This is a genomic window from Pseudomonas sp. G5001 (assembly GCF_013385475.1).
Taxonomy (GTDB): Bacteria; Pseudomonadota; Gammaproteobacteria; order Pseudomonadales; family Pseudomonadaceae; genus Aquipseudomonas.
The window spans coordinates 1-57,671 of sequence record NZ_JACAPZ010000013.1 but is presented as its reverse complement, the minus strand read 5'-3'; the positions used below and the strand labels follow the sequence as shown (position 1 = coordinate 57,671).

Here is a 57,671-nt window from a genome sequence, read left to right as displayed (position 1 = left end):
CCGGCCCCATGGCGGCGATCAAGGCCAAGGAGGCCAACCGCGATCTGCGCGTATTGCTGATCGACAAGGCCAACGTCAAGCGCAGCGGCGCCATCAGCATGGGCATGGACGGCCTCAACAACGCGATCATTCCCGGCCACTCCACGCCGGAGCAGTACACCAAGGAAATCACGATTGCCAACGACGGCATCGTCAATCAGGCGGCGGTGTACGCCTACGCGACCCACAGTTTTGAAACCATCGAGCAGTTGGACCGCTGGGGCGTGAAGTTCGAGAAGGACGAAACCGGCGATTACGCGGTGAAAAAAGTCCATCACATGGGCGCCTACGTGTTGCCGATGCCTGAAGGGCACGACATCAAGAAGGTGCTGTATCGCCAGCTCAAGCGCGCCCGGGTCAGCATCACCAACCGCCTGGTGTGCACCCGCTTGCTGACCGACAGTGAAGGCGCGGTGAATGGCGTGATGGGTTTTGACTGCCGCACTGCGGACTTCCAGGTGATCAAGGCCAAGGCGGTGATCCTCTGCTGCGGCGCGGCCGGCCGCCTGGGCTTGCCGTCCTCGGGTTACCTGATGGGCACCTATGAAAACCCGACCAATGCCGGCGACGGCTACGCCATGGCCTACCACGCCGGAGCCGAACTGGCGAACCTGGAGTGCTTCCAGATCAACCCGCTGATCAAGGATTACAACGGCCCGGCATGCGCCTATGTCACCGGCCCCTTGGGCGGCTACACCGCCAACAACAAGGGCGAACGCTTCATCGAGTGCGACTACTGGAGCGGGCAGATGATGTGGGAGTTCCACCAGGAACTGGAAAGCGGCAACGGCCCGGTGTTCCTCAAGCTCGATCACCTGGCGGAGGAAACCATCCAGAACATCGAGCAGATCCTGCACAGCAACGAGCGCCCCAGCCGTGGCCAGTTCCACGCCAACCGGGGCACCGACTACCGCAGCCAGATGGTCGAGATGCATATCTCCGAGATCGGCTTTTGCAGCGGGCATTCGGCGTCGGGCGTGTGGGTCAACGAGCGCGCGGAAACCTCGGTCAAGGGCTTGTATTCAGCGGGCGACATGGCGGCGGTGCCACATAACTACATGCTCGGCGCGTTCACCTATGGCTGGTTTGCCGGCACCAACGCGGCAAGCTTTGTGGCCGGGCGCGAATTCAGCGCGGTGGATGCCCGGCAAGTGGCCGCCGAGCAGGCTCGGGTCTATGCGCCACTGGACCGCGAAACCGGTCTGCCGCCGGCCCAGGTCGAGTACAAGCTGCGGCGCTTCGTCAACGATTACCTGCAGCCGCCCAAGGTCACCCGCAAGATGGAAATCGGCTTGCAACGCTTCGCCGATATCGAGCGCGACCTGGACCAGATGAAGGCGCACAACCCCCATGAATTGATGCGCGCCATGGAAACCAGCGTGATCCGCGACTGCGCCGAAATGGCTGCCCGCGCCTCGCTGTACCGCGCCGAAAGCCGCTGGGGCCTGTACCACTACCGGGTCGATCACCCGCAACGCAACGACGCCGACTGGTTCTGCCATTGCCACCTGAAAAAGGGCGAGGACGGGCAGATGGTCAGCTTCAAGAAACCCGTCGAGCCCTATGTGATCCCGCTGGATGCCGAAGAGATGCAGGCTTACGACCGCCTGCGCGTAGGGGCTGACGCCGCCTGAATGTGCCCCCCAAGCTCGCTCACCACAGGACACCGTGAAATGGCCTATCAGCCCCAGGAAATATTCTTTCGCTCCAACGCCCCGGTAACGGTGGACGAGGACAAGTGCATCGCCGAAAAAGGCTGCACGGTCTGCGTCGACGTGTGCCCGATGGACCTGTTGGCGATCAACCCGGCAACGCAGAAGGCGTACATGGCGTTCGATGAATGCTGGTATTGCATGCCCTGTGAAAAAGATTGCCCCACCGGCGCAGTCAAGGTCGAGATTCCGTACCTGTTGCGCTGAGACCTGCCGCAAACGCCATCCGCCAACCCCGGACGCAGCCCTAGCCACACCCCCTCGTTTCCCACCGCGCCAGACCGTGGCGGAGACGATTCCTTCAACCATGATTCGAGGGGAACTACCCAATGTTATTGCGCGCAACCCTGGCCGGCCTGGTGCTGGCTTGCTTGAGCCTGTCGGCCCAGGCACAAACGATCCGGGTGGCCATCGGCACCCAGGACACCACCATCAACTGTGCCGCGGGCGGCTTGCTGATCCGCGAACTGGGGCTGCTGGACAAATACCTGCCGCACGACGGCAAGTACAAGGACGCGACCTACGACGTGCAGTGGAAAAACTTCACCAGTGGCGCGCCGCTGACCAATGAAATGGTCGCCGGCAAACTGGACTTTGGCGCAATGGCCGACTTCCCCGGTGCCTTCAACGGCGTAGCGTTCGAGGCGGCGGGCAAGCACAGCCTGTTCATCAGCGTGTTGTCGGGCAACATCAAGGGCAGCGGCAACGGCATTGTGGTGCCGGTCGCTTCCAGCGCCCAGTCCCTGGCGGACCTCAAAGGCAAGACGATTTCCGTGCCGTTCGCCTCCACGGCCCATGGCATGTTGCTGCGTGCTGTCGCGGCCCAGGGCTGGGACCCGCTCAAGGACGTCAACATTATTGCCCAGGCGCCCGAAGTGGCAGGCTCGGCGTTGCAGGCCAACAAGATCGACGCCCATGCCGACTTTGTGCCGTTCGGCGAACTGTTCCCCAACCGTGGTTTCGCCCGCAAGATCTACGACGGCTCGCAATCCAACACCCCGACGTTCCACGGCGCGCTGGTGGACGAAAGTTATGCCAAACAGTACCCGGAAGTGGTCGTCGCCTACCTGCGCGCGAGTATCGAGGCCAATCAGTTGCTGGCCGCAGAGCCGGAGAAGTACAGCGAGCTGATCGAAAAAGTCACCGGCGTCGAAGCCGAGGTCAACTACCTGTTCCATGGCCCGCTGGGCGTGCAGACCCGTGACTTGAGCTGGAAACCCGAATACCGCCAGGCCGTGGGCACCGCGATCGACACCCTCAAGCTGCTGAAAAAGGCCGACCGTGGCCTGGACCTCAATACCTTTATCGATGACCAGTACATCCGTGCCGCGTTCAAGGCTTCGGGCCTGGACTATGCGGCGCAATTGGGCAACTACGCCCAGGCCCCGCTGAAGGCCAACGACGCCCTGAGCGGCGCGCCGATCACTGACTGGAAGCACGTCGCGCAAATCTGGGTCAAGGGTGAGCCCAAGGTGCGTGATTACGCGTCGGCCGAGGCGGCGTTCACCGCGCTGGACAGCCTGAACAAACAGGGCAAGGCGGTGCGCGCCGTGTATGCCCAGGCCGAAGACAGCGGCATCAAGCTGCTGGCGAGCCAGGCCTGGTTTGCGACCAACCAGCACGGCCAACTCAGTGCATTCCTGCTCAAGGGCCAGGCGCAGCAATTTGCCCAGGCCCGGGGCGGCAAGGTGTTCAATTTCACCGACGCCGGCGCGCAGGCCGTTGCCGGTCGCTGAGGGAGCGTGTTCATGACAAGCACCCCATGGCGCTGGCTGCCCAAGGCCGCTTCCTTGCTGTTGTGCCTGCTGTTCTGGCAGTTGGCGGCCAGCCAGCACTGGAACCTGTGGCTGGTGACATTTGCCAATGTGCCCACGCCGGGCTCCGTGGTGCAGGCTGCCCTGGGGCTGGCGGACTCGGGCAAGCTTGTGCGGCACTTGAGCGCAAGCCTGACCCGGGTGTTCGAGGGCTACCTGGCGGCCGCGCTGGTGGGGATCGGCCTGGGCATCGCGATTGGCCGCTGGAAGTGGGCGGAAGACCTGCTGTTGCCGCCGCTGGAGGTGATCCGGCCGATCCCGGCGGTGGCCTGGATCCCGCTGGCGATCCTGATGTTCCCGTCGTCGGAGCTGTCGATGATCTTCATCACCTTCACCGGCGCGCTGTTTCCGGTACTGCTCAATACGGTGCATGGCGTGGAAGGCGTCGATCCTCGGCTGATCGCCTCGGCGCGCAGCCTGGGGGCAGGGCGCCGGGCGATCCTGCTGGAGGTGATTTTGCCGGGCGCCGCGCCGAGCATCATCACCGGCCTGGCGATTGGCATGGGCACTTCGTGGTTCTGCCTGGTGACGGCGGAAATGATCTCCGGCCAGTACGGTATCGGCTATTACACCTGGGAGTCCTACACCATCCAGAACTATGCCGACATTGTCGTTGGCATGCTGTTGATCGGCGTGCTGGGCATGGGCAGCAGCCTGTTGGTCAAGCGTCTCGGCGCACTGTTCACTCCCTGGCATCGACCACGAGGTAAAGCCTGATGAGTCATCTTGAAGGCCGTGTCGACATACGCGGCTTGTCCATTGTATTGGGCGAACAGCAGCAGGCATTCGAGGCGGTGAAAGCCCTGGATTGCAGGATCGAGCCGGGGCAGTTCGTGTGCATCCTCGGCCCGTCCGGGTGTGGCAAGTCGACCTTGCTCGGCGCGCTGGCCGGGCATCTCACACCAAGCCAGGGCACGCTGGAAATGGATGGCCGGCCGGTTGCCGGCCCGTCCCACCAACGGGGCATGGTGTTTCAGCAACACACACTGTTCCCTTGGCGTTCGGTACGCGAAAACGTCGCCTTCGGCCTGAAGATGCGCGGCGTAGGCAAGGCCGAGCGCCTGGCCGCCGCCGATGAGATCCTTCACCTGGTGGGCCTGGAAGGTTTTGCCGAGCGCTGGCCCAACCAGCTGTCGGGTGGCATGCAGCAGCGGGTGGAAATTGCCCGGGTATTGATCAATCGTCCCGGCCTGCTGTTGATGGATGAGCCGTTCGGCGCGCTGGATGCCCTGACCCGCATGAAGATGCAGGCCTTGCTGCTGGACATCTGGACGCGCATCCGCACCACCGTGGTGTTTGTCACCCATGACATCGACGAAGCGCTGTTCCTGGCCGACCGCATCCTGGTGATGAGCCCGCGCCCCGGGCGCATCATCGAGGATTTCCAGCTGACTTTTCCAAGGCCGCGCAGCACCGAACTGATGACCTCGCCGGAATTTACCCACCTCAAGCGCCATTGCCTGGAGCTGCTGCACCACGAAGATGGTCGCCAGTTACCACGGCTGAACCCGCTCGGGCTACCCAACGATCACCCAAGACCGCGATTTGCCATATGACCTATGAAACCGAAAACCCCGACATCCAAGCCCTGCGCTCGCGGCTGCAAGCGCCGGATGCCGGCATGCGCCGGATCGCCCTGATTGACCTGGCTGACCTGGAAGACCCCGACGGCCTGGTGTGGTTGGTGGACAGCCTGCGCCACGACCCGGCCACCGACGTGCGCGCCCAGGCTGCCAGCCTGCTGGAGGCGTGGGAAGAAGACGCAGTGGTCGAGGCGCTGTGCCAGGCGCTGACCGACACTGAAGCGTCGGTACGTGATGCCGCCGCCCAGAGCTTGAGCGTACTCAAGACGACGCAGGCGGGCCGGCTGTTATTGCCTTGGGCCACCCACGCCGACGTCAGCGTGCGCACGGCAATCTTCCGTGCCCTGCGCGAGTTGCGCCTTGAAGCGGCGGCGCCGTCGGCAATGCTGGCGCTGAGCGATACCGATGCGGGGGTGCGCCGCGAAGCGGTCGGTGTGCTCGGCTGGCTCAAGCACCTGCCGGCATTGGACGCCCTGGCGAGGTTGGCCAGCAGCGATCCGGACACCGAAGTCCGGCGTGCCGCCACCGGCGCCCTCGGCCTGGCCAGTGATGAGCGGGTACTGCCGGCGCTGTATGAAGCGTTGCAGGACGCCACCTGGCAAGTACGGGAAGAGGCCGCGACCACCTTGGGCAAAGTCGGTAGCACCCGCGCGGGCGACGCCTTGATCACGGCGCTGGCCGATGACTACTGGCAAGTCCGCCTGCGCGCTACCCGCAGCCTTGGGCGCCTGCGGTATGCACCGGCGTTGTCGGCGCTGCTCCTGACGTTGGGCCACAGCATCAGCAACCTGCGCAAGGAAGCCGCCCTGGCGCTGGGCGAGTTGGGCGACCGACAGGCCCTTGGCCCGCTGCGTGATGCGGCCGACGATGGCGACCCGGAAGTACGCAAGGCGGTGCGCATTGCCCTGGCACAACTGCAATGAACAGTGCACCGAACGGCATTGGCCGCGATGATGATGGGCGCTTGAGGCTGGAATGGCGCGACGGCGTGCAATGGATCGACCACGCTCGCCTGCGCCGTGAATGCCCGTGCTCGCAGTGCCGGGCCTTTCGGTTGAGAGGCACGGCGCCGCTGGTGTCGGACCGTGTCCGGGTGCTGGAGGTCCATCCCCAGGGGTATGGCGTGCAGTTGATCTTCAGCGATGGGCACCAGCGGGGGATTTACCCGTGGGCTTATTTGGCGGCAATGGGGCTCCAGACCGGGGCGCCAATCTCCGCTGGTCAGGTGCGCGACTGAGGTTGCAGGTGTGCCGGCAGGCGGCGCAGCGTCCACCACACCGTCAGCATCGCTGCCACGGCGCTGAGGGCGATGCCGATCAACATCGGCGCCGGTGTGTGGTCTGCGAACAGGCCGGCCAGGGACATGGCTACGGCGGCGGTGATCATCTGGATCGCGCCCAACAGCGCCGAGGCCGAACCGGCCACGGCACCGTGATCTTCCAGGGACAACACGCCGGCCGCCGGCAACAGCAAGCCGAGAAAGCCAAAGCCAATAAACAGCAGTGCCATCATTAACGGCAGGCTGTTGCCCCACAGTGTGGTAAGTGCCAGCAAGGTCATGACGGTCGCCACGCCCGCCACCGACCAGCGAATCAACGGCGCGAGGCCGAAGCGTGCACTCAAGCGCGCGGTCAACTGGCTCAGGGCAAAAAACGACGCCGCGTTGAGGGCAAAGCACAGGCTGAATTGCGTTGGCGTGAGCCCGTAGTATTCGATGTAGACGAATGGCGCGCTGCCGATGAACACGAAGAATGTCGCAAGGCCAAAACCGCCCACTACCGACAACCCGGTAAACACCGGATCACGCAGCAACGCGCCGTAGCTGCCGAACGCATTGCCCAGGGTCTTGCCCAGGCGGCGTTCGGCGGGGTGGGTTTCCGGCAATTGCACGGCGGTCATGATCAGGCACAGCACTGCGGCCACACCCAGTACCCAAAACACTTCGCGCCAGCTCCACACTGCAATGATCACGCTGCCGGCCAGCGGTGCGAGAATCGGTGAAATGCTCACCACCAGCATCAGCAACGCCATCAGGCGCGCGGCTTCATGGCCGGTGTACAAGTCACGCACAATCGCCCGTGGAATCACCATCCCGGCGCAGGCGCCAAAGGCCTGCAACGCCCGGAAGCCGATCAGCACCTCGATGGAGGGGGCGAGGGCGCAACCAATGCTGGCCACGATGAAAATCGCCAGGCCGGCATAGATCGGCGGCTTGCGCCCGAACACATCGCTGATCGGGCCGTAGAACAGCTGGCACACACCGATGATCATGAAGAACACCGTCAGGCTCATCTGCACCGCGGCAGGCGAGGCATGCAGGCTGGCGCCGAGTGTCGGCAACGCCGGCAGGTAGCTGTCGATGGCAAACGGGCCGACGGCGGTGATCAACCCCAGCAGCAGGGCGAGGTGGGCGATACTTCGAGACATGGTGGTTCCGGGCGGCGGTAAAAAAGAGGGGCCAGCTTAGTGATCGCCCTCGGCGCATACAAGCCGGTGTTTACAGACTCGCTACAGAGTCACCAGCGGCAGGGTGTCGTGAATAGGCAATTGATACGGGAGATAGACGTAAAGTATTGATTTAACTCAACTAAATATCCATTTAGTCGAGTTGGATATTTCGCGAATTTAAGGCTGGGCGAGGGCGGTCGCTCGGCGCTCACTGATGCGTTCAACCGCCAGCATATGGTCGGTGCCCCATTGGCAAAGCGGCCCCAATGCCTGGGCCAGCGAGCGTCCGAAGGGAGTCAGGGAGTATTCGACCTTTGGCGGTATCTCCTTGTAGTCGATGCGCGCGATGATTTCATCGCGTTCCAGCTCCTTCAATTGCTGGATCAGCACCTTGTCCGTCACGCCGCCAACGGCGCGCCGCAGTTCGCCATAACGGTGAACTTCATGGGCCAGGTGATACAGGACCAACGGTTTCCATTTCCCGCCAATCACCGCCAGGGCGGCGTCGAGCCCGCAGTTAAAGGTGCTGTTTGACATGTTTTTGCCCTCAGGCTGGGTACTTACCAAAAGGTGCATACTATTCAAAACAATAGCGCAGATCTACGCTTGGGCCTCAACATTTGAGGGAAACACTCATGAACAGGCTCAACGGGAAAATCGCCGTCGTCACCGGTGGCAACAGCGGGATCGGCTTGGCCAGCGCCATACGCTTTGCGGCCGAAGGTGCACAGGTCGTTATCGTGGGACGCCGCCAGGATGAACTGGACAAAGCCTTGGTCCTGATCGGGCATGACGCGATCGCGATCCAGGGCGACATTTCAAACCTGCGTGATCTTGAGCGGGTATTCGCGCAGATCAAGGCTGACAAAGGTCGTGTAGATGTGTTGTTCGCCAATGCGGGCCTTGGGGATCTGGAGCCCATTGGTGCGATCACGGAGGAATCGTTTGATCGCACCTTTGGCGTGAACGTGAAAGGCACGTTGTTCACCGTACAGAACGCGTTGCCATTGATGAGCGCCGGTGGCTCGATTGTGCTGACAGGTTCGACGACGGCCTCGATGGGCACCGCAGCGTTCAGCGTCTACAGCGCGTCGAAAGGCGCACTGCGAAACTTCGCAAGAAGCTGGGCGCTGGATCTGCAAGGCACAGGTATTCGCGTGAACGTGCTTTCACCTGGGCCGACAACGACACCAGGTTTGGACAGAGCGCTATCAGGTACCGGCCAGAAGGATGCGATTGTCGATTCGATGGTTACGCGTGTACCGCTGGGTCGTATGGGGCAGCCAGATGAAGTGGCGAATGCGGCATTGTTCCTGGCATCGGATGAGAGCAGCTTCATGACGGGCAGCGAGATGTTCGTGGATGGCGGTTTCGCTCAGGTGTGATCCAGGCTCATCGACCAAATCGAGACAGGCTGGGTTTGGTCGATGAGGAGCGTGGTGCACTGGTTGAAATCTGGCTGGCACTGGCCCTGATAACGGATCATATGATTACGCATAATGTATATTATGTTAAATGACGTATAGCGCCCGGGATTTGCTTGAGCAGGAAATGCGCTCGAGTGGCTAACGCACCTTGCCCTTTCAGATCAAACCGACCGGCCATGTACTTGGGGACAGTCAGTGCCAGCGCGACGACAGCCAACACCAGCGGTAAAAGCGAAACCCACAGCACTGTATTCCAGCCATAAGCCGACAGCAGCCCACCCGACGAAAAAGACCCGACCGCCATTACGCCGAACACTCGGATCTGGCCTACTACGTCATTTATCGGCCTGAGTGCGCCAGCCTGCCCAAACTGACGACGTTCCGGGACTGGTTGTTGGCAGAAGCACAGCAGACGGTAAAGCGTGAAATCAGCGCCCACTAGGCTGTACTACTCGCGATTCCTCAACGACGACGCTACCAGCAAATCCCGCGTATAGGCATGCTCCGGTGCGTCGAACAATTGCTCGGTACTCCCCGCCTCCACGACCACGCCATCCTTCACCACGATCAAGTCGTGAGCCAACGCCCTTACCACCGCCAGGTCGTGGCTGATAAACAAGTAGGTCAGCCCATGCTCCTCCTGCAACCTGCGCAGCAAGCTCACCACCTGCTTTTGCACGGTGCGGTCGAGGGCTGAGGTGGGTTCGTCGAGCAATATCAAATCCGGCTTAATCACCAGTGCGCGGGCGATCGCGATGCGTTGGCGCTGGCCGCCGGAGAATTCGTGGGGGAAGCGATGGCGCGTATCGGGGTCGAGTCCGACGTCGCGCAACACGGCAATCACTTGAGCTTCGCGCGCGCAAGCATTGAGGTCCGTGTGTACGCGCAGTCCTTCTTCGATGATTTGCTGCACGCTCATGCGCGGACTGAGGCTGCCGAACGGGTCTTGAAACACCACCTGTAGTTTGCGCCGCCACGGACGCAGGGCCTTGCCTTTGAGTGCGTCGAGGGCCTGGCCCTCGAAGCGAATGCTGCCTTGGGCGTCGATCAACCGCAGGATCGCCTGGCCAAGGGTGGATTTGCCCGAGCCGGATTCGCCAACAATGCCCAAGGTTTTGCCACGTTGCAGGCGCAGGTCGATGCCGTCCACCGCCTTGATTGGCGGTTTGCGCCGCAGCAGGCCGCCTTGCGGGAACCAGACCTTGAGGTTGTCCACTTCCAGCAGGTTGTCCGCCGTCTCACGCACCACCGCCCTGCCCTCGGGCTCGGCCTCGAGCAACTGCCGGCTGTAGGCGTGCTGCGGCGCGGCAAACAGTGCCTGGCAGTCGGCCTGTTCGACGATCTGGCCGGCGCGCATCACCGCCACGCGCTGGGCGATGCTGCGCACCACGTTGAGGTCGTGGCTGATCAACAGCAGCGCCATGCCCAGGCGTTGCTGCAGGTCTTTTAGCAGCGCAAGAATGCGTCGCTGCACGGTCACGTCCAGGGCCGTGGTGGGCTCGTCGGCGATCAACAGCAGCGGTTCGCAAGCCAGGGCCATGGCGATCATCACCCGCTGGCGCTGCCCCCCGGAGAGCTGATGCGGGTACGCCGCAAGGCGCTGGCGCGGCTGTTGGATGCCCACCAGTTCGAGCAACTCCAACACGCGCTCACGCGCCGCCGCACCGCCCAGGCCTTTGTGCAGCAGCAGGGTTTCGGACAGCTGCCGTTCCACGCTGTACAGCGGGTTGAGCGAGGTCATCGGCTCCTGAAAGATCATCGCGATGCGATCGCCGCGAATCTGCCTTAAACGCTCCGGCCGCGCGCCGAGCAGCTCTTCGCCCTGGTAGCGAATACTGCCCTGGGTACGCGTGGTGTGGGGCGGCAGCAATTGCAGGATCGAGTGGGCGGTCACCGATTTGCCGGAGCCCGACTCGCCCACCAGCGCCAGGCACTCGCCCGGGTGAATATCCAGGTCGATGCCACGCACCGCTTTGTGCCCGTCGAACGCCACTTTCAGGTTACGAATTTCAATCAACGCGTCAGTCACGGCACAGCTCGCTTATCAGGATCGGGGGTCGAAGGCGTCGCGGCAGGCTTCGCCGATAAACACCAACAGGGACAGGATCAACGCCAACGCAAAAAACGCGGTCAGCGCCAGCCACGGGGCTTGCAGGTTGTTTTTTCCCTGGCCGATCAACTCACCCAGGGACGCACTGCCCGTGGGCATGCCGAAGCCAAGAAAATCCAGGGCGGTGAGGGTCGAAATGGCCCCGGTCAAAATGAACGGCAAGTAGGTCAAGGTGGCAGTCAGCGCGTTGGGCAGAATGTGCCGCAACATCACCTGAACATCGCCCACACCCAGGGCTCGCGCGGCCTTCACGTACTCCAGGTTGCGCCCGCGCAGGAACTCGGCGCGCACCACATCCACCAGGGTCAGCCAGGAAAACAGCGCCATGATCCCCAGCAGCCACCAGAAACCCGGTTCGACAAATCCGGACAAGATGATCAGCAAGTACAGGACCGGTAGCCCCGACCAGATCTCGATCAGGCGCTGCCCCAACAGGTCGACCCAACCGGCGTAATAGCCTTGCAGCGCGCCGGCGGCGACCCCGATCAAAGTGCTCACCACGGTCAGTGCCAAGGCAAATAACAACGATACCCGGGTGCCGAAAATCACCCGCGCCAATACATCCCGGGCTTGATCATCGGTGCCCAGCCAGTTGCTCGCGCTGGGTGGCGCCGGCGAAGGGGTCGTGAGGTCGTAGTTGACCGTGTCGTAGCTGAACGGAATAGGCGCAAACAGCATCCAGCCGCCCTGCCCTTCAATCAGTTCATGCACGTAAGGGTCACGGTAATCCGGCTGAAACGGCAACGTGCCGCCGAAATCCTGCTCGGTGTAGCGCTCGAAGGCCGGGAAATACAGTGAGCCCTGATACGCCATCACCAGTGGCTTGTCGTTGGCCAGCAGTTCGGCACCCAGACATACGGCGAACAGCGCCAGGAACATCCACAGCGACCACCAGCCGCGGCGATTGCGCTTGAAGTGCAGCCAGCGGCGACGAGTAATCGGAGTAAAAACCGGCATCAATGCGACCTCGCGGAAAAATCCAGCCGGGGGTCCAGCAGGCGGTAGCACAGGTCGCCCAGCAACTTGATGACCAACCCGACCAGGGTAAAGATAAACAGCGTGCCGAAGACCACGGGATAGTCCCGTGCCACTGCCGCTTCGTAGCTCAGGCGACCGAGGCCGTCGAGGGAGAAAATCACTTCAATCAGCAACGAGCCGCCGAACAACATCGCGGTGAGCGCCTGGGGCAGGCCAACCACGATCAGTAGCATGGCGTTGCGAAAAACGTGTTTGTACAGCACCTGTTTTTCGCTGAAACCCTTGGCCCGCGCGGTCACTACGTACTGGCGGCTGATCTCGTCGAGGAAGCTGTTTTTGGTGAGGATGGTCAGTGTGGCAAAGCCGCCAATCACCAGCGCCGATACCGGCAAGACAAGGTGCCAGAAGTAGTCCACGACCTTGCCCGCCCATGACAGGCTGGCAAAGTTCTCCGAGACCAGGCCGCGCACCGGAAACCAGTTCAACAGGCTACCGCCGCCGAATACCACGATCAGCAGCAAGGCGAACAGGAACGCCGGCATGGCGTGGCCGATAATGACCGCCGCACTGCTCCACACATCGAAGCGGCTGCCATGGCGCACGGCCTTGCGGATGCCCAGCGGGATCGACACCAGGTAACTGATCAGCGTGGCCCAGAAGCCCAGGGACAAAGTCACCGGCAGTTTTTGCAGGATCAGGTCGGTGACCTTGGCACCGCGAAAGAAGCTATCGCCAAAATCCAGCCGCGCGTAGCTGCTGAGCATCAACCACAGCCGCGCGCCAAGGGGCTTGTCGAAGCCGTATTGGCGCTCGATATCGGCCACCAGCGCGGGGTCCAGGCCACGAGTTGTGCGCGATTCATTGCTGCCGGTTTCCACCCGTGTGCCGGCCACCGACGCTTGGCTGCCGATGCCTTGCAAGCGCGCGATGGCTTGCTCAACCGGGCCACCCGGGGCGGCTTGCACGATAAAAAAGTTGACCAGCAGGATGCACACCAGCGTTGGTACGATCAGCAATAAACGGCGCGCGCTATAGGCCAGCATGTTGGGAAGCCTCAGTCAGTTGACGCATCTGTGCGGTGGTCAGCGGTGTCGGGCTCACTTCCCACCAGGTGTCGATGCCCACGTCATTGAGCGGCGCTGTGCGGGGCCGACCAAAACGGTTCCACCACAGCGAGGACGAGCCCGGCGGGTAATAGTTGGGAATCCAGTAGAAGCCCCGCTGCAACACGCGGTCGAGGGCATGGGCGTAGCGCACCATGGTCGGGCGGTCGTTGGCGCGGACAAGGCCATCGATCAAGGCGTCCACCGCCGGGTTGCGCAGTGCCATGTAATTGTTGGAGCCAGGGTCATCGGCACTCTCGGAACCGAAGTAGTTGGTCAGCTCGCGGCCCGGCGATGGGCTGACCGGGTAGCCGTTGACGATCATGTCGTAGTCCCGTGCGCGCACGCGGTTGGCGTATTGGGCCGAGTCGATCATGCGGATCGTGAAGCCGATGCCGATCTGCGCCAGGTTGCGTTTGTAGGGCAGCAGCAAACGCTCGAAGCCTTTCTGGGCATTCAGGAAGGTGAACTGCAACGGCGTGCCCTCGGCGTTAACCAACTGGTCGCCGCGCGGGGTCCAGCCCGCCTCGGCCAGTAACTTCAGCGCTTGCGCCTGCTGCGGCCGAATGCGCCCGCTGCCATCGGTGCGCGGCGGCTGGTAGACCTGGGTGAACACCTCCTCCGGCACTTGCCCGCGCCAGGGTTCCAGAATGGCCAGCTCCTGGGCATCCGGCAGCTGGGTGGCCGCCAATGCGCTGCGGGAAAAGAAGCTGCGCTGGCGCAGGTACAGGCTGTGCATCATCTGCCGGTTGCTCCAGTCGAAATCCCACAACAGGCTCAGCGCCTCGCGCACGCGGCGGTCCTGGAACTGCGGTTTTTGCAGGTTGAACACAAAACCCTGGGTGCCCTGCACGGCATTCGGTGCCAGTTGTTCACGTTGCAGACGACCGTCGCGCAAAGCCTCGCCGTCGTAGCCCACCGAATAACTGGTGGCGGAAAATTCGCGATTGAAGTCGTAACCCTGGGCTTGCAGGATCTGGCGCGACACGTCGCCGTCGGCAAAAAACTCAAGCCGCAGGGTGTCGAAGTTGTACTGCCCCTGCGTCACCGGCAGGTCTCGCCCCCACCAGTCCTTGACCCGTTCGAAGGTGACACTGCGGCCGTTGTCCACGCTGCTGATACGGTACGGGCCGCTGCCCACCGGCGGTTCAAAGCCGCCGCCGTTGGCGAAATTGCGCCCCTGCCACCAATGTTCCGGCAGCACCGGCAGTGAAGCGAGGTCCAGGGGCAAGGTGCGATTGTCGGCGCTTTTGAAGGTGAACCGCACTTGGGTCGGCGATTCCACCAGCACCTGGTCCACATCGGCAAAGCTTTGGCGATACGCCAGGCTGCCTTCGGTGGTGAACAGCTTGAAGGTGTAGGCCACGTCCTGCGCGGTGATGGGCGTGCCATCGGCAAACCGCGCCTTGGGATTGAGGTAGAAACGCAGCCATGAATGGTCATCTGCCAGCTCCATGCCTTGCGCGACCAACCCGTACACGGTGTACGGCTCATCCTGCGAACGGTACGCCAACGGGCTGTAGAGCCAACCCTGGATCTGGGTGATGCCGGTGCCTTTGTCGACATACGGGATCAGGTGATCAAACGCCCCGCCTTCCATGGACGAGCGACGAAAACTGCCGCCCTTGGGCGCGTTCGGGTTGACGTAATCCAGGTGTTTGAAGTTGGCCGGGTACTTGGGCGCTTCGCCGTATACCGTCAAAGCGTGCGTCGGTTGAGCGAGCAGTGACGGCGCCCAAAGGCCCGTCAGCAGTGCCCACACCATGAAGCGAAACAGGCTCACAAACTCAACTCCTTTTCCAAAAACACTGAAGGCTCACTTATGCAGGGTTGTGCGTCGACGCCAGGGTTTTTATAGAGCACCGGTTAGACCGTTAGCGCATGTGCTTATGCGCTACTTACCGAAGTGGTAACTCACGTCCAGCCAGACCTGGCGGCCATAGGGGTCGTAGTTGCCGCTGGGGTAATACGGCCAGCCGGCGGAGTCATCGTGCTTGACCTGATTGAGCAGGTTGTTGACGGTCAGGCCGACACTCGCCTGCTCGTTCACCTGGTAACGGGCGCTGGCGTTGAAGGTGGTCCACGGCGACAGGCGCCCATCGCCGGCGCCATTGGTCACGCTGCCGTAGCGAATGCCGGTCAGCGTGGTGGTGAGGTGCTGGTAGTCCCAGGTCAGGCTCGCGTTGACCTTGCTGCGCCAGTCGTGGTTGTCGGTGCTGGAGCGCAGGTTCTGGGTTTGCGCATCGTCCGATTCCTTGAGGTAGTGGGACAGCACCAGGCTGTAGCCAATCGCCGAACTGAACGCGCCGTACTGGCCTGCGCCCCAGCGAAGATTACTCTTGAGGTCCAGGCCGCTGACCCGCTCGCTGGCGGCGTTGATCGCATTGACCTGCACCCGTTGCAGCACGTTCGGGTCCACTGCCGCCGTGCTGGCATTGCGCTGGATGCGTGCCAGGACGTCGGCGCAAGTGGTCGCATCAAGCTGGCCGTTGCGGCACTGGTTTTCCTGTTGCAGCAAGCGGTTGATGTCGACGGTGGTCAACAGGTCCTTGATTTCGACGCGCCAGAAGTCGGCGGAGAAATCAAACTGATGCGAGGGCGACCAGACAAAGCCGTACGTCCAGGACTTGCCACGCTCGGAGGCGAGGTCCGAATTACCGGTCTGGGTGTAATCCACGCGGCCTCGGTCACACGCCCCTTCTACGCCCTTGCTGCAACCGTAATAGTCGATCTGGTCAGGCGTGTAGCCATTGGTCGCGGCCTGGTAGAGGTAGTTGAGGTCGGGTGCGCGAAAGCTGGTGCCGTAGCTGCCACGAAACAGCAGGCTGGTCACCGGGCGCCATTCCAGGCCCAGGTTGTAGGTTTTTTGTTGCTCGGTGCGGCCACTGAATTTGTATTGGTCCCAGCGCCCGGCCGCCGAGGCGAGCAAGGTGTCGGTGACGGGAATGCTCAGCTCGCCACCCGCGGCGTAGCGGTCACGCGAACCGCCTGAATTGGAGGCCGGCGTGGTGTTGTAAAACGTGCCGTCATTGAGTTGGTCGTCGACATCGACGCTGTAGGATTGCCGCCCCACTTCGGTCACACCGGCAAAGCCCACCGGCCCGGCGGGCAGCTCGAACAGGTCGCCGTTGATGTTGGCGCTGAAGGTTTGGGAAACCGATTTACTCTTCTGCACCAGGTTGCCGCGAAACTGATCCCACTGCTCCGGAGTCAGCGGCTGGTCCAGCCGCGAAGGGTCTGGCGCGAAGACCGGGTGCCCGTCCTGCGTGCCCAGTTGCGGCCCGAGGTAGTAATCGCGGATGCCGCTCAAAGGCGTGTAGCGGGTGGTGCGGTCGCTGGTGTACTCGGAGCGGTTCGCCGCAATCTGATAACCCCAATCACTGTTGGTGAACTTGTCTTCCAGGCCCAGGGTGCCGGTCCAGGACACTTCGCGCCATTTGCTGTTGTTGCTGGTCTTGCCACCGATTTCCTCGCTGGAAAAGTTGCGTGACCAGCGCTCCAGGTTACCGGTGTTGCGGTTGATAAAGTCCGGCGAGGTGAAGCTTGGGCCGCGCGTGTTGTTCTGCGTGTGATCAAAGCCAAACATCAAGTCGGCGAACACTTTGCCGGTGTCGCTGAAGTGCCAGGTGCCGCGCGTGTAGCCGTCATAGTTTTCCTTTTGCGCCTGCAAGGTCCAGTAGTCGTTGTAGTACTGGTTGGTGGTGCAGCGGGTGCTGCTGCCACCGAGCTTGCCGTTGTAGATACCGCCGTAGGCACCGCAGCCGGGGCCGAGGTAGGCGCCGCTGTCGAGGTTACGGCGGTAGCCCACATCCTTGGCCGGGCCGTCGCTCATAAAGCCGCGCTGGTTGGCCCAGATCGGTTGGCGCTGGGTCAGCTCCAGGCCGAATACCCCGTCAAAATCGCCCCAGGTGTCGCCGCCGCTGATCTGCAGGCGCTGGTTGTCGCCGCCGCCACGCTCGGCGGCGCCACCACGCAGATTGACGTCCACGCCGCTGATTTTGTCTTTGAGGATGATGTTCACCACCCCGGCAATCGCGTCGGAGCCATACACCGCCGAGGCGCCGCTGCTGAGGATCTCAATACGCTCGATCATCACCGCCGGGATGTTCGCAAGGTTGGTGAAGTTGACCGCGCCGTCGTACGCCGTGGGGTAGTCGGCCACGCGCCTGCCGTTGATCAGCACCAGTGTGTGGTTCGGCCCCAGCCCTCGCAGGTTGAGGGCACTGGCGGCCGGTTGGAAGGTGTTGCCGTAGTCTTCGCCCTGGGTCATGCCGGTGTTCTGGGTTTGCGAAGCAATGGCGTCGTAGACGTTTTTGTAGCCCCTGCGGGTGACTTCGTCAGCGGTGATGACCGTGACCGGCGACGGCCCTTCAACCTGGGCACGGGCAATGCGTGACCCCGTGACCACGACCTTTTCCAACGCCACATCACCCGGGACTTTCGCCGCCGTGGGCGCCGCCTTGACCGCCGCTGCAGGTGGCTTGGCCGCCCGGCGCAGGGTCCAACCGCCGTCGCCACTGGGCACGGCGTCAAGGGCTGCACCGCGCAGTGCCTGTCGCAGCGCTTGCTCGGTGGTGAAGGTGCCCCGCACCGGCGCGCTGGTCAGGCCTTGCACAAGGTCTTGCTGGAAGGAAATGATCTGCCCGCTGCTGCGTGACAGGGTCAACAGCGCTTGGTCGAGGGGGCCGCTGGCGATATCAAAATCAAAAGTCTGGGCGGTCGATATCGCAGACAGCGGCTGTGCCAGCACCGCCGTGCCATGTCCCGCCAAGGTCAGGCCAATCGTCAGAGACAGTGCCGCCAGAGATGCGCGACTGAGAGGTTTGCGTTGCATGGTTGAGGTTCCCATCATTGATATGCCGTTGATGGGTTGAACAACAGATCGGGGTTTTTTATAGGCGGCCGTTAGGCTAAAAAAGCATGGGTTTATAACGGCCCGAAACAACACTCCCAGGCAGATACACCCTGGCCTGTATTGGGTTGTGCAACAGTGGCGGGGGTTTTATAGGGCTGGGAAAATTATTTTTATCGGCGCTCGATACTGACCCAATAAGGGCTGTGATAATCGATCTGCACCGGCAAGGATTTGGCCAGCAATTGCAGGGCGCCCTGGCTGTCGTCCAGCGGGAAAATCCCGCTCAGCCTCAGGCTCGCCGCCTCGGGGCTGACGCGGATGATGCCGCGCCGGTAGTCACGCAGGGCTTGCACCACTTCACCCAATGAGCGGTCACGCACTTCCAGCAAGCCTTGGGTCCACGAGGCCTCGCCGCCGCTGGCGGTTTCCAGGTCGAGGATGCCATGGGCATTGAACGTGGCTTTCTGGCCGGCACTGATCACCTGCACAGCGCCGTCGCGCGTGGTGATTTCCACTTGGGAATGCAGCATCGTGATTTGGGTTCGATCCTCGCCCTGCTGTACCAGAAACCGCGTACCCAACGCGCGCATGCGGCCGTGTTCGGTCTCGACGATAAACGGTCTGAGACTGTCCTTGAAAACGTCGACCAGCAGCTTGCCGTCGAGCAACTGCAACAGCCGTTGCCGAGCATCGAAATGCGTCAGCACCTTGCTGCGCGCATCCAGGGTCAATGCACTGCCATCCTCCAGCGTGAGGTTCAGGCGCTCGCCCGTACCGGTGCGCAAAGCGCCCAACGGCAACCAGCTGTCGGACAGCCGCGTGATCAGACTTCCAAACGACACAACGCCAACCAGCGCCAGGGTATTGCGCAAGAAGCGCCGGCGGCCCGACGGTGCGTTGAGGGTGTGCAACAGGCTGTCGCGGGGCATGCGGCGCAGTTCGTCATTGTTCAGCACGGCCGGAACGCCGCCCATCATGTTGAAGATTTCGGCACGCCGTGGGTCGCCCTCACTCCAGCGACGGAACGCCTGGTGCTCCTGAGCACTGGCGTGCCCGGATTGCAGCAACGCCATCCACTGTGCTGCCTCGTCGATGATCGCCTCATCCGGCGCGCTGTGGCTCATGGCTGTGTCATCGCCAGGTAGCAGCGCTTGAACGCATCGGCCATGTACTGCTGAACCCGGCTGACCGAGACCTGCAGGCGCTCGGCGATCTGCGCATAGGTCAAACCGTCCAGCTGGTGATACAAAAACGCCGCCTTGGCCTTGGCCGACAAACCGTCGAGCAAGCGGTCGACTTCCAGCAGCGTCTCGATCAACAGCAAACGCTCCTCGGGCGACGGGTGCACCATCATCGGCGCCTGGGCCAATGCTTCCAGGTAGGCACGTTCCAGGTCCTGGCGACGCCAGCCCTCATACATCAGGCGCCGCGCGATGGTGGTCAGCAACGCCCGCGGCTCGCGGATTTGCGAAGGGTCGGGCAATGCCAGTACCCGCAGGAAGGTCTCCGATGCAATGTCCTGAGCCCCATGGGCGCACCCCATGGCCCGGCTTACCCGCGTGCAAAGCCAACTGTAGTCACTTTTGAACATCTGCCCAATCAGACCTAAATGTGGGTTCTGATTTACACCCATTGCATGCTCCATGCGAATAAAGGCCATTCAGCCTGGCGGTTGATGAGCAATGGAAAGCCATCGCTGGAGGCGGACTTTGCATGAGGGGAGCATAGGTTAGGAAAGAATAAAAAATAACAGCAGCCTGTCAAATTGGCATATGCAGAAAAATCAGATACGGGCCAGCGCCCTGGCTGTCAGGTCAGTGCGAAGACACATAGACAGAAGGCTGCGCCGGCGCGGGCAGCGAATAGGTTGCTTTCATCCATTCGACTTCAGCATGGGGTGTGCGGCCGAAGTAGCGCTTGAACTCTCGGCTGAACTGCGATGCGCTTTCATAGCCCACGTTAAAAGCCGCAGATGAGGCCGACATGTCGTCGCGGAGCATCAACAACCTTGCCTGGTGCAGACGAGTCGATTTCAGGTACTGCATGGGTGAGGAGTCGGTGACTGTTCGAAAGTGCAGATGAAAGCTGGGTACGCTCATACTTGCCTCCTGGGCCAGGCACTCGACGTCCAGCCGCTCCTGGTAACAGCTGTGTATCTTGCGAATGGCGCGGGTCACCTTTGCGAAATGGCCCTGCTTGCCAAGGGCGGCCCGCATGGACCCTCCTTGTTCACCTGCGATGATCCGGTAGTAAATCTCGCGCACCAGCGAGGGGCCAAGGATCGGGCCATCGACCGGATGGCTCATCGCTTCGAGAAAGCGCAGCGTGGACTCGCGCAACATCTCGTCCATCGGCGAGGAATACATGCCTTTGGGACGTTCGTGGGTCGGACCGGATTTTTCGTCAATTTCCAGGATCAGTTCGCCAGCGAGTTTGAAATCCAGGCGCATGTATACCGCCAGCATCGGTTCCTCTTCGCTGGCGTCGGTTTCCATGGTGAAAGGCACTGGCACAGACACCACTAGGTAGTGCTGGGCGTCGTAAAGGTAGACCTCATCGCCCAGATAGCCGAGCTTGCGCCCCTGGCACAGGATGACGATGCCAGGCTCGTAGAGCACTGGCGTGCGGGTCAGCGGGCGATTGGAGCGCAGGAAGCGTATGTCTTCCAGTGCGCTCAGGTTGTAGCCCTCCACGGGGGCCAACTGCTCCATCAGTTGGACCATGCGCCGGGTTCGCGCGGCAAAATGATTCATAGGCCCCTCTTGCGGTTTCACGAAGCGTGACCATCCGTAGAGCGTGTCAGTGCTTCCCATTGGTCGATGTCACGCAGGGATTGCGTCAGCTTTTCGCGCACAAAGCCTATGGCATCGCTGCCGAGCAGCAGGTGGGCCGGTGGGTTGTCGCTGGCGATCAACTGCAGCATGGCTTGCGCAGCTTTTTGCGGGTCCCCCAACTGGTGGCCGCTTTTCGCTTCGCGCGCCTGGCGTACCGGATCAAAGCTGGCATCGTAGTCGGCGATGCTGCGGGGCGTACGCTGCATCGAGCGGCCGGCCCAATCGGTGCGAAATGAGCCTGGCGCCACGGCGGTGACAAAAATGTTGAATGGCTTGAGTTCTTTGCTCAGGGTGTCGGAGATGCCTTCCAGCGCGAACTTGCTGGCGCAGTAGTAGGCGATACCCGGCATCGTGATGGTGCCGCCCATGGACGTGATGTTGATGATGTGCCCGCTGCGGCGCTGGCGGAAGTACGGCACGAACGCCTTGGTCACGGCAACGGCGCCGAACACGTTGACGTCGAACTGACGACGCATTTCTTCCAGCGGCGACTCTTCGAAAATGCCCTCATGGCCGTAACCTGCGTTGTTCACCAGGACATCCACCGGGCCGTAGCGGGTCTCGATCTCGGCAACGACGCTGTCGATCCGCTCAAAGTCGGTGACATCCAGGATCACGCCATGAGCACGCTCCGCTGATAATGCCTCGAACGTTTGCAGCGCGGCTTCGTTGCGAACGGTACCAATGACACGGTGGCCTGCAGCCAGCGCCTCGGTCGCGAGGGCCTTGCCAAAGCCGCTGCTGATGCCGGTGATGAACAGGGTTTTGCGAGTGCTCATGGAAATTCCTCTCGGTTACTGAGTGCTAATGGTAGCCAAGCCACCGCTGGCGACCTATGCCGGATCATCTATGAGGCTTGCCTATTCCTATTCGCTTCTACTCGTACTCTCAATTGTCCCGGTGTGGCTCGATTGGCGCAGGCTGATGCATGGTCCGGCCCGCCCCAGTGGGTGTCACTGAGGCGGTCGGCACCACTCCACGTTACGTCAGCCAGACATCGACCTGCCGCTCCGCGCCCTCTATAAACACCAAGGCCTCGACCTGCCCCGCCTCTATCAGGTCTTGGCTGACGCCTTTTATCAATTCAAGCTGCGCGGCGCTGTCGACCAGCTCAACACGTGCTACCGGAGCCTTCATGGATTGGCTGGCGTCAGACTTTGCTTTGCGAATCGCAGACAGCACGCTGCTCAGGCTCATCAATAACTGTTCAACAGCCGCGTCAGGGCAAGCGTCCCCTTGCGGCCAGGGCGCCTTGTGCACTGAGCCGCAACTCCAGGATTGCCAGACCTCCTCACACACAAAGGGTAGAAATGGCGCAAACAGTCGCTGCTGCACGCTCAGCGCATGTGCCAATGCATTACGCGCCGAGTAGCCGTCGGGTCGATAGGCACGACGCTTGACCAATTCGACGTAGTCATCGCAAAACCACCAGAAGAATCCTTCGATACGCGACAACGCCCCGCTGTAGTCATAGGCCTCCAGCGCGACGGTAGCGTCCTGGACTACGCCACCCAAGCGTTCGAGCATGGCTTGATCCAGCGGTTGGTCGATATCCCCGGTGTCATCCTTCGCAAAGCCTTGAACCAACCTCGAAAGATTGAACAGCTTGACGGCCAGGCGGCGGCCGATTTTCATCTGCTGCTCTTCAAAGGCTGTGTCACTGCCGAGCCGCGCCGAGGCAGCCCAATAGCGCACGCCGTCACTTCCATACTGGTCGAGCAAGGCTTGAGGGGTGACCACATTCCCCTTGGACTTGGACATTTTCTTGCGATCGGGATCAAGGATCCACCCGGAAAGCGCGACGTTGCGCCATGGCGCGCAACCGTGTTCAAAATGGCTGCGTACCAGTGTCGAGAACAGCCAGGTTCGGATTATGTCGTGACCTTGGGGCCTGAGGTCCATCGGGTATATTTTGGCAAACAACCCATCGTCCTCTCCCCAGCCGCCGGCAATCTGAGGCGTCAGGGAACTGGTGGCCCAGGTGTCCATGATGTCTTGTTCACCGATAAACCCGTTGGGTTGACCACGTTGTTCGGGTCGATAGCCCGGTGGCGTATCCAGGCCCGGATCGACAGGCAGGCTTGCCTCACTGGCGATAATCGGAGCGCCATGCTCGGCTTCGCCTTGTGCGTCCAGGCGATACCAGAACGGAATCGGCACGCCGAACGTACGTTGGCGACTGATTAGCCAGTCTCCATTCAACCCCCCTACCCAATGCTCGTAACGCCTGAGCATGTGCGGCGGATGCCAGTCCAACGCCTGGCCAGCGTCGAGCAACACGTCCCTCAGGTTCGCGTCGCGTCCGCCATTGCGCAAGTACCATTGCCGCGTCGCGAGAATTTCCAAAGGCCGGTGGCCTTTCTCGAAGAACTTTACCGCGTGGTTAATCGGTCGTGGCTCATCTCGCATGGCGCCGCAGTCACGCAACATCGAAACGAGCTGCGTACGAACCTGGGACAGGGTACGGCCGGCCAGGCCTGCGTAGGCCTGTTGGCTGCGCGAAGACGTCAACCAGGAGGGCGTTTCAAGTAACAGGCGCCCGTCCTTTCCCAGGACTGACCGTGTGGGCAGCTGCAACTCCCGCCACCAAATCACATCGGTTAGATCGCCAAAGGTGCAGACCATCGCCAACCCGGTGCCCTTGCCGGGGTCACCCAAAGGGTGGGCCAGCAGCGGAACGTCCAGGTCAAAAATCGGCGCACGCACGGTCTGCCCGAACCTCGCCTGATAACGAGCGTCGTCCGGGTGAGCCACCAGCGCCACGCATGCCATCAGCAACTCAGGTCGAGTCGTAGCAATCTTCAGTTCGGCACCATCAGCCGCGTCGAAGCCGAGTTCGTGATACGCACCCGCAACCTCGCGCTCCTCAAGCTCTGCCTGGGCTACGGCCGTCTGGAACGTCACATCCCAGAGACACGGAGCCTCCTGGCTATACAGTTCGCCACGCTGGTAGTTACGCAGTAACGCGCGCTGACTGGCTCGTTGGGAGCGTTCATCAATGGTGGCGTATGAAAGACTCCAATCAACGGACAAGCCCAGTTGCACGAACAGTGCACGGAACGCTTGCTCATCGATGGCCGTCAGCTCATGGCACAACTCGATAAAGTTGCGCCGACTGATGACGGCAAAGTCAGCCCGTTTTAATGGAATTGACTCGGAGGGTTTGAAGCCAGGCTGGTAAGCGGCCAACGAGTCGCAACGTACGCCGTAGAAATTCTCGACCCTGCGTTCGGTCGGCAAGCCATTGTCGTCCCAACCCATGGGGTAGAACACAGCCTTGCCGCGCATCCGCTGGAACCGGGCGATGATATCGGTGTGGGTGTAGCTGAAGACATGGCCAACGTGCAACGAACCTGAGGCTGTCGGTGGCGGCGTGTCGATGGAGAATACAGCGTCGCGTTGGGCGCTGTGGTCAAAGGCATACGTGCCTTCGAGCTGCCAATGCTGAGACCAGCGTGTTTCGAGGTTTTCAAGCGAGGGGGTGACGGTTTGATCGTTTAGAACTTCATCACGTTTAACGGTGACATAGCTTCCTCCTGTCAACATCATGGGGCGCGACAACGGTTGTGCGCCGAAGCAAACTTTATATTCAATCGCCTGCGGAAAGTAAACCCCTTGAACCAGGCCATTTTTTCCACAAAATAGCGTAAAAACAGTCCGGAAGATTTCTCACATTCAACAGGTACCCTATGCACACCCCCGTCACAATCATCGGTGCTGGCCTGGGCGGTCTCATCCTGGCTCGCGTGCTGTACGTCCACGGTATTGCCGCCACCGTCTATGAAGCAGAGCCGTCGGCAACCGCACGCGCCCAAGGCGGGATGCTCGATATCCACGACTACAACGGCCAACTGGCCTTGCAGGCAGCGGGCCTGACGGACGAGTTCCGCGCGCTTATCCTGAAAGGTCGCGAGGCGACTCGGGTGCTTGATTGGCAGGGTGCCACTCTGTTGGATCAACCCGACGACGGCACAGGCGGCCGTCCCGAGGTCATGCGTGGCGAGCTGCGCAAGATGCTCCTCGATTCACTGCCCGCCGGTACTGTGCGCTGGGGCCACAAGGTCAAGAGCGTGCGCGCCCTCGGCGAGGGTCGCCACGAAGTGACCTTCGCCGACGGTACTTGCGTTGCCACCCACCTGCTGGTTGGCGCGGACGGAGCCTGGTCAAAGGTCCGGCCGCTGCTCAGCGACGCTGCCCCCGAGTACATGGGCCGCTCGTTGATCGAAACCTACCTGTATGACAGCGACGCCCGGCACCCGGCCACCTCCAGGGCGGTAGGTGGCGGTGCGATGTTCGCACTTCAACCGGGAAAAGGGATCCAGGCGCACCGTGAGACGAGCGCCACGCTGCACACCTACGTAGTGCTCACCGAATCCCAAAGCTGGTTTGCCGCCATCGATTTCACCGACACGCCAACGGCGGCGGCACGGATCGCGCAGGAATTCGCAGGCTGGTCCCCTGCCCTCACGGCGCTGATCACCGACAGTGACACCGAACTGGTATGGCGCCCGCTCTTTATGCTGCCGGTTGAGCACCGCTGGGAGCGGGTGCCGGGCGTAACGCTGATCGGTGATGCCGCACACCTTGCGGCCCCGAATGGCGAAGGTGCCAACCTGGCCATGTACGATGGTGCCGAACTCGGCAAGGCCATCGCCTCATACCCTGATGACGTCGAAGCCGCCCTGGGCGAATACGAACAGGCCATGTTCCCGCGCAGCGCGCAAATGGCTGCCGAGGGGAATGAACTGCACGAGTTGCTGTTTGGTGACGATGCACCCTATAGCCTGGTCAGCATGTTCAACGGGGCAAGTGCCTGAACAGGGCTCGGGTCAATCACACTGGAAGGACTCAAGGACGTTATAAATTTCGGCAACCACCTGCCGTGTTGCGCCCTCAATGGTTCCTTCATTCCGGCATAACACCCAGCCGTGATCCGCAACCGCTCGCTCGAACGCCTGGGTACAGGCGACATGTTCTGCCAGCGTGTGGATCACGGTACTGCTCAGCCCACGTCGGCGTGCCGCGGCCCGTGCCCATGAAATATCAGGGTCGGTGACGACCCCGATATGCAGGTCCGGCACTTGCACGTTTCGATCAATGTTCAACTGCAGGATTTCTGCCAGCGGGACTTCCCGGCGAAACGCGGCATCAGACGGGTACCAGCGGTCGATCAGGACGATGCTGCCTGGAGGCTGTCTAGCCAGCACGTGCCGGGAAATCCACGCGCGGCTATCAGCGAAGCGTTCACAAACCTCCCACTCCAGATCCAGGCCGGGATGCCTGGCGAGTCTGTTAACGAGGGTCATTGTTTCACTTCTGAAGGGATCGCTTTTTCTCTCGCAAAGCCGGATCACCATTCTGTTGTCAGCCCTAAGCGCTTTTGTTACGGACTCCAGCAATGTGGTTTTGCCAGTACCCTTGGGGCCATCCATGGAAACAAACAACGGACGGCCAGCCGCCTGGCTCAACACGGCTTGTCGGTCCGGCTGCGCATGGTTTCGGCGATCACCTTGGCCAGTGCAGATTGATCGAATGGCTTGGGTAAGCGCGTCAATGTGGTCTTGAGGTCCAGGGAGATTTCCGCAAAGCCCGAGGAAAGAATGATGGGAAGGTTGGGATACAACGACTCGATGTTGCCGGCAAGCTCGATCCCGGTCATGTCCGGCATTGCCATGTCTGTCACGACCAGGTCAAAGCACGCGCCTTGCGCCAGGAACGCCAACGCAGCATGGCCGTCTCCTGCCGACACAACATGATGGCCCAGGTCTTCAAGCATCGCCCCGGTGCTGACCAGCACCAGCGGGTCGTCATCTACCAGCAGAATCTCGAGGCATTGCTGATGGGCTGCATCGGGTGTATCTGCAGTTGATGCCAGCGCCGCAGACTGTGTGGTGGCGGTCACCGCCACCGGTAACCAGAGCTCTGCGGCTGTGCCCTCTCCTACCCGACTCTTCAGCACAAAGTGGCCCTGTGACTGTGCCGCCAGGCCATGCACCATCGAAAGCCCAAGCCCGGTGCCTTTTCCCGCGCCCTTGGTGGTGAAGAACGGCTCCATGGCCCGTTGCAAGGTCGCGTCATTCATCCCGGGGCCGGTGTCGGTGACAGAGATGCAAATCAGCCTTTGCGAGTCATTCGCCCCGCCGGGAAACGCATCCTCCCGCGCTGAAATCAGGATCCTGCCCCGACCTTCCATTGCGTCCCGGGCGTTGATCACCAGGTTCATCACAGCCATTTCCAGTTGGCTCATGTCGACCAATACCGGCCGCAGGATCAATGGGAACTGTGTGTCGACGTTGATGCCTGCGCCCAACATGCGGGACAGCAGGTCTGACATGTTGCGGATCAGATCGCCCACATCCACAGGCTGAGGGTCAAGCTCCTGGCGACGGGCAAAGGCCAGCATCCGCTGAGTCAGCGTTGCGCCCCGCTGGGCGCCCGCGATGGCATTATTCAGTAAGGCGCAGGTTCTCGAGTCCTGCGGGACACGCTTCTTGGCGAGTTCAAGACTCCCCAGAATCACCATCAGGAGGTTGTTGAAGTCATGGGCGATGCCGCCGGTGAGCTGGCCCAGGGACTCCATTTTCTGGGATTGGAATAACGCCTCTCGGGTTTCCTTGATCTCCTGTTGAGCCTGGACGCTTTCGGTAACGTCCCGGGTGATCTTCGCAAACCCCACCAGCTCACCCAGTTCATTCTTGATCGGGTCGATAACCACATGGGCGAGGAATCCCGTGCCGTCCTTGCGCAGGCGCCAGCCCTGCCCTTCGTAACGACCTTCCCTGACCACCGTTTCAAGGGCGCGCTGCGGGACCTTGTGGTCTACGTCCTCACGCTGGAAGAACATGGAGTAATGCCTGCCGATGACTTCTGCCGGCTGATAACCCTTGATGCGCTGGGCGCCGGCGTTCCAGGTGGTGATCACGCCGTTGGGGTCCAGCATATACAGCGCGTAGTCGGTGACGCCTTGCACCAGCAGGCTGAATTGCTGCTCGCTCTGGCGCAGCGCCTGCTCCGCGGCCTTACGCTCGGTCAGGTCCCGTGTGACCTTGGCGAAGCCAATCAACGTGCCGTCGTCGGCGCGTATCGGGTCGATGATCACCAGTGCCCAGAGACGAGTCCCATCCTTGCGGATGCGCCAACCTTCGCCCTCGAAGCGCCCTGACTGCTCGGCGCTCTTGAGTGCCCGGCCCGGCAAGTCCGAGGCCAGGTCTTCCGGGGTGTAGAACAGCGAAAAATGCCTGCCCAGCACTTCACTCTGTTCGTACTGCTTGATCTTCCTCGCCCCGGAGTTCCAACTGCGAATCAACCCGTTCGTATCAAGCATATAGATGGCATAGTCGACCACTGCGTCGACGAGCAGTCGATACCGGTCGTCCTGATTGAAAGGCCCTTGTGCAGGATGGGATGGCATCAGGAAAGTCTCGGGACAAATGAGTGGCTTGAGCCCTCAGTATGTCTAAAAAAATCCCCGGCCCACCAATTTATTCATCTGGACAGTTTTTTTGAGTCAACCGCCGCCGTTGCGCGCAAACCGTGGAATCTTCAATCCCAGGCTTTCCCGCAAGGTCGTACCTTCATAAGCCGTGCGATACACGCCGCGCTCCTGCAACAACGGGATGACCTCGTGCGTGAAGCGCTTGAACTGCTCCGGATGGCCGATGTAGATGTTGAAACCATCCACCGCGCGGGCTTCAAGCCAGTCAGCCATTTTCCGAGCGACGGTATCCGCCGATCCGACAAACGCCCCCGGGCGCAGTTGCCGCCCGAACTCCACCGCCTGGCGCAATGTAAAACCTTTCTCCCGTGCCTGATCGGCAATGCGTTTGGCCGCGGTAAAAAAGCTGCTGCGTGCCGCCTCCAGGCTTTCCTGCGGGAACGGCGCATCAAGGTCGTACTGGCTGAAATCATGCCAGCCGAAATTGCGTCCGAACTCCTTCAGCGCCAGCTCGAAACTGTGGTCGGCCTGATGGTAGTGCCGCTCGATTTCACGCGCCTGTTCATCGGTATCGCCTACATAAATCTCGGCGCCGGGCATCACCAGCAATTGCTCCGGGTCACGGCCATGTTGCAGCGCCCTGCTCTTGATATCCCGATAAAAAGCCTGGCCCTGCTCGATGCTGGCCGCATGGGTAAAGATCACATCGGCCGTGGCCGCGCCGAGGTCGCGGCCTTGTTCCGAATCGCCAGCCTGGAAGATCACCGGTTGGCCCTGGGGTGAGCGCTGGATATTCAGCGGCCCGACCACGGAAAAGTGCTCGCCCTTGTGATTCAGGCTGTGGAGTTTGGCGGGGTCGAGAAACCGGCCGGTGGCGCGGTCACGCACGAAGGCATCTTCCTCATAGGAGTTCCACAGGCCCTGCACGACCTGGACGTGTTCGGCCGCCCGGCCATAGCGGGTGTCGTAGTCATAATGTTCGTCGCGGCTGTAGTTGCCGGCGGTACCGGCGTCGCCGCTGGTGACCACGTTCCAGCCGGCGCGGCCTTTGCTGATCAGGTCGAGTGAGGCCAGGCGCCGCGCGACGTTATAGGGCGAGTTGTAAGAGGTCGTCAGCGTACCGACCAGGCCCAGGTGCCGGGTGCTTACGGCAAGTGCCGATAACAGCGTCAGCGGCTCCAGCCGGTTCAGGTAGTGGGATGGCGAACCCGGTGTGATGAATTGGCTGTCGACGATGAACATCAAGTCGAACAATGCCGCCTCGGCCTGGCGTGCAATGTCGACGTACCAGTCGACGTTGACGCTGGCATCGGCCGGCAATTGCGGGTCGAGCCACAGATTGTGGCGGCCGGGCCCGCCGCAGCCCATGGTCAGGGCGCCTAGTTTGAGCTGTCTTTTGGTCATGTCCAACGTATTCCTGGAAGCGTTCAGGGCTGGGTTCTGGCGACGGCTGGCTGCAAGGACGCCGCGAAGGAGTCGTCGAACAGCTTGGCTGCCGGGTAAGACTTGACCAGTCCCTGGCTTGCGAAAAAGTCCACGGTCTTTTGTGCTTCTACAGGCGACTGGGCTGTCACCGGTTCGACCGTCGTGCGTGCCCGGGCAAACCAGGCGCGGGCAATGTCGGCATCTGCGCGGGTGCGCTTGGCCCAGGCATCTGCATACGCATCGGCGTTGGCCGGGCTTTGGCGCGTCCAGTCACGGGCTTTCTTCAGGCGTTGGAGAAAATCGCTGATTTGCGCACGCTTGTTATCGACGGCCCTGGTGCTGGCGGCGACGAAACTCTGGGCCGGGATCAGCCCGTCTGCGGTCGCCAATACCCGTGCGCCCTGGCGTTCCTGTTGGGTGACGTAGGGTTCCCAGGTGGCGATGACGTCGACCGAACCGCCTTCCAGTGCGTGGGAAGCATCCAGTGCACTGAGGTAGCGCAACTCCAGGGCCTCTTTCGGCACGCCCGCCTTATCCAGTGCGGTCAGCAGCAGTTGCTGGCTCCAGGAGCCTTTCCAGATGGCGGCGCGCTTGCCTTTGAGGTCCGCAAGGCTGTGGATCGAGGAATCCTTTTTCACCAGGATGGCCACGCCCTCGAGGTTTTGCCGGCTGATGGCAATCACCTTGATCGGTGCGCCGAGTGCACCGAGGAACAGCACGGGCGCATCGCCGAGCAGGCCGATGTCGAGGCTGTTGGTATTGAGGGCTTCCGCCACGGGAGACCCGGCGGTGAATTGCTTCCATTCAAGGGTATAGGGCAGATCATCCAGCACCCCCGCCGCTTCCATCACGGCCTGGGCGTTGTAGCTTTGGTCTCCGACCACCAGCGTTTGCGCGTTCGCGGTCAGGCACAGCAGCGTGGCGGCCAACCCGGCCGCCAGTTTTGTCAGGTAACGCACGTTCGTCTCCAGATGCCTTCTCAAGCATTGAAAGTCGATCCGCGCGTGCGGTCTCGGCAGTGTTCGTAGGGAGGGCTACGATGAGGGGCTGACGGCTGCATGTAAAATACTTATAACGCATAACCTAATTCGATATTAATGCGTTAAATGCATTTTTGTGGGTGATCGGCGCGCACGGACATTGCGTACCCGCCTGCGCCACCTACACTGATTTGAATTCGGCGACTCTCGCGCCATTTTTTCAGCCGTATGGCCCGATGCCCGCGCACTCATTGCTCAACAAATAAAGCAGTTAACCAACTGATTAATCAGAGTAAATATGAAAGAGCAGCCTCGGCAGCTTGCATCGGCAACGCAACCAGTGGCGCACAGCCGCGCCCTTTTTCGACCACCCCACCTTCTGGCTCCGTTGAGCCTGCTGTGCATCGCCCTCGCCGGCTGCACCGTCGGGCCCGATTTCGCGCGTCCTGAGGTGCCGGCGAACGCCGATTATTCACGAGAAAAACTCACCTCCACCACCAAGGCCGATATCGACACCGGCGGTGCGGCGCAGCGGTTGATCGCCGGGATGGATATTCCCGGGCAATGGTGGACGCTGTTCCGCTCACCGGAACTGAACGCGCTGGTGGAGGAAGCCTTGCGCGCCAACCCGGATGTCACCGCCGCGCAGGCGGCATTGCGCCAGGCCAACGAGCTGGTCTATGCCGACCAGGCGTCGCTGTTTCCCTCGGTGAGCGGCAACGTGCAGAAAGCCCGCGAGAAAGTATCGGGCGTCACCTCGGGCCTGCCGGAGTCGCCGATTCTCACGGTGAGTTCGGCGTCGCTGAGCGTGTCCTACGCCCCGGATGTGTTCGGCGGCACGCGCCGGCAAATTGAATCCACCTCGGCGCAGGCCGAGTACGAACGCTTCCAGTTGGAGGCGACCTACCTCACCTTGACCTCCAATGTGGTGAACACCGCAGTCAGCCTGGCCTCTATACGCGACCAGATCGCCGCCACCGAAACCATCATTCGGCTACAGAGTGATCAGCTCGACGTCCTGCAGGCGCAGCGCCGGCTGGGTGCGATCGGCGACTCCGACGTGCTCACACAGCAGACCGCGCTGGCGCAAACCCGTGCCACCTTGCCGCCCCTGCAAAAGCAGTTCGCCCAGACCCGCAACCAGTTGATGGCCTACCTCGGCCGGTTTCCCAACCAGGACCGGGACGAGCGCTTCAACCTCGCCTCCCTGCACCTGCCCGAAGAACTGCCGCTCAGCCTGCCTTCGGCCATCGTTGGCCAGCGGCCCGATGTGCGTTCCGCGCAGGCGCAACTGCATCAGGCCAGTGCCAATATCGGCGTGGCCGTCGCCAATCAGTTGCCCCAGTTCAGCATTACCGGGTCGGTGGGCTCCACGGTGGCCAGCGGGACCAAATTGTTTTCGGCGGGCAGTGGGGTCTGGAGCCTTGCCGGGTCGATCACCCAACCGATCTTTGATGCCGGCGCACTCGAACATCGCAAACGCGCTGCGGTGGCCGCCTATGACGAGTCGGCAGCCCGCTACCGTGGCACGGTGATCGGCGCGTTCCAGGACGTGGCCAACGCACTGCGGGCGCTGGAGGCGGATGCCGATGCACTCAACCAGCAGGTGGTGGCCGAGCGCTCTGCCCAAGCCAACCTGGACCTGGTGCAGGCGCAGTTCAAACTCGGTGCCGTGGCGTACATCAACCTGCTCACGGCCCAGCAAACCTACCAGAACACCGTGCTGGCCCGGGTCAGGGCGCAGGCCTCCCGCTACAGCGACACCACCGCGCTCTTCCAGGCATTGGGTGGCGGATGGTGGAACCGTACCGATGTGGACCCTGCCACCAAGGGCCGGCCTGATCGGTTCGGCCTGCCTTCGTGGAACGAGATCATGCCGGCCAGGAACGAGGCAGCGCCTGCCGATTCGGCACGGTTCAACTGAACTGAACTCTTGAAACAGCGAGAACATCCATGGCTGACGTCATAACCGCCTCTCCCCTGCCCACCGAGCCCGGCGCACCGCGCAAGCGCCGACTGTGGCGGCCGATGATCATCATGATCGTGGTGGTGCTGGTGATTGTGGCGATCATTGCCGGGGTGAAGTTCGTGCAGATTTCGGCGCTGATCGCCCAGTCGAAAATGCCCCTGCCCGCCTCCGTGGTCACGGCCATGAAGGTGCCGTTCAGCGACTGGCAACCGAATGTCAGCGCCGTGGGCTCAATGAAAGCGGTCAGGGGGGTGGATGTGACCACTGAAGTGGGCGGCATCGTGCGCACCATCGGCTTCACGCCCGGGCAAGAAGTGGCGGCCCAGGCGCTGCTCGTCCAGCTGAATGCCGACTCGGACATCGCGCAACTGCATTCCCTTGAGGCCACGGCCGACCTGGCGGTGATCGTCCTCAAGCGTGACAAGGCGCAACTGGCGGTTAACGCCATCTCCCAGGCACAAGTGGACACTGACACCGCCGACCTCAAAGCCAAGGTCGCCGCCGCTGAACAACAGCGCGCGCTGGTGGCGAAAAAAACCATCCGCGCACCGTTTGCCGGGCGCATCGGCATCACCAGCGTCAACCCTGGCCAATACCTCAACCCCGGCGACAAGATCGCCACGCTGCAAACCTTCGATCCGATCTACATCGACTTCACGGTGCCCCAGACTCAAATGGAGGCCATCGCCATCGGCCAAGGGGTTTCGGTAACGGCCGACGGACTGTCGAATCAAACCTTCACCGGCAAGATCAGCACCATCGACACCCAGTTCGACGCCACCACGCGCAATGTCACCGTGGAAGCCACCGTCGACAACCCCAAACAGAACCTGGTGCCCGGGATGTTTGCCCGCGCCGTGGTCAACTCCGGTGCGACGCAGCGCTACCTCACCGTTCCGCAGACATCGGTGACCTACAACCCTTACGGCACCACAGTATTCATTGCCACATCGAGCAAGAACGACAAGGGTGAGGAAGTCCTCACCGCGCAACAGACTTTCATCAAGACCGGGCCGACCCGGGGCGATCAGGTGGCGATCCTGTCGGGCGTGAAGGAAGGTGACCTGCTGATCACCAGCGGCCAGATGAAGCTCAAGAATGGCTCGCCGGTGAAGGTCGATAACAGCGCCGCGCCGCTGAACGATCCTGTGCCGACTCCCCAAGAACACTAAAGGTGTCCCATGAAGCTTACCGATACCTTTATTCAGCGGCCGGTTTGGGCGATTGTCGTCTCGCTGTTCATCCTGATCCTGGGGCTGCGCTCGATCTTCGAATTGCCGGTGAACCAATGGCCACGCACCGAAAATACCGTGGTCACCATCACCACCGCCTACTACGGCGCGGACGCCTCCACCGTTGCCGGCTTTATCACCCAGCCGCTTGAATCGGCCATCGCCCAGGCCCAGGGCATCGACTACCTGTCATCAACGAGCATCACCGGTGTCTCGACGATTACCGCCACGCTGCGGCTGAATTACGACGCGAGCAAGGCCCTCACCGAGATCAACACCCAGGTCAACTCGGTCAAGAACCAACTGCCGGCGCAGTCCCAGGAACCGGTGCTGACGGTGGCGGTCGGGCAGACCACCGACGCCATGTACCTGGGTTTCTACAGCGACACCCTGCCCACCAACAACATCACCGATTACCTGGTGCGGGTGGTCAAGCCCAAGCTGGACTCGATCCAGGGCGTGCAAACCGCCGAAATCCTCGGCGGGCGCCAGTTCGCCCTGCGCGCCTGGATGGACCCGAACAAACTGGCGGCGCATAACGTGACCGCCCAGGACGTGTCCACCGCCCTGGCCAACAACAACTACCTGTCTGCCGTCGGTTCCACCCGTGGGCAAACGGTGACGGTCGACCTGACGGCCGGGACCGACTTGCACACGGTGGATGAATTCAAGCGGCTGGTGGTCAAGCAGAAAGGCGATGCCCTGGTGTACCTGGAGGACGTGGCCACCGTCACCCTCGGCGCCGAAAGCTACGACAGCAGCGTGGCGTTTTCCGGCAAGCGTTCGGTGTTCATCGGCATCAAGACGGCGCCGACTGCCAATATCCTGACGGTGGCCGACAGCGTGCGCGAGGCCTTCCCCGAGCTGCAATCCCAGTTGCCCACCGGGGTACGCGGCGAGATCGTGTATGACTCCACGGAGTTCATCAACACCTCGATCTATGAGGTGGTGAAGACCCTGGTCGAGGCGATGATCATTGTGTCGGTGGTGATCTACCTGTTCCTCGGCTCGTTCCGCGCAGTGATCGTGCCGCTGGTGGCGATCCCGCTGTCGCTGGTCGGGACCTTCTTCATCATGTACCTGCTGGGGTACTCGATTAACCTGCTGACCCTGCTCGCCCTGGTATTGGCGATCGGCCTGGTGGTGGACGACGCGATTATCGTGGTGGAAAACGTCGACCGGCATATCAAGGAGGAAGGCAAAGGCGTGCTGGAAGCTGCGCTGGTTGCCGCGCGGGAACTGGGTGGGCCGATCATCGCGATGACCGTGGTGCTGATCGCCGCCTACGTGCCCATCGGGCTGCGCAGCGGCCTTACCGGTGCGCTGTTCAAGGAGTTCTGCTTCTCACTGGCGGGTGCCGTGACTGTGTCGGCCGTGGTGGCGTTGACACTTTCGCCGATGATGACGTCCCGGCTGTTCAAGTCCGGGCAGGAAGAAGGCCGGTTTGCGCGCAAACTCGATCAGTACTTTGACTGGTTGCGGGGCCGTTACCACCGCATACTCTCGGGTGGCCTGAACGTATGGCCGGTGCTGGTGACGTTTGGTTTTGTGCTGTTCCTGCTGGTGGCCGCCAGCGGCATGACCGCCAAAAGCGAACTGTCGCCCACCGAGGACCAGGGGCTGGTGTTCATGCAGATCAAGGGCCCGCCCACCGCCTCTCCGCAGCAGATGGAGCGCATCGCCGACCAGGCCTTCCAGATCGCCAACAAAGAGCCGGAATACGCGCAGATGTTCCAGCTGACCGGGTTGCCTATCCTCAACCAGGGCCTGGGCGGTGTGCTGCTGAAAAACTGGGGCGACCGCTCGCGCTCCCAGGCCCAACTGATATTGGAACTCCAGCAGAAATGGAACCAGGTGCCGGGCGCCACCATTGCGGCCTTCCCGCTGCCATCGCTGCCGGGCGCCCAGGGCTTGCCGGTGCAGTTCGTGATCACCACCACCGACTCGGTGGAAAACCTCAACGAAGTCGCCCAGGCCGTGGTGGCCGAGGCCCAGAAACAACAGCTGTTCTATTTCTCCGACATGGACCTGAAACTCGACAAGCCACAAGCCAAGCTGGTGGTGGACCGGGAAAAAATCGCCGCACTGGGCATGACCCAGGCCGACGTCGGTGCGGCGCTGTCCGCGGCACTGGGCGGCAACTACGTGAACTACTTCTCCACTGCCGGGCGCTCGTACAAAGTCATTCCCCAGGTGTTGCAGGTTGATCGCCTCAACCCGGACCAGATTCTCGATTACTACATCCGCACCCCATCCGGCAGCATGATCCAGGCGCGCACCGTGGCGCATATCGAAACCTCGACCCAGCCGGAATCCATCAACCACTTCCAGCAACTCAATTCGGCGACCCTGTCGGGCGTCAGCGGCGTGGCCCAGGGCGAGCTGCTGGCGAAACTGAACACCATTCTGACCAATATTGCGCCGTCGGGTTACACCTCGGACTTCTCCGGCGAATCACGCCAGTTCATGCAGGAATCCGGCGGGTTCTTCGGCCTGCTGATGTTTTCGATCCTGATCGTGTACCTGGCCCTGGCGTTTCAGTTCGAGAGTTTCCGCGACCCGGTGGTGATCCTGTTCTCGGTGCCCCCTGCACTCTTCGGCGCGCTGGCGTTTATCACCATGGGCTTTGCCTCGATCAACGTGTACACCCAGGTGGGGCTGGTGACGTTGCTGGGGTTGATCACCAAGCACGGGATCCTGATCGTGCAGTTTGCCAACGAGTTGCAGCGCGCCGGTCACAGCAAGCGTGAGGCCATAGAAGAAGCCGCCGGCGTGCGTTTGCGGCCGATCCTGATGACCACCGCCGCCATGGTGCTGGGCGTGGTGCCGCTGGTGTGGGCCTCCGGTGCCGGGGCTGCGGGACGGCATGACATGGGCCTGGTGATCTTCGCCGGGTTGTCGATCGGTACCGTGCTGACGCTGTTCATGGTGCCGGCGATGTATATGTTCATTGGCTCCACGCACCATCAGGAGGCGGAACAGCCAGTCCCCGTGTAGGAGCGAGCTGGCTCGCTCCTGCAGTGGATCAGTGGGTCAGATCACTACCCGCAGCGCCAAGCCTTCATACGCATCCAGGGTGATGGTGAAATCACCCTCGGGTGTCAGATCGCCCTCCACCCGCTCATTGATGATGTCCACCACCGGCCCGGGCGCAATATCGGGCAGGTGCAGGGTTTCAGTAATCGGCGTCGAGCCGAAGTTCAGCGCCGTGATCTGGGTACCTTTGCCCGCCGGCAGCTCGTGCACCATGATCAACAGCCCCGGGTGCTGCACATCCGGCACCAGGATCTGGCGGCTGGCGGCGATGTCGTAGGCTCGGCGCACCGCGAGGATTCTTTGCAGTTGCGAGGCAAACGAATCCGGGTCGGCCAACTGGCTGATCAGGCTGCCATACAAAGTTTTCGGGCGTGGCATCTGCCCGGCGGATTGCTCCGCATCCGGATTCAGGTCCACCAGGTCATAGGCGCCTCGATGGATCCAGCGTGTGTCGCCATCCAGCATCAAGTGGGCCACCTCCTGCGCCGGTAACGGCAATGCGCCCACCAGGTCCCAGCCGGACAGTGCAAACACCCCCGGTTGCATCGCGTTGTACATCACCAGCAGCAGGTGAATCTGGCGGATCTGCTGGATATCCGCCGGGGTAATCGCCTCAAGGTCGCGAATGCCCAGCGCCGCTGTAATGATGCTGGCGGTGGTGCAGGACACGCCGTTGGTCACGAACTTCAGGTTATACGGCGCGTGTTCGCCAGCCAGGCGTTCGTACATCTGCTCACGGATATGCTCGCGCAGGATGCCGCCGGGAAAGGTCTGCCCCTGATAGAGGTAGGTGTCATGGGCGTGCAACGTCCAGAAGTGCACCAGTTCCAGGGTCAGCTCGTCATGGTTCTGCAAGGCGTGGATCAGCGAGCCGGGGTCGATGCCCAGGGTGTGCATCTCCCGCAGCATCAGGCGCAGGAATTCGGTGTCGCCCATCAATAACGCGTGCTGGTAAGCCGGGCGCGTGATGAAGTCGTAGGACAGGTCTGCGCCGCCGTGGGACATGGCGGCGATGTCGTCCACCGTCAGGTTCAGTTCCTGGAAGCTGAAACCGCCCGCCTTGCGAATCGCGCCGCCCAGGATCTGGTTGCCGGTGATGGACAGTGGATGGCTTTCAGACCAGGCGTTACCTTCCAGTTTTCGTTCCACGCCAAGGAAACCGTTGGCGTCCAGGCGCAGGATTTTCGCCCCCATCACGTCGATGGCGTGCAGGGCGTCGCCGATGATCATCTGCTGCGCGGCGAAGGTCGGGTCCAGCCAGTTCAGCGACGGCTGCCCTTCCTTGAAGTAATGCAGGTACACCCAGCGGCGGGGCTTGCCGTCCACGCCGATGACCACATCGGTCGCGCTCCAGTCGGTTTCCTTGACCCCGGGTTCGAAGAAGATCACCCGTTGCAACTGGCCGACGATGTAGTGCTTGTCCCTGAGTACGTCGACCTGCTGTGGGCTGAGGTTCTGCGCATCGCGGCCCTCGCTGATGTCGGGCAGCAGCGGCCAGTCTTCTTCGCGGATCTCCACCATGTGGTAGAGCCCGGGATAGTCTTCGTAGGCCATCTCGGCCAGGCGGAAGTCCGCGCCCTTGCCGGTGTGGGACGGGATCACATCGTCAATGATCACCGCGTTGTGCGCGGCGGCCATGCGGGCCAGCGCCTGAAGCTGGGCTTCGGTGCCTAGTTGCGGGTCGATGTCGAAGCTGATGCGGTCAAAATTGCCGTCAATGGTGGGAGTGTGCTCGGTACCGGATAGACCGCCCGAGTGTTTCAACGGGCCGTTATGGATGCCCTGGATGCCGATTTTCGACAGCGCGTGCCACAAGGTTTCATCGCCCAGGGCCTCCAGTACGCTGCCGTTCTCGCGGGTGACGATGGACGCCGGATAGGCCGTGAACCACACCGATGCCAGGGCTGAAGCATCACGGGGCCGGGTATGGGCATACGGCTGTTGCCACAACCGGCCTTGCCCCGAGTAGAGCCTGGCGCGCTGCTTGGCGGCATGCAGCATCGATTGTTCCACCAGCCAGGCCACATGTTTCTTATCGGCGTCCGTCATAAATCAATCACCTGCACCCATGAAGTAGTCGGTTGCGGTGGCTGCATGTGAACCACCGTTCGTTACTGTATGAGGCCCCGGGCGGCAATTCGTTGCATCCGGGATGGCGACCCTTCCCCGGCCTAGACCCATCCACCGTCCACAATGAAGTTCTGTGCGGTACACATCGCCGATACATCAGAGGCCAGGAACAGCGCCATATTGGCGATATGTTCCGGCTCCACACTGCCCGGCAGGCACTGGCTGCGGGCGATCAATTCCCGGGCCGCGTCATCCACCCACATCGCCAGTTGTTTCTCGGTCATCACCCAGCCCGGCACCAGCGTATTGACCCTGATACGGCTGGGCCCAAGCTCCCGCGCCAGGGCCCGGGTCATGCCGTGGGCGGCGGCTTTGCTGGCGGCGTATACCGGGTAGCCGCTGGAAGCCATCATCCAGCCGATGGAACCCAGGTTGATGATCGACCCGCCGCCTGCGGCCTTCATCATCGGCACCACGGCCCGGGCCGCGAAAAAACCGTGCTTCAGGTTGACCGAAATCAGTTGGTCGAACCGCTCCGAGTCGATTTCATCCAGAGTGTGCCGAACGTCATTGGCGGCATTGTTCACCAGCACGTCGATCGGCCCGAGGCTCTGCGCCAGGCACGCTATCGCGGCCTTGTAGGCGATCTCGTCGGTGATATCGCAATGGGCGAATTCGACGGCATGGCCCTCGGCCGACAATATCGCCGCCAATCGGTCGCCCTGCCCTTGCGCCCGGTCCACGAAGGCTACCTTGGCCCCCTGGCGTGCGAAGGCACGCACCATGGCCTCGCCTATCCCGGAAGCACCGCCGGAGATCAGCACGGTTTTATCCCGCAGGTCCGGGTACATCGCCTGCGCGCCGGGCTGTTTTTCAGTGTTCATGGGGCAGTCACTCCGCTGTATTTAGTCTTATTTTATATTGCATGTTTTGCGATATTGGCTATAAATCAGCCCTGCAGCCGAATAAATAGTAGAACTATTTAATTAACAACAATAAAGGTAGCTCAGTCATGCGGCAATCCCGATTCCTGCTTACCGGCCTTGGCCTCTCCCTGGCGGTGGCCAGCCTGGGCGCTCAGGCGGCTGGCTTGTCCAGCGAACACAAGCCCTTCGGCAAAACCAATGACGGCACCGCCGTCGAGCAGTATGTATTGCGTAACAGTCATGGCGTACAAGCCACGGTCATCACCTATGGCGCGGTCTTGCAGTCGCTGAAAGTACCCGACAAACACGGCCAGTTCGCCGACGTGGTGCTGGGCTTCGATGACGTCCAGGGCTACCAGGCCGGTACTGCGTTCTTCGGCGCGACCATCGGCCGTTTTGGCAATCGCCTGGACAAGGGCAGCTTTGAACTGGACGGCAAACGCTATCAAGTGCCCCTCAACGACGGGCCGAACTCGCTGCACGGCGGCCCGCAAGGTTTCGACAAGCATGTGTGGAAAGCCCAGCCGGTCAAGCAGGACGATTCGGTGGGCGTGACCCTGAGCTACCTGTCAAAGGACGGCGAGATGGGTTTCCCCGGCAACCTGAAAGTCGATGTCACCTATAGCCTCAACGACAAGAACGAACTGCACATCGACTACAAGGCCACCACCGACAAACCCACGGTGCTGAACCTCACCAACCACAGTTACTTCAACCTCGCCGGCGCCGGCAGCGGTGATGTGCTCAAGCAGGTCGTCACCCTGCATGCCAGCCATTACACCCCGGTCAACAGCACCCTGATTCCCACCGGCGAACTGGCCCCGGTCGCCGGTACGCCGATGGACTTTCTCAAGCCCACTGCCATCGGCCAGCACATCAAGGACGATCATCCCCAGCTGAAATTCGCCGAACCTAAACAAGGTGGCTTTGACTTCAACTGGGTGCTGGATGCCAAGGGTGATATCGGCAAACTGGCCGCCGACGTTCGTGACCCGCAGTCCGGTCGCCGCTTGCAGCTGTATACCAGCGAGCCTGGCGTGCAGTTCTATACCGGCAACTTCCTCGACGGGACGATCAAGGGCAAGGGTGGCACGCCTTACGCCCACTGGAGTGCGTTCACCCTGGAAACCCAGCATTTTCCCGACGGCCCCAACCAGCCGAGCTTCCCCTCTACCCGTCTCGATCCTGGCCAGACCTACACGCAGAATACCGTGCTGAAATTCTCTGCTGACTAAACCTGTGGGAGCTGTCGAGCTTTGGCGAGGCTGCGATGACGTCGGCACTATCAATATCCAAGGTGCCTGACCCACCGCTATCGCAGCCTCGCTGAAGCTCGACAGCTCCCACAGTACCGGCGTTAGCAGGGCTGCCGGGAAACGTCAGCGGCCATCAGTTCCACAAACCGATCTTTTCCAGCTCCTGCTTGAAGTTCTCGCGGGTGATCAGCGTCACCTCATCCATGGCCGTGTACTTCGGCGGCTCCTTACCCGTAGTGACCCACTCGAACATCATGCTCGCGGTGTTGTAGCCCTCGATGTGCGGGCTGGGCAGCATCGAGCCGAAGAAGCCGCTGTTGGCTTTCTTCAATTCGCCAATGGCATCGGTGCCGTTGATGCCGATGCCGATGACATTCGCCGCCGCAAACCCGGCGCTTTCGGTGGCGCGCACGCCGCCAAGCACGGTGTTGTCATTCATGCCGCCGATGATCAGGTTTTTCGCGCCGCCGGGCAGCTTGACCAGCGCCGAGTTGGTGGCGTCCATACTGCCGGGGACGTCGAGGGTCTTGAGGGCTGCGTACAGGATGTGATCATCCGGAATGCCTGCGGCCTTCAGGGATTTGACCGAGCCATCAGTGCGCTTTTTACCGGTATCGAGTTCGTTGTAGGTGTTGATCACCGCATAGGTGTCCTTCCAATCCCAGCCACGTTTTTTCGCTTCAGTGGCCATGGCACTGCCCTGCTTCTCGCCCACTTCAAACGCGGCCATGCCCAGGTAAGGCACGTCTTCCATGAAGTTGCCCTTGGCATCCACAAAACGGTCATCCACGGCGATCACTTTCAAGCCGTTGGCTTTGGCCTTGGCCATGATCGCCGGGCCGAGGGACACGTCCGGCGGGCAAATCACAAAACCCTTGGCACCGTTGGCCGCCAGGCTGTCGATGGCCGAGAGGGTTTTCTCGCCGTCGGGCACGGCGATCTTGATCACCTCGAAGCCCTTGTCCTTGCCGGCCTTTTCGGCGAAGGCCCATTCGGTCTGGAACCAGGGCTCTTCCGCCTGCTTGACCAGAAAGCCGATCTTCACCGGCTCGGCCGCCAGCAACAGGCTGCTCAGGCCGACGGCGGACACCGCCACAGCGGCGCAGCACAGGGAACGGATACCACGACGACGATTCATAGGGTGACTCCTTGTTGTTGTTTTTGAGTGCGTTAAACAGCCTGTTGGTTATCCTGCAAAGCGGTGGCAGATTTTCCCCGGCACATCGACCTCAATGGCCAGCACCGCACCGTCCAGCGGGTGATCCAGCGGGCTGGCGGCACTGGTGATGTACAAGGTCTTGAGGTCGGGGCCTGCGAACACGCAACTGGTGGGACGGCTGACCGGCAATTCGATGACCCGGTCAACTTCACCGTCCGGCGTCAGCCGCAGCAGGCAGCTGCCGTCCCAGCGGGCGTTCCAGATATAGCCTTCGGCGTCCATGGCCGAGCCGTCCGGGCCACCCCGGGAGTGAGGCCCGAACCAGACCTGCGCAGGTGCGAGCTGGCCCTGTTCAGTCATCGGGTATCGATAGAGCGTGCCGTCCAGGCTGTCGCCGAAATGCACGTGGGTGGCGGCGTCGTTCCACAGCAAGGTGTTGGGAATCCCTAGGCCTTGCAGCAACGGCGTGACCTGCCCGTCGGTATCGACCCGGAACAGGCCGCCGGAACGTCGCAGCACCGGCAAGTCTTCACCGTGCTCGCCGATGTTGTTCTGCATGGTGCCCAGCCACAGCCGGCCTTGGGCATCACAGCGGGCTTCGTTGGCACGGTTGCCCGGTTGCGGATCGGCGACGCAAAGCAAGGTCAGGCGTGGATCGCTCGGCGTCGAATCGAGGTCGAGGCGATACACGCCGCTGCTCAGGGTCACCAGTGCATCGCCGCTGGCGCACGGAATAAACGCCGAGACCGGCTCAGGCAATTGCCAGGTGTGCAATTGCCCGCCCTGCAGGCGCAAGGCCTGCTGGCCGATGATGTCCACCCAATACAAGGCCTGGCCCGGTACATCCCAGAACGGCCCTTCGCCCAGCCGAGCCCGGTGCGGTGTGACTGCGGTCCACGACATGAAACCTCCTGCTTTCTTGTTGTTTTCAGGTGGTACCGGTTACAGCGCGTCGCGCGACGGCTGCCCATCTACCAGACGCTGAATGCGCAACGGGTTGGCATTCTTCAGCGCGTCGGGGAGCAGGCTATCAGGGTAATTCTGAAAGCACACAGGTCGCAGGAAACGCTCGATCGCCAGGGTGCCCACGGAAGTGCCACGGGCATCCGAAGTCGCCGGATACGGCCCGCCATGGACCATCGCGTCACACACCTCGACGCCCGTGGGGTAGCCGTTGAGCAGGATGCGGCCAACCTTTTGCTCCAGCAGCGGCGTCAACTCGCCGAACTGGGTGAAATCCGCCGGCTCGCCGATGATCGTCGCGGTCAATTGGCCGTGCAGGCCGTGCAACGCCGCAGCGAGTTGGGCCTGGTCGGCGACTTCCACGAACACCGTGGTGGGGCCGAACACTTCCTCCTGCAGCACTTCATCGCCGTTGATCAGCAGGCTGGCGTGCGCTTTGAACAGCTGTGGCTGCGCCTGATTGCCGGTTTGCGTCTGGCCCGCCAGGTGCTCGATGCGAGGATGGGCCAGCAGCGTGTGCAGGCCTTTGCCGTAGCTGTTCAAGGTGCCGGCATTGAGCATGGTTTGCGCGGGCTGGCCGCCGATCAGTTGGGCGACCTGTTGGGTGAAGCCTGTGAACGCTGGCGAGGCAATCCCGATCACCAGCCCCGGGTTCGTGCAGAACTGGCCGCACCCCTGCACCACCGAGGCGACCAGGTCGCGGGCGATGGTGTCTGCCCGGGTTTGCAGGGCCTGGGGCAAGACGATCACCGGGTTGATGCTGGACATCTCGGCGAACACCGGGATCGGTTGCGGGCGTGCCGCCGCCATATCGCACAACGCCCGGCCGCCCTTGAGCGAGCCGGTGAAACCCACGGCCTGGATCGCCGGGTGCTTGACCAGCGCTTCCCCCACACCGCCGCCGAAGATCATGTTGAACACGCCGCCGGGCATATCTGTGCGCTCGGCCGCCCGCATGATCGCATCGGCGACCCGCTCGGCGGTGGCCATGTGGCCGCTGTGGGCCTTGAACACCACCGGGCAACCGGCCGCCAGCGCGGCGGCGGTGTCGCCACCGGCAGTGGAAAAGGCCAGGGGGAAATTGCTCGCCCCAAACACCGCGACCGGCCCCAGGCCGATGCGGTATTGGCGCAGATCCGGGCGCGGCAAGGGCTGACGATCCGGCAGCGCCTGGTCGATCCGCGCGCCGTAGAAATCACCGCGCCGCAGTACCTTGGCGAACAACCGCATCTGGCCGCTGGTACGACCGCGCTCACCCTGGATACGCCCGGCGGGCAATGCCGTTTCGCGGCAGACCAGGGCGACAAAGTCATCGCCCAGGGCGTCCAGTTCATCGGCTATCGCCTCCAGGAACGACGCACGATGCTGCGCGCTCAGGCTGCGATAAGCCGGGTAAGCCTGAGCGGCGGCGTTGGCCGCGGCGTCGACCTCCTGCGCGGTGGCCTGGTAGAAATCAAAGGGCAATGCCTCGCCACTGGTGGCGTCGATGCTCTGCAGGGTGATGCTGCCGGCAGCGCTGCGCTGGCCGCCGATGTAGTTGTGGCCACAAATCCGGGTCATGCCTGTCTCCTTCAAAGGGTGCCTATGCCGCCAGGTGCCACGCCGCTGTTGGCCACGGCAATGCCGTTGATCAATGGCGCGCCGAATTCGGCCTGGCTGATTTCAAACACATCGCCTGGCTGGGTACGAATGCCGTCGGCAAACGACAAGGTGGCGGTGCCGAAGAAATGGATATGCACGTCACCTGGGCGCAGGAACTGGGTGTATTTGAAATGGTGGTATTCAAGGTTTTCGAGGCTGTGGCACATGTTGGCTTCGCCACTGAGGAATTCGTGCTGCCACAACACCTCGCCATTGCGCACGATACGGCTGGTGCCCGCCAGGTGCCGGGGCAGTTCACCCAGGCGCAACTCGGGACCGTAGCTGCAACTGCGCAGCTTGGAGTGGGCCAGGTACAGGTAATTCTTGCGCTCCATCACGTGGTCGGAAAACTCGTTGCCCACCGCGTAGCCCAGGCGATACGGCTTGCCGTCGTGACCAATCACATACAGCCCGGCGATTTCCGGCTCTTCGCCGGCGTCTTCGGCAAACGCTGGCCACGGGAATGGCTGGCCCGGACGCACCACGATGCTGCCGTCGCCCTTGTAGAACCATTCCGGCTGCACACCGGCCTGGCCAGCAGCCGGTTTGCCGCCCTCCACGCCCCATTTGAAGATGCGCATGCTGTCGGTCATCGCGCTTTCGTCACTGGCGTTCTGGTGCATCTTGTCCCGCGCCGACGCACTGCCCAGGTGGGTCAGGCCGGTACCGCTGACCAGCGTGTGGGCCGGGTCCGGGTGATCCAGCGGTGGCAAGATCTTCTGCGCGGCCAGCAGTTTGGCGTAGTCGTGGCTCTCGGCCAGGCCGAGGTGGTCTATGTGCTGTTGCAAGGTGACACCAGCCTCGATGGCGGCGAGTGCCAGGTCGCGTACCGTGCGGGCGGCCCGCACCTCGCGTACCTGATCGCCGTCGACCACGCCCACTCGGCGTTCGCCGTTGTTCAATTCAAACTGCACTAACCCCATGAGTGTTCTCCTGATTGCCAATTAAGTACGCGTGGCGCCACGGGCGCTGGCGGCGAACTGGTCGGGCGGCAGCACGTGCCTGCGCTCCAGCAACCGATAGACCACCCCGGTCAACACCACCCCGAACAGCATCACGCACGCCAGGAAGTACAAGCCCGACGCAAGGTTGCCGGTGTACTCCTTGAGGGCGCCGATCACGAACGGCCCGATGTAGCCGCCGAGGTTACCCACCGAGTTGATCAAGGCGATGCCCGCCGCTGCACTCGCGCCGGCAAAGAAACGTCCCGGCAAGGTCCAGAACACCGCGGTGCAAGAAAACAGCGCAAACGCCACCAGGCACAGCGCTGCCAGTTGCCACAGCGGCACTGTCAGCCAGGCGCTGAGGAACAGGCCGATGGCGCCCAACACGTAGAGCACGGCAAGATGACCGTAGCGATCATTCAGGCGATCGGAACTGCGCGGGACGATCAGCAAACCGATGATCCCGAAGATGTAGGGCACTGCCGACACAAACCCGGTGGTCAGGTCGCTGCCGCCAAACTGCTTGATCAAGGTCGGCAGCCACAGGCCCAGGCCATAAATGCTCAAGGTCACCGGCAGGTAGAACAGCGCCAGCAGCAACACGCGTTTGTCCTTCAGCGCATGCAGCGGGTTGCCGTGCCGGGTCTGGCCGTAGGCTTGCAGGTCTTTGGCCAGCTCGCCGGTGAGCCAGGCCTTCTCCGCCTGGTCCATCCATTTCACCTGTTGCGGCCCATCCGGCAGGTAGCGCAGCACCGGCCAGGTCAGCAGGATCGCTGGGGTGCCGATGACGATGAACAACCACTGCCAGCCGTGCAGGCCGAGTATCCCGTCCATGCCGAGCAAGCCGCCCGCCACGGGGCCGGTGATCATCATCGCGATGGGTTGGGACAGGATGAACAGCCCGAGGATCTTGCCGCGGTGCCTCACCGGGAACCATTGGGTGATGTAGTAGAGGACACCCGGGAAGAACCCGGCTTCGGCGGCGCCCAGCAGAAAGCGCATCACATAGAAACTATGGGGGCCCTGGACGAATGCCATGCCGATGGTAATCGCGCCCCAGGTCACCATGATTCGTGCGAACCAGCGCCGCGCGCCGAAACGGTCGAGCATCAGGTTGCTGGGGATTTCCAGCAGGAAGTAGCCAATAAAGAACAGCCCTGCTCCCAGCCCATACGCCGCATCGCCGATGCCGACATCCGCGCCCATGTGCAATTTGGCGAAGCCCACGGCCGAGCGATCCACGTAGGCAATCAGGTACAGCAAGATCAGGAAGGGAATCAGTTTCAGCGTGATGCGACGTATCAGCCGCTGTTCCTGGCTCATGTGAGCGGTCTCCGATTGTTATTTTTATAGAGCGTTTCGGGTTGCCTCTCGCGGAAAACCGCCAGGGCCAGGCCTCGTTGAATCGGACTATATAGTAATACTATTTAATCAACAACACTTCCAAACACCCGAATTTACGCCTATGTTAGGCCGAGAATGGATCTATATAGTCTTACAATAAGAGAGTCAGCCATGTCCGAGAAAAAGCCCGTCCTGCGCTCCGCCAGCTGGTTTGGTACCGCCGATAAAAACGGCTTCATGTACCGCAGCTGGATGAAAAACCAGGGGATTGCCGATCATCAGTTCCACGGCAAACCGATCATCGGGATCTGCAATACCTGGTCGGAGCTGACGCCCTGCAACGCGCACTTCCGCCAGATTGCCGAGCATGTGAAACGCGGCGTGATCGAAGCCGGTGGCTTTCCGGTGGAATTTCCGGTGTTCTCCAACGGCGAATCGAACCTGCGCCCCACCGCGATGCTCACCCGTAACCTGGCCAGCATGGACGTGGAGGAAGCCATTCGCGGCAACCCCATCGACGGCGTGGTGCTGCTGACCGGCTGTGACAAGACCACCCCGGCGCTGCTGATGGGCGCCGCCAGTTGCGACGTGCCGGCGATCGTCGTCACCGGCGGGCCGATGCTCAACGGCAAGCACAAGGGCCAGGACATCGGCTCGGGCACCGTGGTGTGGCAGCTCAGCGAACAGGTCAAGGCGGGCACCATTACCCTCGACGATTTCCTCGCGGCCGAAGGCGGCATGTCCCGCTCGGCGGGCACCTGCAACACCATGGGCACCGCCTCGACCATGGCCTGCATGGCCGAAGCACTCGGCACTTCCCTGCCCCACAACGCGGCGATTCCCGCGGTGGATGCGCGGCGTTATGTACTGGCGCACATGTCCGGCATGCGTGCGGTGGAGATGGTGCGCGAAGACCTGAAGCTGTCGAAGATCCTGACCAAGGAGGCTTTCGAAAACGCGATTCGCGTCAACGCAGCCATCGGCGGCTCGACCAACGCGGTGATTCACCTGAAAGCCATCGCCGGGCGCATCGGCGTCGAGCTCGACCTGGACGACTGGACCCGCATGGGCCGTGGCATACCGACCATCGTCGACCTGCAGCCGTCCGGGCGCTTCCTGATGGAGGAGTTCTACTACGCTGGCGGCCTGCCGGCGGTGCTGCGCCGCCTCGGTGAGGCCAACCTGATCCCGCACCCGAATGCCTTGACCGTCAACGGCAAGTCCCTCGGCGAAAACACCCGGGAAGCGCCGATCTACGGCCAGGACGAAGTGATCCGCACCCTCGACAACCCGATCCGCGCCGACGGCGGCATTTGTGTGTTGCGGGGCAACCTCGCGCCACTGGGTGCAGTCCTCAAGCCTTCGGCTGCCAGTGCCGAACTGATGCAGCATCGCGGGCGTGCCGTGGTGTTCGAGAACTTCGACATGTACAAGGCACGGATCAACGACCCGGAACTGGACGTGGATGCCAACTCGATCCTGGTGATGAAAAACTGCGGGCCCAAGGGTTATCCGGGCATGGCGGAAGTCGGCAACATGGGCTTGCCGGCCAAACTGCTGGCCCAGGGCGTGACCGACATGGTGCGGATTTCCGATGCGCGCATGAGCGGCACGGCCTACGGCACCGTGGTGTTGCACGTGGCGCCGGAAGCGGCGGCCGGCGGCCCGTTGGCCACGGTCAAGGAAGGCGACTGGATCGAACTCGATTGCGCCAATGGCCGCCTGCACCTGGACATTCCGGACGCCGAACTGGCGGCCCGCATGGCCGACCTTGCGCCGCCCGAGCAGCTGATTGTCGGGGGTTACCGGCAGCTGTACATCGACCACGTATTACAGGCAGACCAGGGCTGCGACTTCGACTTCCTGGTGGGCTGCCGTGGCGCCGAAGTGCCGCGTCATTCCCACTAATTGGGACGGGAGCAATGCTATGATGCCGCGTATTTCGCCAGAGTAGCCTCCCTGTTATGGATCAGCAGCCGACCAAGCCGCGCAAGAGCATGCACGCCCAAATCGTTCAGGACTTGGGCATGCACATCGTTTCCGGGCGCTTCAAGCCGGAAGAACGGTTGCCCATGGAGGCCACCTTGTGCGAGGAGTACAAGGTCAGCCGCTCGGTATTGCGTGAGGCGACCCGGGTGCTCAGCGCCAAGGGCCTGGTGATTTCCAAGCCCAAGGTCGGCGCCGTGGTGCGCCCACGGGTGCAGTGGCACCTGCTGGACCCGGACGTGCTGACCTGGCTGATGCAGTCGACACCCCACAGCGAGTTTTTCAACACCCTGGCCGGTGTGCGCCGGATCCTCGAGCCGGAAATCGCCGCGATGGCCGCGACCACCGCCACCGACGCCGACATCGCCACCATCGAAAAAGCCTACCTCGGCATGGAAACCGCCAATACCCACGAAACGTTGCTGCAGGCCGACCTGGACTTCCACCGGGCGATTGCCGATGCGACCCGCAACGACTTGCTGGCCTACATGTGCAATATGCTGTCGCTGCCACTTCGCGAGTCCATCAACATCACCAACCGTCGCCCCGACATCCAGGGCCTCAGCCTGCCCCGGCACAAAGCGATCCTCACCGCGATCAAGAACCGTGACGCCCTCGGCGCGCGGCATGCCTCCCTGGTGCAACTGGACGATACCCGGGTGGCGCTGGACACCGTGATGAACGTGCTGACGCCGCTGTAGCGCCAGGCAACCCACCGTCAAGTCGAGGCCGCCCTTGGATTACTTCGCTGCGTTAACCGCCTTTGTCGAAGCCGCCGAGGGCAATAACTTCTCCCGTGCCGCCGACCGGCTTGGCATCAAGGCTTCCACGGTTTCACGCTACGTGAAGGACCTTGAACAGGACCTCGGCATCGCCTTGTTCAACCGCTCTACCCGTACGCTGCACCTGACCGAGGGTGGCCAGACATTCCTGACGCACGCACGCCGGGTACTGGATGAACTCGAACAAGCCAAGGCCGCCACCTCCGCACTGAACGAACAACCACGGGGCGTGCTCAAGCTTAACCTGCCGCCCGCCTTTGCCCGTCACCATATCCTTCCCACCTTGAATGCCTTCCTGGCCCGCTACCCGCAGATCAAGCTGGAACTGGTGCTGGACGACAGCCACGTCAACCTGATTCATGCCGGCGCGGACCTGGCGATCCGCATTGGCACCCTGGCGGATTCCACGTTGAAGGCACGCAAGATCTGCGATGAGCGCTACCGGCTGGTGGCCAGCCCGGGGTTTTGCCGGGAGTATCCGGCGCCGGTCAACCCTGCCGACCTGGCTGCCATGCCGGCGATTCTGGGGGCGGCTGACAGCGCATTTGCCAACGGGCGTGAGGTGTCACCGCTGGTGCATAAAGACAGCATCCGGATCAACGACCTGGACGCACAATTGATCGCCGCACAACAGGGCCTGGGATTTGCCTTGCTGCCCGACTGGCTGGTAGCCAAACCCATTGAAACCGGCGAGTTGCTGGTGTGGTTGCCTGAGTGGGATATCCGCATCGCAGGCCGTGAATCGGCGGTGTGGTTCGTGTATCCACCCAAGCGCATCGTGTCTTCCAAAGTGCGGTGCTTCATCGACTTTATCGTCGAGCAGATGGGCGAAACACCGCACTGGAAACGTCTCAGCTGAAGCGGATATCCAGCGACCGCAGATAGGTTTGCAGCCCCGCATCCTGGATCGGAATCAGGAAGGCTTCCGTGTCGGACTCATTGAAGTGGGCATGCCAGTAACCTGGCGGCGTCACGAACGCCAGGCCCGGCGACCAGTCGACCCGCACCGGGTTGCGGATCTGCCCGTTGGCGTCCAGTTCGGTGCCCACCAGCGAGTAGCAACCCTTTGGGCAATCGATGATGAAATCCAGCGCAATCGACTGGTGTCGGTGGGGCTTCTGAATCGACCCCGGCGGCAGGATGCCGTACATCGCCCACAGCACATGGGTCACGGTGCGAGTCTGCGGGAAGTTGCGATTGCCCAGCAGGATGCTGATACGGCTACGGTCCTGGGCGCGGGGATCATCGGCCGCTTCGCGCAGTTTTGCGTTGACCAGCTCCGCGGGATACAGCGTCCGCACGAAGCGATCGGCACTGCGGGTCACGCCCAGGTAACGCAACAGCGGCTCATCGTGGACGTAATACAGGCGCGCATCCTCTGATGCGCTGAACCGCGCTTGCTGCAGACCTGGCAGCGCAATGAAGCAGCCTTTGGTCCAGTCGATGCGGTGCGCGCCCTGAACCACACTGCCCTGCCCGGCGATGACATAAAACACCTGTGAGGTGGCGTTGGGGTGCAGTTCCAGCGTATCGCCGGCGTTCAGGCGAATGAAGTTCGCACACAGCCCCGGACCGGTGGCCGGACCTTCGCAACCCAAGGCATCGCTGAGGTCCAGCGGCACTACCCGAGAGGGCCCACTGTCGTACAGCGAGGCCGGGAAGCTGTGATAGGGAATGCGCGTGATCAGGTTGGCGCTGATGGGATTGGCGGCCTTGCTGTATTCAAAGTATTCGGCATCGAGCAGGTGCTGCGGTTGGGTATCGGCCACGTCAGGCTTGAATTCGCTATTCATTATGATCACCTCAATCTACGACTGGATTTCGCATGCCCCGTGGGGCGCTGCGGCGGTGAAAGAACTATAGGCATTCAGCGGCGGTGGATTAATCCCTCATCTTGCATAGCAGTTGTGCGAAATGGGGCAGGCACAAGCCTCTCTTGGTGTACTGATAGTTTGATTCAACCAACTATCAAAGTGCCACTTTATAAATAAGTTAAATATATATACATCAGCGCCCATAAAAAATCCGCCGCAGAGACTGCGGCGGCAAACCAAAGGATGTTGTCGAAGCAGAGCGGCTAAGACAGGGTTAAAACTACAGCAGCGTGCGCATATGCACAGTGAATTTTAATTAATCGAGTTTAATCGGCAGTGCACCTGCGCACGCAACTATTGGCAATTAAACTATCCACGAAACAACAGGCTAGTTAAACAAACACGGTTGATCGTGGACTTCCGTTTTACCTTGCTGCTTCGCCGAAAAGGCCCGGGTTTGCCCCGGGCCTTTTTTTCGGGGACCATATCGGCCTTCTTTCTGATGTCACCCAAGGGAATCCCATGGCCAACCACGACCTCGCCTTCACCCCCGATCTCGACCCGGACTCCATCTCTTCCGACGTTATCGGCTTCAACGGCATTCTTGTCTCCACGCAAATCCCTACCCGCGCCGACGGCAGCCTGGAGCTTGGCGACATCACCCTGCAAAGCGAATGCACCCTGCAAGCCCTCAAGCTGGCCCTGGAACGTGCCGGCAGTTCGATTGACCGGGTCATGCACCTGACCATCTACCTGACCGACATGGCCGACCGCGCCGCGTTCAACGAAGTCTACAAACGCTACTTCGCCAAGCCCTGGCCTGTGCGTGCGGCGGTTGGTGTTGCCGCCCTGGCCGTCGAAGGCATGCGGGTTGAAGTCACTGCGATGGCCGCCAAGGGCTGAGTCAAACGCTCTATATCAACCAACGATGATCAAATGTGGGAGCTGTCGAGCTCCAGCGAGGCTGCGATGGGATCGCCTCGGTGTCACTGATACACCGCGGTGTCTGCATCGCGGGCAAGCCCGGCTCCCACCGTTGAGTGCATTCCAATTTGGGAGCACACCTGGGGCTTGATAGATGTCGATAGCGCATTTCGCAGCTACAATGCCCGCCTCCGTGACAAGCCTGACTAAAAAAACTATGTCCTTGCCCAAGCATCACCTGGAATTGCTCAGCCCTGCGCGCGATGTTGCCATCGCCCGCGAGGCCATCCTGCATGGCGCCGACGCCGTGTACATCGGCGGCCCGAGTTTCGGCGCGCGCCATAACGCCTGCAACGACGTGAGCGATATCGCGCAGTTGGTGGAGTTCGCCCGGCGCTACCACGCGCGGGTGTTCACCACCATCAACACGATCCTGCACGACAACGAGCTGGAGCCGGCGCGCAAGCTGATCCACCAGCTCTACGATGCCGGCGTCGACGCGCTGATCGTCCAGGACCTGGGGGTGATGGAGCTGGATATCCCGCCCATCGAACTGCATGCCAGCACCCAGACCGACATCCGCACCCTGGGCCGGGCCAAGTTCCTCGACCAGGCCGGTTTTTCGCAGTTGGTATTGGCCCGTGAGCTGAACCTGCAGGAAATCCGTGCGATTGCCGATGAAACCGATGCCGCCATCGAGTTCTTCATCCACGGTGCCTTGTGCGTGGCCTTCTCCGGCCAGTGCAACATCTCCCACGCCCAGAATGGCCGCAGCGCCAACCGTGGCGATTGCTCCCAGGCCTGCCGCCTGCCCTACACCCTGAAGGATGACCAGGGCCGTGTGGTTGCCTTTGAAAAGCACCTGTTGTCGATGAAAGACAACAACCAGAGCGCCAACCTGCGCGCCCTGGTGGATGCCGGCGTGCGTTCGTTCAAGATCGAAGGCCGCTACAAGGACATGGGCTATGTGAAGAACATCACCGCCTATTACCGCCAGCGCCTGGACGAGATTCTTGAAGACCGCCCGGACCTGGCCCGCGCTTCCAGCGGCCGCACCGCGCATTTCTTCCTGCCGGACCCGGAAAAGACCTTCCATCGTGGCAGCACCGACTACTTCGTCACCGACCGCAAGGTCGACATCGGCGCCTTCGACACCCCAACCTTTACCGGCCTGCCGGTGGGTGTGGTGGAAAAAGCCGGCAAGCGTGACTTGCAAGTGATCACCCATGAGCCGCTGTCCAACGGCGACGGCCTCAATGTGCTGATCAAGCGTGAAGTGGTAGGTTTCCGCGCCAACATCGCCGAGCCAAAAGGTGCGTTCGAAGAAGACGGCGAGAAGCGCTATCGCTACCGCGTCGAACCCAACGAGATGCCGGCCGGCTTGCACCAACTGCGCCCGAACCATCCGTTGAACCGCAACCTGGACCATAACTGGCAGCAGGCTTTGCTGAAGACTTCCGCCGAACGCCGGATCGGCGTGTCATGGGCGGCTCGCCTGCAGGAAGATCGCCTGGAACTGACCGTCACCAGCGAAGAAGGCATCAGCGCCAGCGTTGCCCTGCCCGGCCCGTTTGGCGTGGCCAACAAGCCGGAACAGGCCCTGGAAACCCTGCGTGACCTGCTGGGCCAACTGGGCACCACCCAGTACCACGCCACTGCGATCGAGCTGGATGCGCCGCAGGCGTTTTTCATCCCGAACTCGCAGCTCAAGGCCCTGCGCCGTGAAGTGATCGAGGCGCTGACCGAGGCGCGTATCCAGGCCCATCCACGGGGCGGCCGCAAGGCAGAAACCACGCCGCCGCCGGTGTATCCGGAATCGCACCTGTCGTTCCTGGCCAACGTCTACAACCAGAAGGCTCGCGACTTCTATCACCGTCACGGTGTGCAACTGATCGATGCGGCGTATGAAGCCCACGAAGAAACCGGCGAAGTGCCGGTGATGATCACCAAGCACTGCCTGCGGTTCTCGTTCAACCTGTGCCCCAAACAGGCCAAGGGTGTGACGGGGGTGAAGACCAAGGTTGCGCCGATGCAGTTGATCCACGGCGACGAAGTGCTGACGCTGAAGTTCGACTGCAAGCCTTGCGAGATGCACGTGATCGGCAAGATCAAGGGCCACATCCTCGGCCTGCCGCAACCGGGCAGCGTGGTGGGTTATATCAGCCCGGATGACCTGCTCAAGACCATCCCGCGCGGCGCACATTGAGTCGCCGGTGAGCGTCATGCTACGGCGTGACGCTCATCACTGTTTTCGAACGCCACCACCAACCCCGCTGCAACCCCGCCGCCGCGAGCAAAATCGCCGCCACGCCCAGCCATTGCAACCAGCCCAGGCGATGCCCAAAGGCAATCCAGTCGACAAAGATTGCCGCAATCGGGTAGATAAACGACAGCGCCCCGGTGATTGCCGTCGGCAACTTCTGGATCGCGCCATACAGCAACACGTACATCAAGCCCGTATGCACCACGCCCAGGGTCAGCAATGCGGCCCAGGCTTCCATCGACGCCGAAAGGCTGTGCCACTGCATCAGCGGTGCCAGCAGCAAGGCGCCCGTGGTCACCTGGATCAACGCCATCAAATGCGGCGGCACCTCCTTCAAGCGCTTGATGATCAGCGCGGCAATCGCGTACAAAAACGCCGCACCCAGCGCCAATGCCACGCCCACCAGATAGTCATCCCCGGTATTTGACTGATCGCCATGGGCAGTGACAATCGCCAGCATTCCCACGAACGCTACGCTCAGCCAGGCGAGCTTCTGCACGGTGATTTTCTCGCCCAGGAACACTGCTGCCAGCATCACCAGCATGAACGGCTGCACGTTATACACCGCTGTACTGATGGAAATGGATGCCCTGGCGTAGGACTCGAACAGCAGCAACCAATTCCCCACGATCGCCACGCCGCTGAGCATCGCCAGCCCGAGTTTGGTGTAGTCCAGCAAGTCCAGGCGCAGATAGCCGAGCAGCCAGCACACCACCACCAACGTCAGCGCGCCGATCACGCAGCGCCAGAACACCACTTCGACCACTGGCACTCCCGACACCAGCACGAACCAGCCGATGGTGCCGGATATGAGCATGGCGGCGACCATTTCCCATGAACCGCGACGTATGGATTTGTCCATGATTGAGCTCCTCAAGTGAGGCTCAATTATGGCAATCTGGCCTGTAGCGACTCCATATTCTAAATAAGGCGAACCTTTCATTTCGCCTATTCTTATTAGGCAAACCTGAGCAATCGCTTTCGGAGCGACCATGATTGACAGCATTGACCAGCAACTGATCGCCGCGCTGATGGACGATTCGCGCCTGTCCCTCAAGGCCTTGGCGGGTATCACCGGCCTGTCCTCCCCCAGCGTCGGCGAGCGGCTGCGGCGCCTGGAAGAGCGTGGCGTCTTGAAGAACTACACCGTGGACATTGACCCCAAGCATTTTGGCTATCTGCTGCAAGCCATCGTGCGCATTCGCCCTTTGCCCGGGAAACTGCAGGAGGTGGAGCGCCAGATCCAGGCGATCCCCGAGTTCACCGAGTGCGACAAGGTGACCGGCGATGACTGCTTCATCGCACGCCTGCATGTGCGCACCATGGACCAACTCGACACACTGCTGGATAAGCTCAACGCTTACGCCGAAACCAACACCGCCATCGTCAAGAAAACCCCGGTAAAACGCCGATTGCCACCACTGAGTGATTCATGATTCTGAGTCACTGATGCAGTGACGGGATCGCTATTCTGTCAATCCAGGGCGGTGTTTATGCTTGATCCACACATTGGAACAACAGGCGTAAACACCATGTATGTCATCACCGGAATCACAGGCAAAGTCGGCGGCGCCCTCGCGCGTTTTCTGCTCAATGATCGTCAACCCGTGCGCGCAGTCATTCGCGATGCCGGCAAAGGCGCCGTATGGGCCGCCCTTGGTTGCGAGGTCGCCATCGCCAATATGGACGACGCTGCGGCCCTCACTGAAGCATTCAAGGGTGCCACCGGCGTGTTCATCCTGCCGCCTTCGGATTTCGACCCGGAGCCGGGTTTTCCCGAGGCGCGCAAGGTGATTGCCGCCGTCGCTCAGGCCATTGAAGCTGCGGCCCCGCAGAAAGTTGTTTGCCTGTCGACCATTGGCGCCCAGGCCGAACACCTGAACCTGCTGACCCAACGCACCTTGATGGAACAGGCGCTGAGCGCGTTGAACGTGCCGGTGACCTTTTTGCGTCCGGGCTGGTTTATGGAAAACGCCGCCTACGACGTAGCCACTGCCCGCGAACACGGAGTGATCCACAGCTTCCTGCAACCGCTGGATAAGACCGTACCGATGATCGCCACCGCCGACGTCGGCCGCCTCGCTGCGCAATTGTTGCAGCAACACTGGAGCGGGCGTCGGGTAGTTGAGCTGGAAGGCCAATGGGTCAGCCCGAACGACATCGCTCGCACGTTGACCGAAGTGCTTGGTCGTGGTGTGACAGCACAGGTGGTGCCTCGCGATGCGTGGGAGCCGATGTTTCGTGAGCAAGGCGCGCAGAATCCAATGCCGCGCATGCGCATGATTGATGGGTTTAACGAAGGTTGGATCTGCTTTGAGCAGGCGGACGTGGTTAAGGGTGAGACCACATTGCTCAAGGTGCTGCGGGAGTTGGCTGCAAAAACCTGATGCCATGGCCTGCAAGCCAGCTCAGTGATTGGGTACATATCCGTTATTTGGGTAACGGCGGCGTATGGTTTCGCTCTTACAGCGAGTCACTTTGCAAAAGCGGCAAAGTCCACCAAACGGCATTGCTCCGCGGGCCGCCGCTCCGCAATACCTGCGTTCGGCCTCGGACTTATTGGGGATCAAAAGCAAGAGCACAGCGGCCTCCCGGCGGGCTTGAGTGTTAAAAGCAAAG

The 57,671-nt window shown here is 61.7% G+C and carries 46 protein-coding genes (1 of these 46 running past the window's edge); 20 read left to right on the top strand and 26 right to left on the bottom strand.

Translation table 11 applies throughout. From position 1 onward, the window contains the following. The 7 genes from HX805_RS13205 to HX805_RS13175 all read left to right on the top strand — a co-directional run. On the top strand, positions 1-1,673 hold the 3' portion of the coding sequence (locus HX805_RS13205) for a fumarate reductase/succinate dehydrogenase flavoprotein subunit (protein WP_003217648.1). Its footprint begins 58 nt before the window's first position; 1,673 of the gene's 1,731 nt are visible here — the last part of the coding sequence; its start codon lies beyond the left edge, outside the window; its stop codon occupies positions 1,671-1,673. A gap of 39 nt (positions 1,674-1,712) precedes the next feature. Beyond that, complete coding sequence (locus HX805_RS13200; protein ID WP_003217650.1) at positions 1,713-1,958, top strand: ferredoxin family protein; 246 nt, start codon at positions 1,713-1,715, stop codon at positions 1,956-1,958. Positions 1,959-2,080: 122 nt separating this feature from the next. Continuing rightward, positions 2,081-3,487 carry an ABC transporter substrate-binding protein gene (locus tag HX805_RS13195; RefSeq protein WP_177116921.1) on the top strand — a complete coding sequence of 469 codons (1,407 nt, stop codon included), beginning with the start codon at positions 2,081-2,083 and terminating at the stop codon, positions 3,485-3,487. A gap of 12 nt (positions 3,488-3,499) precedes the next feature. Then, a complete protein-coding gene (locus HX805_RS13190) occupies positions 3,500-4,282 on the top strand; it encodes an ABC transporter permease (protein ID WP_003217654.1) in 783 nt (260 codons plus the stop codon). Further along, positions 4,282-5,121: an ABC transporter ATP-binding protein gene (locus HX805_RS13185; RefSeq protein ID WP_177116920.1), complete on the top strand. Its 840-nt coding sequence runs from the start codon at positions 4,282-4,284 to the stop codon at positions 5,119-5,121. Before HX805_RS13190 ends, HX805_RS13185 begins: the two co-directional genes overlap by 1 nt. Beyond that, positions 5,118-6,071, top strand: coding sequence for a HEAT repeat domain-containing protein (locus tag HX805_RS13180; protein ID WP_177116919.1), 954 nt, complete (start codon positions 5,118-5,120; stop codon positions 6,069-6,071). Before HX805_RS13185 ends, HX805_RS13180 begins: the two co-directional genes overlap by 4 nt. Beyond that, complete coding sequence (locus tag HX805_RS13175) at positions 6,068-6,385, top strand: DUF971 domain-containing protein (RefSeq protein ID WP_177116918.1); 318 nt, start codon at positions 6,068-6,070, stop codon at positions 6,383-6,385. The genes HX805_RS13180 and HX805_RS13175 overlap by 4 nt, the downstream gene beginning before the upstream one ends. Here the strand turns inward: HX805_RS13175 and HX805_RS13170 are convergent. Both HX805_RS13170 and HX805_RS13165 read right to left on the bottom strand, forming a co-directional pair. Further along, positions 6,370-7,575 carry a multidrug effflux MFS transporter gene (locus HX805_RS13170; RefSeq protein ID WP_008433402.1) on the bottom strand — a complete coding sequence of 402 codons (1,206 nt, stop codon included), beginning with the start codon at positions 7,573-7,575 and terminating at the stop codon, positions 6,370-6,372. The genes HX805_RS13175 and HX805_RS13170 overlap by 16 nt on opposite strands. A gap of 198 nt (positions 7,576-7,773) precedes the next feature. Continuing rightward, positions 7,774-8,133 carry a helix-turn-helix domain-containing protein gene (locus tag HX805_RS13165; RefSeq protein ID WP_008433396.1) on the bottom strand — a complete coding sequence of 120 codons (360 nt, stop codon included), beginning with the start codon at positions 8,131-8,133 and terminating at the stop codon, positions 7,774-7,776. Between the two features lie 98 nt (positions 8,134-8,231). On the opposite strand from HX805_RS13165, the gene HX805_RS13160 reads away from it, so the two are divergent. Continuing rightward, positions 8,232-8,981 (top strand): SDR family NAD(P)-dependent oxidoreductase, encoded by a 750-nt coding sequence (locus HX805_RS13160; RefSeq protein WP_087692989.1) that lies wholly within the window; start codon positions 8,232-8,234, stop codon positions 8,979-8,981. Between the two features lie 121 nt (positions 8,982-9,102). On the opposite strand, the gene HX805_RS32240 is transcribed toward HX805_RS13160, so the two are convergent. The 11 genes from HX805_RS32240 to valS form a co-directional block, all read right to left on the bottom strand. Further along, positions 9,103-9,462 carry a hypothetical protein gene (locus tag HX805_RS32240; protein ID WP_218167342.1) on the bottom strand — a complete coding sequence of 120 codons (360 nt, stop codon included), beginning with the start codon at positions 9,460-9,462 and terminating at the stop codon, positions 9,103-9,105. Positions 9,463-9,471: 9 nt separating this feature from the next. Further along, positions 9,472-11,052, bottom strand: a complete 1,581-nt coding sequence (locus tag HX805_RS13150) for an ABC transporter ATP-binding protein (protein WP_177081846.1) — start codon at positions 11,050-11,052, stop codon at positions 9,472-9,474. Positions 11,053-11,067: 15 nt separating this feature from the next. Beyond that, positions 11,068-12,090: an ABC transporter permease gene (locus HX805_RS13145; protein ID WP_173883025.1), complete on the bottom strand. Its 1,023-nt coding sequence runs from the start codon at positions 12,088-12,090 to the stop codon at positions 11,068-11,070. Continuing rightward, positions 12,090-13,154, bottom strand: a complete 1,065-nt coding sequence (locus tag HX805_RS13140) for a microcin C ABC transporter permease YejB (RefSeq protein ID WP_008433386.1) — start codon at positions 13,152-13,154, stop codon at positions 12,090-12,092. The genes HX805_RS13145 and HX805_RS13140 overlap by 1 nt, the downstream gene beginning before the upstream one ends. Next, positions 13,141-14,979: an extracellular solute-binding protein gene (locus tag HX805_RS13135; protein ID WP_177116926.1), complete on the bottom strand. Its 1,839-nt coding sequence runs from the start codon at positions 14,977-14,979 to the stop codon at positions 13,141-13,143. The genes HX805_RS13140 and HX805_RS13135 overlap by 14 nt, the downstream gene beginning before the upstream one ends. Before the next feature lie 129 nt (positions 14,980-15,108). Next, complete coding sequence (locus HX805_RS13130; RefSeq protein ID WP_177116917.1) at positions 15,109-18,048, bottom strand: TonB-dependent receptor; 2,940 nt, start codon at positions 18,046-18,048, stop codon at positions 15,109-15,111. Between the two features lie 191 nt (positions 18,049-18,239). Beyond that, positions 18,240-19,193 carry a FecR domain-containing protein gene (locus HX805_RS13125; protein ID WP_003217682.1) on the bottom strand — a complete coding sequence of 318 codons (954 nt, stop codon included), beginning with the start codon at positions 19,191-19,193 and terminating at the stop codon, positions 18,240-18,242. Then, entirely contained in the window at positions 19,190-19,702 is a 513-nt protein-coding gene (locus tag HX805_RS13120; RefSeq protein WP_177081844.1) for a sigma-70 family RNA polymerase sigma factor, read from the bottom strand. The genes HX805_RS13125 and HX805_RS13120 overlap by 4 nt, the downstream gene beginning before the upstream one ends. A gap of 181 nt (positions 19,703-19,883) precedes the next feature. Continuing rightward, positions 19,884-20,822 carry an AraC family transcriptional regulator gene (locus tag HX805_RS13115; protein WP_177081843.1) on the bottom strand — a complete coding sequence of 313 codons (939 nt, stop codon included), beginning with the start codon at positions 20,820-20,822 and terminating at the stop codon, positions 19,884-19,886. A gap of 17 nt (positions 20,823-20,839) precedes the next feature. After that, complete coding sequence (locus tag HX805_RS13110) at positions 20,840-21,682, bottom strand: oxidoreductase (RefSeq protein ID WP_003217687.1); 843 nt, start codon at positions 21,680-21,682, stop codon at positions 20,840-20,842. A gap of 202 nt (positions 21,683-21,884) precedes the next feature. Continuing rightward, positions 21,885-24,452 (bottom strand): valine--tRNA ligase, encoded by a 2,568-nt coding sequence (gene valS, locus HX805_RS13105; RefSeq protein WP_177081842.1) that lies wholly within the window; start codon positions 24,450-24,452, stop codon positions 21,885-21,887. Between the two features lie 140 nt (positions 24,453-24,592). Between valS and HX805_RS13100 the strand changes: the two genes are divergently transcribed. After that, a complete protein-coding gene (locus tag HX805_RS13100; protein WP_177081841.1) occupies positions 24,593-25,720 on the top strand; it encodes an NAD(P)/FAD-dependent oxidoreductase in 1,128 nt (375 codons plus the stop codon). A 12-nt stretch (positions 25,721-25,732) separates the two neighbouring features. On the opposite strand, the gene HX805_RS13095 is transcribed toward HX805_RS13100, so the two are convergent. The 4 genes from HX805_RS13095 to HX805_RS13080 all read right to left on the bottom strand — a co-directional run bounded on the left by HX805_RS13095 (position 25,733) and on the right by HX805_RS13080 (position 30,722). Then, positions 25,733-26,335, bottom strand: coding sequence for a dTMP kinase (locus HX805_RS13095; protein WP_177009550.1), 603 nt, complete (start codon positions 26,333-26,335; stop codon positions 25,733-25,735). A 32-nt stretch (positions 26,336-26,367) separates the two neighbouring features. After that, positions 26,368-28,314 (bottom strand): PAS domain-containing sensor histidine kinase, encoded by a 1,947-nt coding sequence (locus HX805_RS13090; RefSeq protein ID WP_177081840.1) that lies wholly within the window; start codon positions 28,312-28,314, stop codon positions 26,368-26,370. Between the two features lie 96 nt (positions 28,315-28,410). Beyond that, positions 28,411-29,742, bottom strand: a complete 1,332-nt coding sequence (locus HX805_RS13085) for an LLM class flavin-dependent oxidoreductase (protein ID WP_177116916.1) — start codon at positions 29,740-29,742, stop codon at positions 28,411-28,413. 23 nt (positions 29,743-29,765) lie between these two features. Continuing rightward, positions 29,766-30,722, bottom strand: a complete 957-nt coding sequence (locus HX805_RS13080; RefSeq protein WP_177029045.1) for an ABC transporter substrate-binding protein — start codon at positions 30,720-30,722, stop codon at positions 29,766-29,768. A 409-nt stretch (positions 30,723-31,131) separates the two neighbouring features. Between HX805_RS13080 and HX805_RS13075 the strand changes: the two genes are divergently transcribed. From HX805_RS13075 to HX805_RS13065, 3 genes are all read left to right on the top strand, one after another. Continuing rightward, positions 31,132-32,667, top strand: a complete 1,536-nt coding sequence (locus tag HX805_RS13075; RefSeq protein ID WP_256344654.1) for an efflux transporter outer membrane subunit — start codon at positions 31,132-31,134, stop codon at positions 32,665-32,667. A gap of 104 nt (positions 32,668-32,771) precedes the next feature. Beyond that, positions 32,772-33,884 (top strand): efflux RND transporter periplasmic adaptor subunit, encoded by a 1,113-nt coding sequence (locus HX805_RS13070; RefSeq protein WP_177081878.1) that lies wholly within the window; start codon positions 32,772-32,774, stop codon positions 33,882-33,884. A 9-nt stretch (positions 33,885-33,893) separates the two neighbouring features. After that, positions 33,894-36,941, top strand: a complete 3,048-nt coding sequence (locus HX805_RS13065; protein ID WP_134326633.1) for an efflux RND transporter permease subunit — start codon at positions 33,894-33,896, stop codon at positions 36,939-36,941. 36 nt (positions 36,942-36,977) lie between these two features. Here HX805_RS13065 and treS read toward each other — a convergent pair whose 3' ends face one another. After that, positions 36,978-39,029 (bottom strand): maltose alpha-D-glucosyltransferase, encoded by a 2,052-nt coding sequence (gene treS / locus HX805_RS13060; RefSeq protein WP_177081838.1) that lies wholly within the window; start codon positions 39,027-39,029, stop codon positions 36,978-36,980. A gap of 122 nt (positions 39,030-39,151) precedes the next feature. Beyond that, complete coding sequence (locus tag HX805_RS13055; RefSeq protein WP_003217767.1) at positions 39,152-39,934, bottom strand: SDR family NAD(P)-dependent oxidoreductase; 783 nt, start codon at positions 39,932-39,934, stop codon at positions 39,152-39,154. A gap of 128 nt (positions 39,935-40,062) precedes the next feature. On the opposite strand from HX805_RS13055, the gene HX805_RS13050 reads away from it, so the two are divergent. Then, the gene (locus HX805_RS13050; RefSeq protein ID WP_177081837.1) at positions 40,063-41,211 is read left to right on the top strand and encodes an aldose epimerase family protein; all 1,149 of its coding nucleotides are present in this window, start codon (positions 40,063-40,065) and stop codon (positions 41,209-41,211) included. A 154-nt stretch (positions 41,212-41,365) separates the two neighbouring features. Here HX805_RS13050 and HX805_RS13045 read toward each other — a convergent pair whose 3' ends face one another. Genes HX805_RS13045 through HX805_RS13025 form a run of 5 tightly spaced genes read right to left on the bottom strand, consistent with a single transcriptional unit; the run spans position 41,366 to position 47,262 of the window. After that, positions 41,366-42,370: a substrate-binding domain-containing protein gene (locus HX805_RS13045; protein WP_003217769.1), complete on the bottom strand. Its 1,005-nt coding sequence runs from the start codon at positions 42,368-42,370 to the stop codon at positions 41,366-41,368. Positions 42,371-42,418: 48 nt separating this feature from the next. Continuing rightward, positions 42,419-43,294, bottom strand: a complete 876-nt coding sequence (locus HX805_RS13040; RefSeq protein ID WP_177081836.1) for an SMP-30/gluconolactonase/LRE family protein — start codon at positions 43,292-43,294, stop codon at positions 42,419-42,421. 39 nt (positions 43,295-43,333) lie between these two features. Further along, positions 43,334-44,914, bottom strand: a complete 1,581-nt coding sequence (locus HX805_RS13035) for an aldehyde dehydrogenase (NADP(+)) (protein WP_177081835.1) — start codon at positions 44,912-44,914, stop codon at positions 43,334-43,336. A gap of 11 nt (positions 44,915-44,925) precedes the next feature. Further along, complete coding sequence (gene araD1, locus HX805_RS13030; protein WP_102369088.1) at positions 44,926-45,918, bottom strand: AraD1 family protein; 993 nt, start codon at positions 45,916-45,918, stop codon at positions 44,926-44,928. A 21-nt stretch (positions 45,919-45,939) separates the two neighbouring features. Next, positions 45,940-47,262, bottom strand: coding sequence for an MFS transporter (locus HX805_RS13025; protein ID WP_087693837.1), 1,323 nt, complete (start codon positions 47,260-47,262; stop codon positions 45,940-45,942). 192 nt (positions 47,263-47,454) lie between these two features. On the opposite strand from HX805_RS13025, the gene HX805_RS13020 reads away from it, so the two are divergent. The 3 genes from HX805_RS13020 to HX805_RS13010 are packed head-to-tail and all read left to right on the top strand — an operon-like array spanning position 47,455 to position 50,910. Next, positions 47,455-49,191: an IlvD/Edd family dehydratase gene (locus HX805_RS13020; protein WP_177081834.1), complete on the top strand. Its 1,737-nt coding sequence runs from the start codon at positions 47,455-47,457 to the stop codon at positions 49,189-49,191. Positions 49,192-49,247: 56 nt separating this feature from the next. Continuing rightward, the gene (locus HX805_RS13015; RefSeq protein WP_003217775.1) at positions 49,248-49,970 is read left to right on the top strand and encodes a FadR/GntR family transcriptional regulator; all 723 of its coding nucleotides are present in this window, start codon (positions 49,248-49,250) and stop codon (positions 49,968-49,970) included. Between the two features lie 34 nt (positions 49,971-50,004). After that, positions 50,005-50,910: a LysR family transcriptional regulator gene (locus HX805_RS13010; RefSeq protein WP_177081833.1), complete on the top strand. Its 906-nt coding sequence runs from the start codon at positions 50,005-50,007 to the stop codon at positions 50,908-50,910. Here HX805_RS13010 and HX805_RS13005 read toward each other — a convergent pair. After that, entirely contained in the window at positions 50,903-51,844 is a 942-nt protein-coding gene (locus tag HX805_RS13005; RefSeq protein WP_177081832.1) for a cupin, read from the bottom strand. The genes HX805_RS13010 and HX805_RS13005 overlap by 8 nt on opposite strands. A gap of 543 nt (positions 51,845-52,387) precedes the next feature. Here HX805_RS13005 and HX805_RS13000 point away from each other — a divergent pair. Both HX805_RS13000 and HX805_RS12995 read left to right on the top strand, forming a co-directional pair. Beyond that, the gene (locus HX805_RS13000; protein ID WP_177081831.1) at positions 52,388-52,768 is read left to right on the top strand and encodes a RidA family protein; all 381 of its coding nucleotides are present in this window, start codon (positions 52,388-52,390) and stop codon (positions 52,766-52,768) included. A 238-nt stretch (positions 52,769-53,006) separates the two neighbouring features. Beyond that, positions 53,007-54,995: a U32 family peptidase gene (locus tag HX805_RS12995; protein ID WP_177081830.1), complete on the top strand. Its 1,989-nt coding sequence runs from the start codon at positions 53,007-53,009 to the stop codon at positions 54,993-54,995. Between the two features lie 19 nt (positions 54,996-55,014). Here HX805_RS12995 and HX805_RS12990 read toward each other — a convergent pair whose 3' ends face one another. Further along, the gene (locus tag HX805_RS12990; RefSeq protein ID WP_177081829.1) at positions 55,015-55,914 is read right to left on the bottom strand and encodes a DMT family transporter; all 900 of its coding nucleotides are present in this window, start codon (positions 55,912-55,914) and stop codon (positions 55,015-55,017) included. Positions 55,915-56,044: 130 nt separating this feature from the next. Here HX805_RS12990 and HX805_RS12985 point away from each other — a divergent pair, with 130 nt between their 5' ends. Both HX805_RS12985 and HX805_RS12980 read left to right on the top strand, forming a co-directional pair. After that, positions 56,045-56,488 carry an Lrp/AsnC family transcriptional regulator gene (locus tag HX805_RS12985; protein ID WP_003217805.1) on the top strand — a complete coding sequence of 148 codons (444 nt, stop codon included), beginning with the start codon at positions 56,045-56,047 and terminating at the stop codon, positions 56,486-56,488. Positions 56,489-56,584: 96 nt separating this feature from the next. Continuing rightward, on the top strand, positions 56,585-57,439 hold the full coding sequence (locus tag HX805_RS12980; protein ID WP_177029054.1) for an NmrA family NAD(P)-binding protein: 855 nt from the start codon (positions 56,585-56,587) through the stop codon (positions 57,437-57,439). The last annotated feature ends 232 nt before the right edge of the window (positions 57,440-57,671 follow it).

What these genes read in the sequence shown, in the direction of transcription:
- HX805_RS13025 (WP_087693837.1), bottom strand. Translation starts at nt 47,262, where the DNA reads ATGAGCCAGGAACAGCGGCTGATACGTCGCATCACGCTGAAACTGATT.
- HX805_RS13175 (WP_177116918.1), top strand. Translation starts at nt 6,068, where the DNA reads ATGAACAGTGCACCGAACGGCATTGGCCGCGATGATGATGGGCGCTTG.
- HX805_RS13120 (WP_177081844.1), bottom strand. Translation starts at nt 19,702, where the DNA reads ATGGGTGTAAATCAGAACCCACATTTAGGTCTGATTGGGCAGATGTTC.
- HX805_RS13185 (WP_177116920.1), top strand. Translation starts at nt 4,282, where the DNA reads ATGAGTCATCTTGAAGGCCGTGTCGACATACGCGGCTTGTCCATTGTA.
- HX805_RS13085 (WP_177116916.1), bottom strand. Translation starts at nt 29,742, where the DNA reads ATGACCAAAAGACAGCTCAAACTAGGCGCCCTGACCATGGGCTGCGGC.
- HX805_RS13130 (WP_177116917.1), bottom strand. Translation starts at nt 18,048, where the DNA reads ATGCAACGCAAACCTCTCAGTCGCGCATCTCTGGCGGCACTGTCTCTG.
- HX805_RS13165 (WP_008433396.1), bottom strand. Translation starts at nt 8,133, where the DNA reads ATGTCAAACAGCACCTTTAACTGCGGGCTCGACGCCGCCCTGGCGGTG.
- valS (WP_177081842.1), bottom strand. Translation starts at nt 24,452, where the DNA reads ATGATGTTGACAGGAGGAAGCTATGTCACCGTTAAACGTGATGAAGTT.
- HX805_RS13170 (WP_008433402.1), bottom strand. Translation starts at nt 7,575, where the DNA reads ATGTCTCGAAGTATCGCCCACCTCGCCCTGCTGCTGGGGTTGATCACC.
- HX805_RS13000 (WP_177081831.1), top strand. Translation starts at nt 52,388, where the DNA reads ATGGCCAACCACGACCTCGCCTTCACCCCCGATCTCGACCCGGACTCC.
- HX805_RS12985 (WP_003217805.1), top strand. Translation starts at nt 56,045, where the DNA reads ATGATTGACAGCATTGACCAGCAACTGATCGCCGCGCTGATGGACGAT.
- HX805_RS13090 (WP_177081840.1), bottom strand. Translation starts at nt 28,314, where the DNA reads ATGCCATCCCATCCTGCACAAGGGCCTTTCAATCAGGACGACCGGTAT.
- HX805_RS12990 (WP_177081829.1), bottom strand. Translation starts at nt 55,914, where the DNA reads ATGGACAAATCCATACGTCGCGGTTCATGGGAAATGGTCGCCGCCATG.
- HX805_RS13100 (WP_177081841.1), top strand. Translation starts at nt 24,593, where the DNA reads ATGCACACCCCCGTCACAATCATCGGTGCTGGCCTGGGCGGTCTCATC.
- HX805_RS13180 (WP_177116919.1), top strand. Translation starts at nt 5,118, where the DNA reads ATGACCTATGAAACCGAAAACCCCGACATCCAAGCCCTGCGCTCGCGG.
- HX805_RS12995 (WP_177081830.1), top strand. Translation starts at nt 53,007, where the DNA reads ATGTCCTTGCCCAAGCATCACCTGGAATTGCTCAGCCCTGCGCGCGAT.
- HX805_RS13065 (WP_134326633.1), top strand. Translation starts at nt 33,894, where the DNA reads ATGAAGCTTACCGATACCTTTATTCAGCGGCCGGTTTGGGCGATTGTC.
- HX805_RS13145 (WP_173883025.1), bottom strand. Translation starts at nt 12,090, where the DNA reads ATGCCGGTTTTTACTCCGATTACTCGTCGCCGCTGGCTGCACTTCAAG.
- HX805_RS13110 (WP_003217687.1), bottom strand. Translation starts at nt 21,682, where the DNA reads ATGAGCACTCGCAAAACCCTGTTCATCACCGGCATCAGCAGCGGCTTT.
- HX805_RS13160 (WP_087692989.1), top strand. Translation starts at nt 8,232, where the DNA reads ATGAACAGGCTCAACGGGAAAATCGCCGTCGTCACCGGTGGCAACAGC.
- HX805_RS13055 (WP_003217767.1), bottom strand. Translation starts at nt 39,934, where the DNA reads ATGAACACTGAAAAACAGCCCGGCGCGCAGGCGATGTACCCGGACCTG.
- HX805_RS13035 (WP_177081835.1), bottom strand. Translation starts at nt 44,914, where the DNA reads ATGACCCGGATTTGTGGCCACAACTACATCGGCGGCCAGCGCAGCGCT.
- araD1 (WP_102369088.1), bottom strand. Translation starts at nt 45,918, where the DNA reads ATGGGGTTAGTGCAGTTTGAATTGAACAACGGCGAACGCCGAGTGGGC.
- treS (WP_177081838.1), bottom strand. Translation starts at nt 39,029, where the DNA reads ATGACGGACGCCGATAAGAAACATGTGGCCTGGCTGGTGGAACAATCG.
- HX805_RS13140 (WP_008433386.1), bottom strand. Translation starts at nt 13,154, where the DNA reads ATGCTGGCCTATAGCGCGCGCCGTTTATTGCTGATCGTACCAACGCTG.
- HX805_RS13095 (WP_177009550.1), bottom strand. Translation starts at nt 26,335, where the DNA reads ATGGATGGCCCCAAGGGTACTGGCAAAACCACATTGCTGGAGTCCGTA.
- HX805_RS13135 (WP_177116926.1), bottom strand. Translation starts at nt 14,979, where the DNA reads ATGGTGTGGGCACTGCTGACGGGCCTTTGGGCGCCGTCACTGCTCGCT.
- HX805_RS13015 (WP_003217775.1), top strand. Translation starts at nt 49,248, where the DNA reads ATGGATCAGCAGCCGACCAAGCCGCGCAAGAGCATGCACGCCCAAATC.
- HX805_RS13020 (WP_177081834.1), top strand. Translation starts at nt 47,455, where the DNA reads ATGTCCGAGAAAAAGCCCGTCCTGCGCTCCGCCAGCTGGTTTGGTACC.
- HX805_RS13190 (WP_003217654.1), top strand. Translation starts at nt 3,500, where the DNA reads ATGACAAGCACCCCATGGCGCTGGCTGCCCAAGGCCGCTTCCTTGCTG.
- HX805_RS13115 (WP_177081843.1), bottom strand. Translation starts at nt 20,822, where the DNA reads ATGAATCATTTTGCCGCGCGAACCCGGCGCATGGTCCAACTGATGGAG.
- HX805_RS13200 (WP_003217650.1), top strand. Translation starts at nt 1,713, where the DNA reads ATGGCCTATCAGCCCCAGGAAATATTCTTTCGCTCCAACGCCCCGGTA.
- HX805_RS13050 (WP_177081837.1), top strand. Translation starts at nt 40,063, where the DNA reads ATGCGGCAATCCCGATTCCTGCTTACCGGCCTTGGCCTCTCCCTGGCG.
- HX805_RS13005 (WP_177081832.1), bottom strand. Translation starts at nt 51,844, where the DNA reads ATGAATAGCGAATTCAAGCCTGACGTGGCCGATACCCAACCGCAGCAC.
- HX805_RS12980 (WP_177029054.1), top strand. Translation starts at nt 56,585, where the DNA reads ATGTATGTCATCACCGGAATCACAGGCAAAGTCGGCGGCGCCCTCGCG.
- HX805_RS13195 (WP_177116921.1), top strand. Translation starts at nt 2,081, where the DNA reads ATGTTATTGCGCGCAACCCTGGCCGGCCTGGTGCTGGCTTGCTTGAGC.
- HX805_RS13125 (WP_003217682.1), bottom strand. Translation starts at nt 19,193, where the DNA reads ATGAGCCACAGCGCGCCGGATGAGGCGATCATCGACGAGGCAGCACAG.
- HX805_RS13045 (WP_003217769.1), bottom strand. Translation starts at nt 42,370, where the DNA reads ATGAATCGTCGTCGTGGTATCCGTTCCCTGTGCTGCGCCGCTGTGGCG.
- HX805_RS13070 (WP_177081878.1), top strand. Translation starts at nt 32,772, where the DNA reads ATGATCATCATGATCGTGGTGGTGCTGGTGATTGTGGCGATCATTGCC.
- HX805_RS13040 (WP_177081836.1), bottom strand. Translation starts at nt 43,294, where the DNA reads ATGTCGTGGACCGCAGTCACACCGCACCGGGCTCGGCTGGGCGAAGGG.